Here is a 41,768-nt window from a genome sequence, read left to right as displayed (position 1 = left end):
ACATCCGACATCCGACATCCGACATCCGACATCCGACATCCGACATCCGACATCCGACATCCGACATCCGACATCTTTTCCCCATATACGTGTAAAACTTAATTTCAGGATAACCTGCTGCTGGTTACATTTGCGCTGTATTTGGTTTCCGCCTAGCGGAATTAAAAGGGAAGTCCGGTGTAAATCCGGCGCTATCCCCGTAGCTGTAAGCTCTGATGGTGAATGGTCAAAGGTCAATGGTGAATTATAAGCAGCAAATGCTTAATTCATCATTCCCGATTCCCCATTCACTGAAATCACTGATGTTTCTACTAACCACTGTCCCGATACAATTGGGATGGGAAGGTTCAACATCAGAGAGCAAGCCAGAAGACCTGCCACTTACAGACGATCCATTCACGGCTTTCGGGTGAAAAGCATGGAATGTAAATGCTGTCTGCAGCGGCAATTTATGTTTCTCCGTTTTTTATGTTTCCTGAAAGCTCATTGTTCAACTATTTAACCAATAACAATGAGCAAAACAATTACGCTCCTCGCATGCATGCTTACAGGTACTTCCCTGCTGGCACAAAAAGACACCGTTACACTCGATGAAGTAGTGGTAACGGCCAACAAACTCGAACAAAAACAAAGTACAACAGGTAAAGTGATCACCGTTATCACTAAACAGCAAATTGAAAAAAGTGGCGGTAAAACTGTTGCACAATTATTAAATGAACAGGCAGGCATCACCATCAATGGCGCTTTCAACAATGCCGGCAGCGTTCAAACAGTGTATACCCGCGGTGCTTCTCCCGGGCGCACCCTCATACTAATGGACGGCATTCCATTGAACGACCCTTCTACGATCACCACCGATTTTGATCTCAACTTTTTTTCTGTCAATGATGTGGAAAGAATTGAAGTATGTAAAGGCCCTCAATCTACGCTGTACGGCAGCGATGCGATTGCAGGGGTGATTAATATCATTACCGTAAAAAAAGACAGCAACAAACCATTCAATATCAAAGCCACACTGAGTCAGGGTAATCTTGGTACTTCAAGAAACAATGTACAGGTATACGGAAAACTAAATAAACTCACTTATACTGCCCGTTATGCACGTTTGTTTACCAATGGTTTTTCTTCGGCTTATGATAGTACAGGCACCAAAAATTATGATAAAGACAGATACGATGGTTCGGTAACCAGTGGTCAGTTATTTTACCAGGCTACCAATCATCTTGCTTTCAAGGCCTTCCTGATGTACAGCCAGTATAAGGCAGGAATTGATGCAGGTGTATTCAATGATGACCGCGATTACAATATCAACAACAAATCATTGATAACAGGTACCGGCTTCCAGTTCAGAAAAGGCAAGCTGGCTCTCACCGGTAATTATCAGTACAGTGAACTCACCCGTAATTACAGAAATGATAGTTTGCATAAAACCAGTACCTGGTTTGAAGACAATACCTATTTCGGCAAATCGCAGTTTGTGGAATTGTATGCGAGCACCAAACTGGGCAAAGGATTCACTTTATTGGCAGGTGCCGACTATCGCTACAATTCTTATAACCAAAATTATCTCTCCATTAGTTCATTCGGACCTTTCAGGAGCCAGTTCAGAGACACTTCACTGTCTCAGACAGCTTTATATGCATCTGTCATCTTCAATAGTCCCAATAAAAAATTCAATGTTGAATTAGGAGGCCGATACAATGATCATTCACGTTATGGTACTAACAGTACTTATACCTTCAACCCGTCTTATAGTTTCAATGATCAGTTCCGTGTGTTTGGTAGTATTTCAAGCGGTTTTAAAGCACCGTCGTTATACCAGTTAAGCCTGAACAGTAAACTTGATGCTGAAAAATCGGTGAACTATGAAGCGGGTCTTAGCTTCCAGCAAAAACAGTTCAGCACAAGACTGGTCTATTTTAACAGGAAGATCAGTAATGGTATCGATTACAACTATATTACTTTCAACTATTTCAACTATGTAAAACAGGTAGTGAATGGTCTCGAATGGGAGCTGGCTGCAAAAGTTGGTAAAGCAGGTTTCAGCGCGAACTATACTTTGCTGATGAGTGAAGAAATAACTCAGAACCGTCTCACCACAAAGGATACCGTTACGTATGAATATCTTTTACGTCGCCCCAAACACCATATCAACCTGGCGGCTAATCTTGATCTGTGTAAAGGATTGAATGTAGCCCTTACCGGAAAATATGTAAGTAGTCGTTTTGATATCGGCGGATATCGTCGCGCAGATATTTCATTGCCCTCTTATTTTATTGTAGGCGCTTCCGCTGATTATGTATTGAATACCCAGGTACGTTTTTTTGCAGACGCACAGAATATCACCGGCAAAAAATTCTTTGATGCCAGGGGATTTAATGCTATTCCATTCCTCTTTAATGCAGGCGTTACTTTTAACTGGTGAGAAGAGTAAATGGTGATTAGTCAGTAGTGAGTAGTCAGTGAAAATTATCGACTATAGATTACTCACTACTGACTAATCACTACTCACTATTTCACATTTGACAATTTATCATGACACACAAACATGAAATAAAACATTGCCCGCGATGCAGCAAACCATTTGAGTGTAAAGTGGGTAATATCGCCGCCTGCCAGTGCAGCGGTCCCAAACTGAGTCATGAAGAGCGCGTGTATATAGAAAGTAAGTACACCGACTGCCTTTGCAGAAACTGTCTGGAGGCCCTGCAGTTTGAATACAAGCTGGTGAGGAACCATGTATTCAGGTTTTGAAGAACAAGTACTTTGTTCTTTTGTGAATGGTGAATCGTCAATCGTGAATAATAAAAATTCATTCACGATTGACGATTCACCATTCACTTTTTCTTATCTTACCATTCAAACCGCTCACCATGACCTTCCAATTGGATCATCTGCTTACTACTACGTTTACACTGTTTGCGGTGATTGATATTGTTGGCTCTATTCCCCTGCTCATTTCACTAAAGGATAAAATGGGTGGCATCAGGTCTACACAGGCCACACTTATTTCCGGTTTACTGATGATTCTTTTCCTGTTTGCCGGTGAAGCTTTCCTCAAAATACTGGGTCTCGATATTCGCTCTTTTGCAGTAGGCGGCTCAGTAGTCATCTTTTTACTGGGTCTGGAAATGGTGCTGGGTCATGAAATTTTCAAGGGAGATAAAGATGCCAAATCAGGTTCTGTAGTTCCCATCGCCTTCCCCATTATCGCTGGTAGCGGTACACTTACTACCGTTATGTCTTTAAAAGCCAATTTCGAAGAAGTATATATCCTGAGTGGGATTCTCATTAACCTGATTGTAGTATATATAGTGTTGAAATCACTTCGGGTAGTAGAGAAAGCACTTGGACCCGCTGGCTTACTGGCGGTACGTAAATTCTTTGGTGTGATACTGCTGGCCATCGCCGTTAAAATTTTCAGCAGTAATATTGCTGCATTTGGAAAATAAATACCCATCAAAAAACTATTTAAACATAGCGAACCGGTTTTCTGGATCACTGCTTTGATCTTGCTGTTCTTTTTGCCCGGTTATACAGAAGGACAGTCATTATGTGTGTCTACCCTACTCGGATTAGGTAAATGTCCCGGCTGCGGCATCGGTCATGCCATTCACGACGCACTTCACTTACGATTAACTGCTTCTTTTCGTCATCATCCGATGGGAATCTTTGCAGTTATCATTATATTTATACGGATAAAGCAACTCATCACCAATACCCTTACACCACATGAGACCCAATCTGTACAACCTCATTCCCGCGCTTGAAGGCGAAGAACTTGTATTCATTCAAAACCTTACGGCAGGTTTATCAGACGAGCGTCTGTATAATTTTATTGCCGTTTACAACGGTAAAAGAAGAAAGACCGACCAGATACTACTTGGCTGTATCCTCGGATTTGTGCTTGTAGCCGGCGTTCAGCGTTTTATGGTAAGGCAAAACGGAATGGGCTTACTTTATCTTTTAACTGCCGGACTTTGTTTTATTGGAACCATTGTAGATACCATTAACCACAAACAACTCTGTTTTGAATACAATAGCCAGATGGCAAGAGAAAGTTTAGCGATGGTACATTCGATGGGGTAAAGAGAGAGCTATTAGCTGCTAGCTACTAGTTTACCAATGAATACTGTCTCTCATACTTATGTTTTGCGTTCACTATAAATGTGATGTACATGCTGGAGCATTTCCCATTTTACCTCTTGCTTATTTTATCGATTGTTTTATTGATTATGCTGGCCAATAAAATAAAAGTGGCCTATCCGATATTGCTCGTTATTGCCGGACTGCTGATTAGTATTATACCGGGTGTTCCGGTGACTAAAATTGACCCTGAACTTATTTTTATCATTTTCCTGCCACCACTTTTATATGAAGCAGCATGGACCATATCATGGAAAGAATTGTGGCGGTGGCGGCGTATCATTACCAGCTTTGCATTCATAGTTGTTTTTTTAACTGCCATGTCTGTGGCTTTTGTAGCCAATTATTTTATCCCGGGGTTCTCCTTGGCACTTGGTTTTTTACTTGGCGGTATTGTATCACCCCCTGATGCAGTAAGTGCCAACGCCATTTTAAAATTTGTTCGTGTCCCTAAAAGAATGTCATCTATTCTTGAAGGAGAAAGTTTGTTGAATGATGCTTCCTCTCTCATCATATTTCGTTTTGCGATGATTGCGGTTGCTACGGGTCAGTTTATCTGGCTGGATGCATCTTTGAGTTTTACATGGATGCTGGTGGGCGGAATAGGTATTGGTCTGCTGATCGGCTGGTTATTCATGCTTATTCACAAATACCTGCCTACTGATGCCAGTATGGATATCATACTTACCATCATCACTCCGTATACCATTTACATCTTTGCGGAAGAAATACACAGCTCCGGTATCCTCGCAGTAGTAAGTGCAGGTTTATTACTCTCGAACAGGAGACATCATTTTTTAAACAGTTCTTCCCGTGTAAAAGGAGTGAATGTATGGGAGAGTTTTGTTTTTGTACTAAATGGTCTTGTTTTTATGTTAATCGGACTAGACCTTCCGGAAATTACTGCAGGACTAAAACAAGATGGAATAAGTTTTAGCGACGCTATCTGGTATGGATTATTGGTGACTGCTATTTTGATTATTGTACGGATCTTAGCTGCATTCGGTGCTGTACTTACCACATTGGTGATGCGAAATTTTATTAATGTAGCAGAAAGAAACCCTGGTTTCAAGGGACCTCTTTTATTAGGGTGGACGGGTATGCGCGGAGTGGTATCGCTTGCTGCAGCTTTATCAATACCGGTTCAATTATCAGACGGCGTTGCATTTCCGCAACGTAACCTGATTCTCTTTATTACTTTCATTGTTATACTAACTACTTTATTGTTACAGGGTCTCACTTTGCCTTTCCTCATCAAAAAATTACAGATAGCAGGCTACAACGATCATATGCCTGAGCATGAAGCAAATGATTTCATCAAAACAGCATTGGCACAACATTCATTAGCACATCTGTTGCGTAAATATGAAGATCAATTAAGTACAAATGAAGCCGTACAGCAGATTGCAGAGAAATGTAGACTAAAAAACCTTTACAACCTCAGCCCTGTCATGTCTGCAGAAGTGAAAACCATTTACCTTGATCTGCTGGAAGAGCAAAGACGCTGGTTGTTACAAAAGAATCAATCCGACCCTCATTTTGATGAAGATATTATCCGCAAGTATTTACACCAGCTTGATATTGAAGAAGAGAAGTTCAGGTTTATGTAAGCATCATACAGCCTGCCTTGGAAATTTCTATAAAATAAAAAACAGGACCCTGAGTCCTGCTTCCTTTTAACTTGATCCTTGTTGCTTGTGGCCTCGTCATCCGCCGCGGCGGAGAACCTGAATCTGGAGCTTCGTCCCCACAGTATTGTGGGAATTATACTATCCATTGCACAAAAAAAGCAGAACAAACGCCTGCTTACTGTTTCTTATTCCTTATTTCTTATTTCTTATTCTTTGTGGCCTCGTCAGGAATCGAACCTGAATCTGGAGCTTCGGAAACTCTTATACTATCCATTGTACTACGAGGCCAATATTTCAACAAACTACCCTTTTTAATATAAAAGGTTACTCTTATACTTTCTCCGCCTCAGGCGGATACAACAAGACTATTCAATAAAACGCAGCAAAAATAATAGAAAGGAATTAAACTAGCAGAATAACTCTTGCATCGCTGCTTTAATAAAAACACCCGTAGGTACACTATTCATGATCTGCAGATCGTCCCATATACTACTTTCATTGTCGAGGAACCGGAATACCCTTGCGGGCGGGTTTTTTTGAAAAATGGAGGCAAATACCTCATCGCCATTTAATTTTCTGTGATGCAGTACATTCAGCAGCACTGAATCATAGAACCTGAATTTCTTTTCCGTAAAACTCATTCGTTGTGCTGGAAAACGATGCTGAACCAACCTTTCTACAATAGCCGCTGTTCTCTTCTGGATAAACTGAAAAGCATAACCACTACTGCCTTTTGCCTGTCCACCCGCAATACCCATGTAAATGACCCTGCCTTTTGATGAAGGAAACACATGATTTGTCATAGGAATAATACCAAACTCCTCATGTTCTATTTTATATTCCTTGATACCGAGGTATTGCTCCAGATAAGCTTCTAATGCTTCTGTATATTCTTCTTTCAACAATAATTGTTCTGTAAACAAAGTATATTCTACCAAAGCTGCCGTTTCAGATATGGGTAATACATACATAAACGTAGTGCCATGTTGCTGTGATACCCTGAAATCCATAAAGCTGGCTCTGGCAGGATCAAAAACAGGTGCTTCGGTTTCAATTACCCATCCTTTAAAATGTTGCAACAACATATATTCCCCTTTCCTGATAACAGGTTGCTCAAATAAAATACTATTGAATACATACGATGCCGAATAAGTATCCGATTGAACCTTCACAAACGCGGTATCACCTGAAGTACCTGTTGCTAAAACTGGCTCATATAAAAAACGGATATTGGTTCTTTGGTTTGCGAGCTCCTGCACATGCTGATAAAAATCTATCCCCCTAATCATCTTATACTTATAAGGAGATAAACGCAAGCTGGCAGAAAAATATTTTGAGTAGAAATCAATCTCCTTCCATTGACGATGAACCAATGATTCGAATAACCCTTCTCCCTGCTCCCAAAAACACCAGGTTCTGTCGTTGGCTGTTTTAGGCGCTTTGTCTACCACCAGTATTTTCTTGTCATCAAAAAAAGGATCCTTCATCATGCGCATCAATAAACTTAAACCTGCGCAACCTGAGCCGGAGATGATATAGTCGTAGTGGGCTTGTATGGTCAATGGTGAATGGTGAGTGTTGAATAGTCAGCAATGAGTATGATCAATATTTTTTTTGAACTAGTTCATCTTTCCGCACTTTATCCCAATATTTTTTGGCGACGATCAGCATCCCAAAACTTTCTCCTTCGTTTTTATCCAGGTGCTTATGGTGCATTTTATGCGCCCATCTGATAGCTTTGATATAACGGTTATTACTTCTTGTAAACAGTTTTACTCTTTGATGAATAATAATTTCATGTACCAGGAAATAAGCAAACCCATACAATGCAATACCTGCTCCAATACTTACTACCCAATATACCTGGTTCATGCTACCCAACATAATACATAACCAACTGGGAATGGCGAAAATGATAAAAAAAGCATCGTTCTTTTCGAAAAAACCTGGCCCCTTCTGGTGGTGATCCTCATGCAGATACCATAAAAAGCCATGCATCACAAATCTGTGTGTAAGCCAGGTTATACCTTCCATGATACAAAAAGTGGCGAGTGTTATGAGGATATAAGTCAACATATTATGAATACAATCTTAAGATTAAAAAAAATAATAGTTGAATGATAAACAAATGTACCGCAAAATGGTTGGCCTTTTCAAACCGCAAATACCTGAACAAGCATAATAATGCTGCGCTGATCAGAAACCAGCAGAGATAATTATAGAAAGGTATTTCTCCCCCCTCCCATTGCCAAAAACCCAATTGAACAGCCACCGGCTCCATGATCCAATCAAAAAAAACAGTGAGTAAAGCCCCATCCAGCACCATTGAGCATGTAATCAGTTTTTTGGAAAGATGTGTGCCCGATACCTCATATTTGTTCCTGATCCATTCATGCACTAAGTGCATGATGACACCAGACGAATACACCACCACAAACCAGTTAACTCCAATGAGCCAGGGAACGCCGTTTAGGTGCGGACCTAATACAGCCCCATAACTATAACAACCAAAAAGTTTACCCGTATTTACACCAATCATTTCTGCACCCATGCCGGTTAAAAATGCAGCCAGTACAAAAAGTAAGAAAAATCGATTGGGCTTAGGCTGGTTCCATAGCAAAAGCAGAAACATCAGCAGTAAGTTAAGTGCTGTGTTGGCGACAAACCATTCTTTATGTGTCGTAAAAAGCATACCTATCAGTCCACTTACATGAAAGAGGATGGCGATGAATACTGATATATGTAATTTATAACGGTTCAATGCTGAGGCTTTTTCTGCTGTTCATCTTGTACCAGTCTGGCCATAATAGCGGCACTTTTCAAACACAAAGGTATCCCGCCTCCGGGATGCACACTCCCTCCAACAAAATATAATCCGCTGATCTGACGGGAAAAATTGGGATGTCTCATAAAAGCTGCCATTCTTGAATTAGAACTGGTTCCATACAGGGAGCCCTGGTAAGATCCGGTTTTTGATTCAATTAAAACCGGATCCAGTATGTTTTCTGTTTCAATCAGTGAAGCAATATCTGTTTTCAGCATACGGCTGAGTTTGTCGATAACAAGTGATCGACAGGTCTCTTTCATTTTTTCCCAGTCCTGCCCAACATTTGCCGGAACATTGATCATCACAAACCAGTTTTCTTTTCCAACCGGTGCATGTTTACCTGGCTCACACTTAGAAGTAATGTTGATGTAGACTGTTGGATCTGAAAAAACCTTCTTCAACCGGAAAATATGATCAAATTCTTTTTCATACTGTTCACTGAAAAAAATATTGTGCAATCCTAATTGAGGAAATTCTTTTTTTATTCCCCAGTAAAAAATTAATGCACTACTGCTGCGTTCCTGTTTAATTATTTTTTTAGCCGTTACCTGATCATTTAGTAAACGCAGATAGGTAAAATAAACATCTACATTGCTTATTACAAGAGAAGCCGGTACATTTTTACCATTCACTACCACTCCACCAATCTGTTGACTATACCGGATGATTCTTTCTACGGGCTGATTGAAATAAAATTGTACTCCTTTTTTTTCTGCCAGTTTATAAAGGGCTTTAATAATACTGATCATTCCACCTTCCGGATAATAAGTTCCTTCATTATGTTCGAGGTGAGGAATAAGGCTCAACATACCCGGTGCCTTATACGGATTACTGCCGTTATAAGTTGCATAGCGATTGAATAACTGCACTACTTTCTGCTGTTTAAAATGACTGGTATTTATCCGGTGCAGGCTACTAAACATATGTGAAGGCTTAACCGTTCTTAAGGCCTTACCGATAGGAGCTTTCCATAGAGTAGATTTTTTGTGCAGTGAATGGTTAAGAAAAATATTGGCTACATTTTCATACAGTTTTTCAGATGTTAGCAGGTACTTCTTTACCTGTTCAGGCAGCTCGCCCGTTTTTCGATACAATTCATCAGCAAATCTTTCAGGTTCGGCTGAAGCATGGATGACCGTTCCGTCTTCATAGAAATAAAAACAGGAGTCTGACATTTTCCTGTAGTGGAAATAATCTTCAACCGGTTCTCCGGCCAGTGCAAATAATTCTTCAATATTAGTTGGTTGCGTAAACAGGCTGGGACCAGTATCGAAATGATAACCTTGGGTTTCGAAATAACCCAGTTTACCGCCTGGGCCATCGGCCTGCTCAAATACTTTTACTTCAAAACCCTGTACAGCAAGCCTGATAGCCGCAGCAAGACCAGCTACACCAGCACCTATGATTATGGCCGAAGGTTTTGCATGCATCAGTTATGATTTATGATTCGCGATGTACCAGTCCCGAACCTTTGGAAAAGCTATACGAAACCAGGCAGTAAATGATTCAGGCTCCTGTTCAAGCAAAGATGCAATTTCCTGTAATGACCGGAAAGCATAAGTTTCTACTTCTTCCCGGTTGATATGGATGGCTCCGTTGTAAACACCTGTAAATACATGATCAAACTCATGCTCAGTTAATCCATTGGAAAATGAGGCATTGTAAATAAAAGAAAAGGCCTTTGACAAATCTGTCACAAATCCCATTTCTTCATTAAGCCTTCGTATGGCTGCTTTTTCGATTGGCTCACCCGGACGTGGATGACTACAGCATGTATTGGTCCATAGGCCTCCGCTATGATATTTGGTGATGGCTCTTTTCTGTAGTAAAAGCTCATCTCTATCATTAAAAACAAACACACTGAAGGCACGATGTAAGATCGCTTTTTCGTGTGCTTCCATTTTTTCCATTACGCCCAGTACTTCATCCTGTTCGTTCACCAATATCACTTGTTCCATACCATAAAAATAAGTTTTCTCTTACTGAGCTTAGAGTAAATTAAAATGACTGCGAATACCTGCTTTAGCCAGGATAAATATTTTCCCATAGTCGGGTATCCTTATCCTTTCTTCCATTATTTTCTGTGGTCTTACTTTTTTTATCTTCTTAAAAAGAGAGAGGTAATATTTATACGCTACATACACACCGAAACGAGATTTCATGGGCAAAAGGAGAATACCTTCATATGCATGATTAAAATCGCGCTGGATATCTTCCTCAATTGCCTGTTTATCTGCTAAAGTAAAATTCCTGAAATCACACCCCGGAAAATATACCCTTTCAAGGCCTTCATAATCTGCCTTCAAATCGCGCAGGAAATTTACTTTCTGAAAAGCGGCACCCAGGCTTCTGGCATACGGTTTCAACTGCTCATACATCTGCCGGTTACCGTCACAAAAAACAAAAAGACACATCAATCCTACCACTTCTGCGCTTCCATATATATATTGTTCGTATCCTGCACGATCGTATTTACGCTGGTTTAAATCAAGCTCCATGCTGTACAAAAAAGCGTCTATCAGCTCTTTGTCTATCTGAAACTGGTTAACTGTTAGTTGAAAACTATGAAGAATGGGGTTCATGCTGATCCCTTTTCCTATAGCATCATAGGTGGCATTTTTAAATTCATTTAATAATGATGCTTTATCATAATCATGAAAACTGTCTACAATTTCATCCGCAAAACGGACAAACCCATAAATATTGAATATGGGTGTACGCAAGTCTTTATGCAACAACCGGATGGCAGACGAAAAACTCGTACTGTATTTCTCCGTTGTGATCCTGCTGCAGTCCTGACTTACTTCATGAAACAGTGTGATCATGTGTTGTTGGTTTGTTCACAGATTTGGTCTGTGTTATAGGTAATTAATTTATCCAAATATTTTTAAAACTTCTCCGGCAACCACTTCTCCACTTATCAGACTGGGTGGCACGCCCGGTCCGGGAACTGTTAGCTGACCGGTATAAAAAAGATTATTTACTTTTTTACTCCTGCATCCTGGTTTTAAAACAGCAGTTTGCCTCAAAGTGTTCGCTAAACCATACGCATTTCCACGAAAAGCATTGTATTCAGATACGAAATCGCTATGGGCGAAGGATTTCTGGTATACAATGGCATCTTTAACCGTCTGACCTGTATGTTGTTCCAGTCTTTTGATCACCTTATCAAAATAAAACTGCCTTCTTTCGGGGGAGTCATCACTTAATCCTGTTGCAACCGGTATAAGTAGAAACAGGTTTTCACATCCTTCGGGGGCTACTGAATTATCTGTTACCGATGTGGCACACATATAAAACAGCGGATCTGATGGCCACTCTTTTGTTGTATAAATTTCTTTCCCATGTACTTCAAAAGAGGTATCAAAAAATAAACTATGGTGCTGTATATTATTGAGTCGCTTGTTCAGTCCAACATAATACAATAAACAACTGGGGGCCATAACGCGTTTATTCCAATACGCCGGTGTATAGGTACGGAATGCTTCAGGCAGCAGGTTCATTTCAATATGATGATAATCAGCGCCACCAATAATGACTGCTGCTTCAAATACACGATCCTGCGTGATGACCTGTTTGGCAGCATTTTGCTGGATACGAATTTCCTGAACATTCTGGTTGAATTCAAATGTAACGCCTAACTCAATAGCCAGATCATACATGGCCTGAACAACCTGGTACATGCCTCCTTCCGGATACCATGTACCACCCTTAATATCGGCATAGTTCATCAGGCTGTACAATGCGGGCGTATTTTCAGGCAATGCCCCTAAGAACAACACAGGGAACTCCATGAGTTCACGGAGCTTGGGGTGTGAAAAATACCTGGCTACATGCGATTTGATAGAGTTAAAAACATCAAGTTTGAATACACCTGTGATCAGTTCCCAATCCAGAAACTCAGTGAAAGATTGTCCTGGTTTATGCACCAGTTTATGAATACCTACATCATATTTATACGCCGCCTCTTTTAAGAACTTATCCAGTTTCTCACCACTGCCCGCTTCGATGCTATTAAACAATGATTGTATTGCTTCATAAGAAGCCGGAATATCTACCGGACCATCTGGCCAGTACACACGATAAGAAGGGTCAAGTCTTTTTAACTGGTAATAATCAGCAACAGATTTTCCAAACTGTTTAAAATACCTTTCAAACACATCAGGCATCCAGTACCAACTAGGACCCATATCGAAAGTAAAACCTGCTTCAACAAACTGGCGTGCTCTGCCACCGGGTGTGGCATGCTTTTCCACAACCGTTACTTTCCACCCTGCTCTAGCCATAAAAGAGGCAGCAGAAAGACCGGCGAAACCGCTTCCTATTATGATAACAGATTTGCTCACTCGTCAGAAAATTAGATAAAAAACTTAATACCGTTGCAACTGGTTTTTGAGCAGTTTCCGTGCGAAATGTATGCGACTCTTTATGGTACCCAGCGGCTCACCAAGCATTTCGGCAATTTCATGGTATTTGAACCCGTCGAAGTATAATAAGAATGGATTCCTGAAAATGTCTGGTAGGTTGTGTATCGCTTCTTTTACCTCTTTTAAATTGATATTGGCTATCGCGTCATTGGCAACAGCCCCCTGGTTAATGTTGAGTAAGAATTCATTGGGTGTACTGTCGAAAATGGTTGACTGTTTGCTTTTCCTGCGGTAGTTATTGATAAAAATATTACGCATGATAGTATATAACCATGCTTTTATATTGGTACCTACATTGTATTTGTCTTTATTGGCCAATGCCCTGTACATCGTTTCCTGTACCAGGTCTTTTGCAGCTTCTGTATCACGTGTCAGGGTAACAGCAAAAGGTTTTAAAAACTCTGTGTTGTTTAGCAACATCTGGTTAAACTCAAGCACTGACATAATTTGTTTGTTTAATTGTTTATGATGTAAAGTTAAACAAAATGATGAGCCCGCAAAATGATTTTGTTTAATTTTTTTACATAAAAGATAAAACAAACTGATTCAGTGTGTTATACATGTATAAATCCCCAAAAAAGGGGCTAAAGTCGATTTTTCTGGGTTTAATTCGTTGAACTGGACTGTTCCGCGTAAGAAATGCTGTTGATATATTCCATGACGGCTGAAAGTGATTGCCGAAGATTTATGTTCGCTGGAATGGTCTTTTTATAGTCCTGTGTAATTTGGCCAGATACTACAACGGGTATATCGGGCATTCTGTTATATAGATTCAACAGTAATTTTTCCAAAGAAAAATTACCCGCTACAGCAGTAAGGTGGGTATATACAAAATCTGGTTTTTTTCGATCTACTACATATACCATATCCTTAACAGGCACATCTGCTCCAAGGTAAAGTACTTTTATACCCCGGCTTTTCATGAGAAAGTACATAAACAATAATCCCAGTTCATGGTGTTCACCTTCCGGCAAAAACAAAATACTTGTTTTACCGGATGTAATGCGGCTCTTTATTGTTTCTATTCCTATGATTAATTTTTGCCGGATAATATTTGTTACCAGGTGTTCCTGGGCCGGGTTAATATGATTGGTGAGCCATAACATACCTACTCTTTCCAGAAAGGGGAATACAATCTGAAGGATGGTTTTTTCGACTCCGTTTGAAAAAATACAGCGATTCAACACATGTTCAAATTCCTCAATATCCATGTCAATCATACACTGGATGAGGTTATTCACTGTTCTTTCCTGGAGTGCTTCGGGGTGTGTAAGAGAGAGTATTTTTTCATTGATATCAACCGGTGACATACGGTCGATATGAGAAATTTTATACCCATATTTATTCAGTAGTGCAACGTTAAGTGCCATTTTTACTTCCGCATTACTATAGTAGCGGATATTTGTTTCCGTACGCTGCGGATTCAGAAATCCATAACGTTGCTCCCATATCCTGATCGTGTGGGCTTTAATACCGGTCAGGTTCTCCAGATCTTTAATGGTAAAAGCGTCCATGCAGGTATAACAAGTATTTTACGCTTTTGTTCAATGCCCGGGCTCAAAATTCGTTGAAATATGGGTGATGCGAGGAGATACAGCAGCTTTACCGATAAGGTTTACCAGCTTATTTTAACCTTGCCAGGTACTCGCCATAACCACTTTTGGCATATAGTTTGGCTAAATCAAGCAGTTGCTGGTGACTTATATAACCCATACGCCAGGCCACTTCTTCAATACAACCAATTTTCTGGCTTTGCCTTTTCTCAATTACCCGTACAAACTCACTGGCATCGCTCAGAGAATCAAAAGTACCCGTATCTAACCAGGCTGTTCCCCGGTTCATGATACCTACTTTCAGTTTACCCTGTTGCAGGTATTCATTATTGACTGTAGTAATTTCATACTCCCCACGCGCAGAAGGTTTAATAGATTTAGCGATTTCTACAACACTATTATCATAGAAATACAGACCCGGCACTGCATAATTAGATTTAGGTGTGCTGGGTTTTTCTTCGATAGATATTGCCTGCTTATTTGTATCGAACTCAACCACACCGTACCGCTCAGGATCGTTGACTTCATAAGCAAAAACAGCCGCTCCATCAATATTATTAAAAGACTGAACAAGCTGACTAAACCCGGAACCATAAAAGATATTATCTCCCAGAATCAGGGCTACTTTATCATTTCCAATAAAAGATTCACCGATAACAAAAGCCTGTGCAAGTCCGTTGGGTACTTCCTGTACCGCATATTCAAACCTGCAGCCCACTACCGATCCGTCTCCTAATAATCTTTTAAACTGAGCATTGTCTTCGGGTGTAGTAATAATCAATATTTCCCGGATACCTGCCAACATCAGGATTGATAAGGGATAATAGATCATTGGTTTATCATAAATAGGCATCAGTTGTTTACTGATTCCTTTTGTAATTGGGTACAATCGTGTGCCTGATCCACCAGCTAATATGATTCCTTTCATGTTTAAAAGTTTAGATCGACTTTCGCTTCCTGCAAAGTGGGCAACAATTTGTCTTTATCAGATAAAAGTATTTCAGCATCGGAAAGCTGCCAGTCAATATTCAGATACGGATCATTGTAAATAATTCCGCCTTCCGATTCCTTATGATAAAAATTATCACATTTATAAAAGAAAACGGCTGCTTCACTCAATACCACAAAGCCATGTGCGAAGCCACGAGGGACAAAAAACTGGGTGCGACTGTCTTCACTTAGTTCTACTGCAACATGTTCTCCGAACGTAGCAGAGTTCTTGCGAAGGTCTACTGCGATATCTAATACCTTACCTTCTAACACACGAACAAGTTTTGCCTGGGCATATTCTCCCTCCTGGAAATGCAAACCTCTTAAAACACCCCGTTGTGACCTAGACTGATTGTCCTGCACAAAATCGATATTAAATCCTGTCTGTTCATAAAATCGTTTCTTATGAAAGCTCTCAAAGAAATAGCCTCTATTGTCACCATGTACGGTGTCATGAACAATATAACAACCTTCTAGTTTTGTTTTTTCGATTTTCATGATCAGCGATTGGCATACATGGATTCGTAATAATGTTGGTAGGCCCCTGATGTTACATGTTGTAACCATTCTTTATTGGCCAGGTACCAGTCGATGGTTTCAGATAACCCCTGTTCGAAAGTTACACTTGGCTCCCATCCCAGCTCTTCTTTAATCTTACTGGCATCAATGGCATAACGGCGGTCATGGCCAGGCCTGTCTTTCACATAAGTAATCAATTCTTCACTCTCGCCGGTTTGTCTTCCCAATTTCTCATCCATCAGTTTGCACAATAGTTTCACGAGATCAATATTTTTCCACTCATTGAATCCGCCGATATTATAAGTTCCTCCTGGTTTACCCTTATGGAAAATCTGGTCAATGGCTCTTGCATGATCCTTTACATAGAGCCAATCGCGTGTATACAAACCATCACCATATACAGGTAAAGGTTTCTTTTCGATGATATTATGAATAAATAGTGGGATCAGTTTTTCTGGAAAATGATTAGGGCCATAATTGTTTGAGCAATTGGAAACTATGGTTTGAAGGTGATATGTTTCATGATAGGCTCTTACAAAATGATCTGACGATGCCTTACTGGCCGAGTAGGGTGATCGGGGATCATAGGCTGTGGTTTCTGTAAAAAAACCTGTATCGCCCAAACTTCCGAATACTTCATCGGTTGATATATGATAGAAAAGGTGTTTACTAGAATCCTTCGACCAATACTTCTTGGCAGTATTCAACAGATTGACAGTACCTATAATATTGGTATACACAAAGTCGAGTGGAGAAACGATGGAACGGTCTACATGCGATTCTGCCGCCAGATGAATTACATCTGTTATGGCATATTCCATGAATACCTTTTCGAGTTCATCTGTTTTAAGGATGTCGGCCCGGACAAACCGGTAGTTGGGTTTTGCTTCTATATCTTTCAGGTTTTCGAGATTGCCTGCATAAGTTAAGGCATCAAGATTGACGATAGTATAATCAGGATATTGATTCACAAATAAACGCACCACATGTGAGCCAATAAAACCCGCCCCTCCTGTAATTAATATCTTTTTACTCATATAAAAATCGCTGGAAATGCTGCAAAATAAGCAAATGAAGGCATATAGACAGATACCCGTTGATCATGCTTAACAGAAATTTCGCCTTCTGCCGCTATCTTAAGAGTTTAGTCAATGATAATATATCCTATTTATTATCTTTCAGCCACAAACGACTGCTATGAACCAACGTTATTATTCACTTGACGTATTCAGGGGTGCCACGGTTGCCCTTATGATACTGGTGAACAATCCGGGAAGCTGGGGAAATATTTATAGCCCCCTTAAACATGCCATCTGGCACGGCTGTACACCCACCGATCTCGTGTTCCCTTTCTTTCTGTTTGCAGTAGGCAATGCTATGGCTTTTGTAATGCCACGTTTTGAGGCAGCAGGTGATGGAGTTTTCTGGAAAAAAATCATTAAAAGAACTTTGCTTATTTTTTTAATAGGTCTTCTTTTACACTGGAGTCCGTTTGTAAGATGGGATGGCGATTCGCTGGTCGCTAAAGGCCTCGACAATCTTCGCATATTCGGCGTATTGCAAAGAATTGCCCTCTGCTACTTCTTTGCGTCCATAATTGTGTATTATGGAAAAACAAAAGGCGCATTTGTTATTAGCGGAATACTCTTACTCATGTATTGGTTTATTACTGTGTGGTTAGGCAAAGCCGGCGACCCATTCAGTCTGCAAGGCTATTTTGGAACTGGTATTGACAAAGCCATACTGGGTGAAGAACATATGTACAAGGGCGAGGGCATAGCTTTTGATCCGGAAGGTATCAGCAGCACTATGGCTGCCATCGTTCAGGTTGTTTTTGGTTTTCTTGCCGGTCAGTATATACAGCAGAAAGGAAAAAACTATGAAATGCTGGCTAATCTGATGATTGCCGGGCTCGTATTAATCTTCGCAGGGTTCTGTTGGGATATGGTTTTCCCCATTAACAAAAAAATATGGACCAGCAGTTATGTACTTTATACCACCGGTCTGGCCATGCTAACCATCAGCTTATTGATCTATCTTATTGAATTCAGGGGCATCAAGGGAGCATGGAGCCGGTTTTTTGATGTATTTGGCAAAAATCCATTATTCATATTCGTACTGAGTGGCTTTCTTCCCAGGTTACTTGCATTGATTCGTTTTAAAGACGGAGAAGATCTTACCAGTCCACTCTCCTGGTTCTGGAATCATATCTGTAAACCCATTTCGGATGATCTCAGAAATGGATCACTGCTTTATGCTTTGGTCATGATTGCCTTTTACTGGTTGATTGTGTATTGGATGGATAAGAAGAAAATATATGTGAAAGTGTAGTAGCCCACCATGGTCCATGGTCTATTGACTATGGACTATACACCATTATCAAAGCTTTCTAAGCAATACAGCCGGATTACCCGCATAAACGCCGGGTTCTGAAATATCTTTTGTTACAACTGCACCTGCACCAATTACGGTATGACTGCAAATATGTACCGGCAAAATGGTAGCATTACTGCCTATGCTTACATGGTCTTCTATTGTTGTGGATTTCCATTGTGTAGTATCGCCACCTGCCGGCGACCCGGAACTAAAGCCATCATTTACAAACATCACACCATGACCAATAAAACAATCATTACCGATGGTTACTAAAGAACAAATAAAACTGTGTGATTGTATTTTACAACGGTTTCCGATAACAACATCTTTCTGAATTTCTACGAACGGCCCAATAAAACTGTCATCACCAATTTTACATTCATACAAATTACAAGGTTCTACCAGTTTAACATTTTGTCCAAACTGAACATCCCTGATGGTTGATTGTATCGCGTTGAATGAAGACATTGTTTTATTTGCGTTTCGCAATGGCGTGAATCTGTTCAATTAGTTGTATTGTTTTCAGGCTTTCTTCGGGATTTGTATAGAAAGGCTCCCCGTGTTGTAAGGTACGAATCATTGATTGATATACATATTGCAGAGAGGAAACTACCCCTTCACTCTCAACCTGTAAAGGTTTTTCTGTTTCCTGGTATGTAATGGCATCCAAATATGTACCACCAATTTTTATAGTCCCTTTCTCTGCCAGCAAAGTAAGAGACCCTTCCATATTTTTTCTAAAGCTGTTAATAGAGAATTGCAGTGTACCGATTGTTTCATTTTCAAACTGTAACAAAACAGCACCTTCATCGGCACCCAATTCAGTGTATTCGTGATTTACATTATGCGAAATAGCAGTCACTTGCCTTACGTGGCCACAATACCAGAGTAAGAGATCAATAAAATGACTGAATTGTGTAAACAGCACGCCACCGTCCATTGAAGCCTTCCCATGCCAGAGATGGTTTTCATAGTAGCGCTTCTCGCGGTTCCAAAAGCAATTTACCTGCACACTGAATAACTTACCCAGATCATTCCGCTGAATAGCATGATAAACAGCCTGAACAGCAGGATTAAATCTGTTTTGCAAAACGGTAAATAATTGTCGCTCATATTTCTTTGCAGTATCAATCATTCTTTCTGCTTCTTTGACTGAGAGTGCCATCGGTTTTTCAACCAGTACATGAAATCCATTTTCAAGTAAAAAAATGGTATGATCTGCATGCCAACCATTTGGCGTACACACAACTGCAACATCTGCCGATACATGCGCAGCGAGCTGATCCAAAGATGTATAAAAAGGAACTTCGTATTGTAAAGCAATTGTTTTTACGGATGCTTCATTTGTATCACAAATGGCTACAAGTTGACCAGATTCAGTGATTATGTCCAGATGACGTTTTGCAACTTGACCACAGCCTACCAGTATATACCTGATCTTTTGCATATCAGGTAAAAATTTGTTCTGCTTTGAGAATACTTTCAGGTTTGCCAACATCTACCAATACGGCTCCTGTATGATCATAACTTTTTATCTGGTAATCAGCACATAAATCGAGGTATACATCGACCATCGAAAATTTTCCCTGGCGGTTCATCAGGCTGAGTAAAGATGAATGGATCACATGAATACCACTGAATGCCATTTGTTTCAATCCTGGTAAACTTGCTGACACTTGCGCAGGCTTTTCTTCACCGGTATTTACATTTCGCCAGCCTTTCAAACAACCTGTTTCGTCAAACAAAAAATACCTTGATGTATTCCTTTCAGAGACAGCCAACGTAGCCAGGGGTTTATTTTGCTGATGTTGCTCAATCATATCAGCCAGGTTGAGTTTGGTAAGGATATCTGCATTCATCATTACAAAGTCTTCTTCGCCGTCAAAATAAGCTGCTGCTTTTTTTAATCCACCCCCTGTTTCTAATACTTCATCTGTCTCATCAGAAATAGCAATTTTACTACCCCAGCCCTTGTTCTTTTCAAGAGCTTGAATAATCTGATCAGCAAAATGATGCACATTCACCAATACTTCGGTAATACCAAATTGTTGCAGGTATACGATATTTCTTTGCAGCAAAGATTTTCCATTTACCAATGCCAGTGCTTTGGGATGGTGATCGGTCCAGGGTTTTAGCCTGGTACCCAAACCTGCTGCCAGTATCATTGCTTTCATGATCGCTTATTTTACCCAGTTCTCTTTATTGGTATGATGTAATACCGTTTTCACTTTGTATTTATTGCGTAAGTGACGGGCAGTCTGTTCTGCAGCATACACACTTCTGTGCTGACCACCTGTACAACCAAAATTAATCATCAGGTTACTGAATCCTCGTTTGAGATACTCTTCAACTGTAATATCAATCAAATCCCACACACTATTCAGAAACTCATTCATCTTTGTTCGTTGCTCCAGAAAATCCTGCACAGGTTTATCCTGTCCGCTTTGTTTTTTGTATTCATCGAACCTGCCCGGATTCAATATACCCCTCATGTCAAAAACAAAGCCTCCACCGTTTTCGCTTTCATCGGAGGGTATTCCTTTTTTGTAACTGAAGCTATTGATATGAATAACGAGCGGCGTTTGTTCATTGGCTTGTTGCGGCTCAAACCGATGAATCATTTCATCGGTTACCACGAGTTTTAATACACGGTCAAACTCGGGAGTGATGATACCAATACGCTTATGTTCAATAAAAAATTTCAGGTTACGTAATGCGAGTGGAATGCTCGCCAGAAAATGCGCCTTCCGTTCAAACAAACCCCTGAAACCATAAGCACCCATTACCTGTAACAGGCGAATCAGTACATAACCATTATATTGACTCACGAATGTGATACGATCAACCGGCTCTTTCAGCAACTCATCAATCTGATCCATATAATATTCCAGCAGGCTGTCTTTCCACTCTTCACTCAATTCTGCTTTTGCCTGCCATAATAAAGAAGCCACATCATATTGTAAAGCTCCTTTCATTCCACCCTGGAAATCGATGAAGCTTACTTCTTCTTTTTTCACAATAATATTCCTGCTCTGGAAATCGCGGAACATAAAATATTTGTATTGTGTATGGGTCAGATAGGTACTCACTGCTTCAAAATCATCGAGCATCGCCTGTTTATCATATGGTAGTTGAAGGGTATCGAGAAAATAATATTTAAAATACAAGAGATCACTTAAGATGGCCTGTTTACCAAATTCTTTTGCTGTAAGACAGAGATTATAATCCAATCCCTTATCCCCCAATATTTGTATGCGCGCCAGTGCCGCTAAACTTTTTTGAAAAAGTTGATAAGGCTGATCAGTATGACCATGCTTTTCCAGTTGATTCAATAAAGATTCTGTTCCAAGGTCCTCCTGTATATAAATGGTGTTATCATCATTTACGCCCAATATTTCTGGTACAGGCAACCCGGCTTTCTTAAAATGCCGGCTGAACTGGATAAATGTGTTGGTTTCTTTCTGGTTAAGATTATAGGTTGCTATAAAAGTATCCTTACCTGCATATAGCCTGAAATAAATCCTGTCGCTTCCACTCTGTGGCAGTTTTTCAATACGGTCTGCAGTTCTTTGCTGCACAGAAGAAAAAAGTTCACCAATGCCTTGTATTACGGCTTCCATGTTCATGCTGATTTGTGGCGAAAATAGAACTAAGTGGGGAATAGTCAATAGACCATCGCTATTAGACCATGGTTTATGATTTATTGATTATTGACTATAAACTATGGCCTATCAGCTATACGCTGTTTTCTTCTTGATAAATAGTACAAAGGCAAACCAGCGAGAGTAATAAGTGTGCCTAATACCGAATTGATCACAGCACTACGGCCGTTAAGATAATTACTGATATCGTTGTATAAAGTTGAAACCAGAAAGAATCCTGTAAACAAAACAAAAACCGAGGGTACAAATGGATAGCCCCATACTTTGTATGCCCGGTGTGTATTTTTCATTTTCTTTCTTAAAATAAAAACCCCCAATGCACTCATGCCATAAAAGAACCAGGTGACAAAAATGAGCATATCTGTGAGCATATCAAATGAGCCACTGAAAATGAGGATGATGGTCCATATAGCATTTAACCACAACGCATTTCCGGGCGTATGGTATTGAGGTTGCACTTTACCTGCCCATGCCAGCAACCTGTTATGGGTACCCATCGCATAAGTTACCCTTGCTGTGGCCAGTATATTGGCATTGGTGGTACCCAATACAAATAACATTACCATAATGGTAATAGCTATGCCACCTGCAGCTCCCCATGCAATGGTTGCAGCATCAGATGCCACAAAAGAGGATGATGCCAATTCATGAATCGGCATGAGGTAAATAAAAGCAAGGTTCAGAAGCAAATAAACAAGGATACAAAAACCAAGACCCAGGAGCAGACTCAGTGGAATATTTTTCTGCGGTTCTTTTATTTCCCCAGCCACAAATGAAATATTGTTCCAGCCATCATAGGCCCAGAAAGCGCCTGATAAGGCAGCCATAAACAGCATGATACTTTCCCATCCCGCAGCAGTTGTTGTCGGTGTTTCAGCAAAATGATTCCATGAACCTTTACCAGAGAAAAAAATACTCCCAATTAAAACCAGTATGGCCAATGCTTTTAATGCAGTTAACAAACGTTGTAACCTGCCTCCATACTGAACACTTCTGTAACTGATATAAGTTAACAGTAATACCACCAGCACCGTCAATAACTTTACGCCTATCTGCTGCAATGGATAAAAACTACCTACAAAAGGAATATGCAATGTCCAGGATTGTTCTACAGACTCATGCAGTCTTGGCAGTTCAACAAGATAATTGGTATACTGCGAAAACACATAGGCAATAGAAGCATTACCAGCGGTATTGAATACAGCAAATGCCGCCCAGCCATACAAGAAAGCAAATCCTTCACCATACATTTTCTGAAAGAATACATATTGCCCTCCTGTTTCCGGGAACATAGCCGCCACTTCTGCATTAGATAAAGCTCCAAATAAAGTAACAATACCTGCAACAATCCATACTGCTAATAATAAATAAGGAGATTGTAATTGTGCAGCCATCAAAGAAGGCTTCATAAAAATACCTGAGCCAATAACGCCACCTACTACGATGGCAATAGCAGTATTCCGGTTAAGCTGGCGGAGGAGAGCGGGCATGTTTAAAGATAAGTGATAAGGAACAAGAAACAAGTTCACTGGTATCAACTAAAACAACTTCCCCTGCTCACCGGGTCTCCTGAATTTTGTACTATCCAACTGCCAGCGTTCGGCGTTTAGTTTATAGAGTTTGTTGTATTTCACAAACTGTTGCTGTACCAGTTCGGCAATCGGCCCCTCCCCTCTCATACGTACACCATAACGACTATCATTTACCTGTCCGCCATGACCATGCTGTATCAGGTGCCATACTTTATCGGCACGATCCGGAAAATTTTTATAGAGCCAGTCATGAAAGATCAGTTTGATGGCGCCATTTAAACGGATAAAAGTATACGCACTGAACACTGCGCCATTTTCACTGGCTGCTTTCATGATTCTTTGCATTTCATGTTCATTCAGTCCGGGTATCATGGGGCCCAACATTACACCCATCCGGACGCCGGCATCACTCAGTTCTTTGATGACACGCAATCGTTGTTTGGCAGTTGTGGTTCTTGGCTCCATTGTTCTTCGCAGGTCTTCATCGAAAGATGTAATACTTACCAGAATACTTACCAGATTCTTTTTGGCCATTTCCTGTAATATATCTTTATCGCGCAGGATGCCTGCATTTTTGGTAATCATTCCTACTGGCTGGTTGAACTCATTACATACTTCCAGCAACTGCCGCGTGAGCATGAATTTTTTTTCCGCAGGCTGATAACAATCTGTATTTCCACTCAGGCTGATCGGTACCGGCTCCCAGTTTTTATTCATCAGAAATTTACGCAGCAACTGCGGTGCATTTTTTTTCACAATGATCTTTCTTTCAAAATCAAGACCAGCACTATAACCCCAGTATTCATGTGCATTACGGGCATAACAGTAAATACAGCCATGTTCGCATCCCTGGTAGGGGTTCATACTGTACCACATACCTACATCCGGACTATCCACTTTATTCACAATGCTTTTTGCCTGGTCTTCCAGGTACACGGTGGCTGTATTGGGTTCGGTCCAGTCATCAATGGCTTCAATATGTTCCCTGATCCGTTCGTTTTTGAGGAATCGGTTACGTGGATTGAATTGCGCGCCACGTCCTTTCAGGTATTGTTCTTCATCTTCCATAACTACTCACTCCAGCCCACTCTACTTTGCAGAGAGGGGAAAGTGTTTATTTTTAAGTTGATCTATTACTCAATAGAGATTAAAATTCCCTTTTTACGAAGCAGAGAGGATCAGGGTGAGTTGAAAAGCTGCATCTGTTCCACCGTTTGTTTCACACCCAGCATGGAAAATCTTCCAATCACCTCATATTTTTTCTCTTCTGTCCGCTTCCGCATCAATAACACATGATCGGCCATAAACCTGCCGCTGAACTCGCTGTTGCCATATTCATTCCAGCCCTGTTCATACTGCCAGTGTTGTAACTGACGGGCGATGGTAAGATGTGGCTCTGTAATAAAATGTGGTTTATGTTCTTTATCCAGTTTAATCAGTGACTGAATTTCTTTCAATGATTTTACCAGTTCAACAATCTGGTTTTTTGTTTTTACCTGTATATAAATTGTATGCGTAGGGAAACTTCCGAAGTTTTCCAGCTCTACCATAAAGGGTGCTGCTGCTTCTATCATCCTTTGCAATCTTGGTATCCAGCGGGTTTCAGCCATACTGAATTGCATACACCTCAATAATGTAATATGGGGTTTACTATACACCGCTGCCGGACAATCATAGTTATCCGCAAAATGCTGCTTCACCGACTGGATGGTCTGTTTCAATACCTCGTGCGGTTCAAGCACCAACAGGTATTCTGCAACCTGGTGTTCACTGGAAAAAATGCTCATGGTTTTTTCTTTTTGTCCCGGATTAAACTCCGGCGCGGGGAAACATTATATTTTTCCTGGTTGCAGGCGAAACAGGTTAATCTGTTTTCCTGTTTCTCTTTCCTGTCTGTTACGAATCAGCATTAGTTCTTTTACTTCAAAAGACAAATTGATTTTTCTTTCTGCATATTCATGTACCACTTTGTCGAATTCCTGATCGGGTACTGCTTCTGTTAAAGGCAGACATGGGTGTGTGAATCTTTTGGCTGGCGGACAATCATAACTCCTGATATACTGATCTACTACCTGCATGGCACCTGCCAGTTGTTGAAAGGGCTGCTGCTCCTGTACCCTTAGATACAATTGCCTGGACGACAAAGCACCAAAACCCTGTATACTGATGCTGAAACTGGATTGCGTGCTGATGATCCGGTGCATCCAACGGATCAGCGTGGCTTCCATATCTTCCCGGGCCATGAATTCGGCCACCACAATACCTGTTGGTTGAACCGGTACGGCTGTACGGTATTTTCGCTGTATATATTGTTGTTCGGCCCTTATCAACAGTTCTGTTTCCATATCCGGATAAGCCATTAAACGATAACGGTTCAGCGTATTAACCGCTATACCTGCTGATGTATGTGCCATGATGGTGGGTATTTCCATAAACAAAATTTAATCGGATAATTATTTTAGCATAAATTTACTAAAATTTTTAGCTAAACAAAATTTTATTTATATGGATGGGGAACAGTGGTACGGAGCCGCCTATAAAGGTTCCAAACAGTTTAACCAGTGGGAAGTTCCCATGGCCAATGCAACAGGTTTCGGTGCCGCAGCAGACGATTATATGGAAAGGGGTATCGATTTGAACGAACAACTGATTCGTAACAAACCGGCTACTTTCTTTTTCCGCATGAACAGCGAAGCCATGACCGATGCAGGTATTTATCCGGGTGATGTGCTGATTGTGGACCGTAGCATCAGACAGGCAAATGGTCGTGTCATTGTAGCCATTCTCAACGGTGAATTACTGGTGCGTCGTTTGGCAGATGGGTTCAACAAAAAAAGACTGATTGCCGAGAACAAGAAATTCGGAGATATTGAAGTGGATCCTTATGCCGGGTTTTCGATCTGGGGTGTGGTACTGTATTGCATTCATGCAGTTTAGCCCCCTAGCCCCCTGAAGGGGGATTGCATGTTTAATCTTTAAAATTTTTTATATGGCAACAAGCATGTTTTATGAAGCGGGTCCGATCATATTTCAGCGGGCTAAAGAATTAAGAAGTCATCCTACAGCCGCAGAGCAAAAGTTATGGGAGCATTTAAGAATGCACCCATTGGGATATAAATTCAGAAGGCAGCATCCAATAAGTAATTATATCGTTGACTTTTATTGCCATGCAAAAAAATTAGTTATTGAAGCAGATGGATCAATTCATAACAAGGCCGATATACTTATAAATGATCAGGAACGTGAAGCTGCACTACGATCATTAGGACTAACTGTTCTTCGGTTTACCAATGACGAGATATTACATCAAACAAAACAGGTTATCAATACGATTAATGAACACTTAAAAAACAATCCCCTTTAGGGGGCAGGGGGGGAAATATGCGTGCCATCGTTGACTGTAATAGTTTTTATTGTTCCTGTGAGCGACTGTTCAGGCCGGAACTCTTGTATCAGCCCGTAGTGGTATTGAGTAATAACGATGGCTGTATCATATCGCGCAGCGATGAAGCTAAGACACTGGGGGTAGAAATGGCCGGACCTTATTTCAAGGCAAAACCTTTGATTGAAAAATACAATGTTGCTACTTTTTCTTCCAACTACAATCTCTATGGCGACCTTAGCTGGCGGGTAATGGAAACATTACGCGTATTACTTCCACCCAATTGTGTTGAAGTGTATTCAGTTGATGAGGCTTTTTTAAATCTCGACCATATTCCTCCGCAGGAACTCATTGCATTTTCACAACAGATCCGCCAGACGGTAGAACAGTGGACAGGTATCGCCGTATCTATTGGTGTGGCACCCACCAAAGTGTTGAGTAAAGTAGCTAACCGGCTGGCGAAAAAAAACAAGCTGGTTACCAATTGTGTGCTGGTACTCGACAGTAAACGAAAAATTGAACAGGCATTACATAAAACACCGGTAGAGGATATCTGGGGAGTAGGCTATCAATATGCAGAAAAATTAAAAAAACTACACATCCACACTGCTTATGACCTCAGTATTAAAGATATTGGCTGGGCACAAAAACAATTAGGTGGTGTAACAGGTGTTCGGCTCGTGAGAGAATTGAAAGGGATGGTTAGTTCTGATATGGAAGACGAAAGACTCAGAAAAAAAATGATTGCCACTACCCGCATGTTTGGTTCGCCCGTTACCGATTTAAAAGATATCAAGGAAGCGGTGGCCACTTATACTTCAAGAGCCGCAGAAAAACTAAGAAGACAATACAGTGCTGCCAATATCATCAGTGTATTTGTGGTACCGAAAGAAGATTCACACAGTACTTATTTCAGACATGGGCCTACCATTAGCAGTTATATAAAATTGCCCGTGGCCACTTCCTTTACACAGGAACTCATTAAACCTGCACTTGAATTAACAGAACGGTTGTATGAAAAAGGACGTATCTACAAAAAAGCGGGGGTCATGTTAAGTGGTATTGTACCCGATACTTCTGTACAGGGTAATCTTTTTAAAAAACCGGAAGAAAACAATCATCGTTTACTAATGGACACCATCGACAATGTAAATTTTGCCATGCGCGATGATGTACTCAAATTCGCCTCCTCCGGCACCACACGCAACTGGAAAATGCGACAGGAGTTACGCAGCCCCCGTTATACCACCCGGTGGGATGAATTATGCATAGTGAAATAATCAGTTCGCCGTAAACGGGTATTGCAGAAATAATTTCTGTAAAGCCGCTCCCGCAGTTTTTCCGCTGGGATCAATTTTTTCGGGCACTACCCCTTCGATAGAACCTTTCCAGATCATCTTATGTCTGGCCGATTCAATCATGTGCAGGGTAAGTGTACCTTCACGATAACGACCCACTTCTATTTCTTCGCTTTTCCAGCTATAATTACGCTGACCCATATAGGTAAAACGTCCATCATTCTGCCAGTTGGTTTGTCTGGTCTGTATTTCCTGTTTCACCACAATGCCAATATTGATAAGCAGGTCGGGATTTAAATTGGCAAAACGATATCCTTTCTTTTCCATTTCGGTTTGAATGGCTTTCTTCAGTATGGCCAAACGTTCATCAAATGTGCGGGGAATGGTATCGCCGGATGCTTTCACCTCATAAAAGCCGAATGTTTTATACTTCGCAGGCTCTGCATCAGTAGCCGATTCTGTATTAAATACCCGGACAGAGGAACAATGTGTAAATAAAAAGGCGGTGAACAATAATAGGATCAGCTTTTTCATAAAAATGCTTTGTATAAAATTACAAAACCAATATGTGACAAAAGCTGACATTCGTCATGCCTGCTAGAACAATGTCTGCTGATGAACGAATGCTGGTTTTTGTAAAGACAGTCCGCATGCTTTGTTTAATTTGTCCACCATGTATACCGTTAATTCCGGTGAAAAAGCTTCATCGTGCATGTGCATGAAAAAATAGAGCTCTTCTATTCCCTGGTCAATCCAGTATTTCATCCTGCCGATCCATTCATCTACCCTTTTATAATCGGTAGGATGTAAACTGTTTCCTACATACCTGATGAATGTTTTAGGAACCGTAAGATGCATGTGTGCACAATCTCTCCGGCCACTGGTATCTGTTATCACAGCTCCCATATTTATTTCCCTGAGTGTGCTGAATAATTCCTGCTGAATATCGGGTTTACCAAACCAGTCAGGATGACGTACTTCCAGAAAAAACTGCATATCGGTGGGCAATGAACGAAGAAAATCAAATAATTCTTCTTTTCGTTTAGGAGTGAATGCGTCGCTTACCTGTACAAACACAGGACCCAGGTGTTCTTCAAATGCAACAATACCCCGCAGAAATTCGGTGGTAATAAAATCCTTCCCTTTCAGACTGCCCCGATGTGTAACCCCCTGGTACATTTTCGGACAGAACTTAAAATCTCTCCCCTTTGCTTTTTCTGCCCATCTGGCTATTCCCGTTGCACCATATACTTTATAATGTGTGGCATTTAACTCTATACTGTTGTAATGCTTTACATAATGCTCCAGGAAATCTTTCTCTTTTGTTTTAGGTGGATATATTTTCCCTACCCATTCAGTTCTCCCCCATTTTGCACAACCGAGGTAGAGCTTAGGTTCATTTTGTTTCTTACCTTTCAACACCTGTTGATTGAATACGGGTTCTGCAGGAAGTGAAAAATCAATCGTATTCAATTCTGCTGCGGGTACACGGCCAAATTCCATAGCATGACTTTGTACACAAAGCTAACAGGTTTGTACTGCAATTGTTGACCGTTAATGTAAGCACCTCATGAAAAAAATGCTGTTCATCTGCCTGCTCTTTCCCTTTCTTGGCATGGCGCAATCAAAACCCAATATCATTTATATCATGAGCGATGATCATGATGCAGATGCCATCAGCGCATATGGATCGAAGCTTATTCAAACACCTCATATAGACCGTATTGCTAAAGAAGGGATGCTATTTCAGCGCGCATTTGTAGGCAATTCCATTTGCGGACCGGCTCGTGCCACTTTACTCACCGGACAGCATTCGCATAAGAACGGTATGAAAGACAACCGCACCCGTTTCGATGGCAGCCAGTTAACCATGCCTAAACTGTTTCAGCAACAGGGATATCAAACAGCCATTATAGGTAAATGGCATTTGCATACTTATCCAACCGGTTTTGATTATTGGAAAATATTACCCGGACAGGGGCTCTATTACCAACCAAGACTCATACAAATGAATGGCGATACCAGCACGTATCCCGGTTATGCTACAGAAGTCATTACCGATGAAGCCATCAACTGGTTACAACATAAAAGAGAGCAGGACAAACCCTTTCTTTTATTACTGCATCATAAAGCACCACATCGTTATTTTTTTCCTTCTCCAAAAAACATTGAAGCATTTAAAGACAAAACATTTCCGGAACCTGCCACTTTATATGCCGACACTACAGGCCGGGGTACTGCATGGAAACTCCAGACGATGAGCATACTGCACGATATGAAATTATCGAGTGATCTGAAAGTAGATCCTGTTTACCTGATGGATATCCCCTGGCTTAAACCCGATTCTGCAGAAGTAGCTTATTACAATAGCATTTTCAATCGTATACCGGTTGCCGACAGACAGAAAATTAAAGATATTTATGCCACCAGAGGAAAAATACTACAGGAACAGCGGCCTCAGGGTAATGCTTTACTGAAACTTAAATACCAGTGGTACATGCAGGATTATCTCGCCACTGCTGCCTCAGTAGATGAGGGTGTAGGAAAACTATTAGACTACCTCGACAACAGTGGACTTTCACAAAACACTTTGATTGTGTATACTTCCGATCAGGGTTTTTACCTGGGTCAGAATGGCTGGTTTGATAAAAGATGGATGTATGATGTATCGATGCGCACACCTCTGTTAGCCAGGTGGCCCGGTCATATTAAACCCGGAACAACCAATCATACAATGGTTCAGAATATTGATTACGCCCCCACATTTTTAGATGTGGCAGGCATCGGCATCCCTTCCTCTATGCAGGGAATTAGCCTGAAACCGATATTGAAAGATACAAGGGCCAAGGTTTCAAGAAACAGTTTATACTATCATTTTTATGAATACAATGCCGATCATACGGTATTGGAGCATTTGGGTGTACGGACAGAGCGTTATAAGCTTATTTATTTCTATACCGTGAACGAATGGCAGTTATACGATCTGAAAAATGACCCGACTGAACAGAAAAATTTGATCGGAAATAAACAATACACCGCTGTACTGGCAAATATGAAAAAGGAGTTATTACGACTCAGGGATCATTATGATGACCATGAAAAAGCAGGAGAGTTGAAATAAAAATGCCTTTACTACGACAAACTGGATACATCCGGCCAAAAAATAATGGCTATTGTACAATATTCAAATGCCTTGTTCGTCAATCTTTCTTGTATGGATCAGGCATGGCAGATACAGGCTACTATGAGCGACTCACGCGGCAAGCATATCACGGAGGTCATTAATACCTATAGCAAAAGGCTGATGGGCTTTATCCGCAAGCGTGTAAACAGCGAAGCCGATGCTGAAGATATATTGCAGGATGTATTCTACCAGTTCATGGGTAATACCAAACCCATTGAACAGCTCACCAGTTGGTTATTTACCGTTACCCGCAACAAAATCACCGACAAGCAAAGAAAAAAGAAACCTGAACTACTGGAAGATATTTACCAGACTAACGGAGACGAAGGTTTTGAATGGTCTGACCTGTTTTTCGACGACAAGAACAATCCTGAAACCGATTATATCCGGTCCATTTTCTGGGATGCTTTATATGCAGCGCTCAATGAGTTACCCACACCACAACGTGAAGCTTTTGTATTGAATGAAATTGAAGGCATTCCGTTTAAAGATATTGCAGAACAAACCGGTGAAACCGTAAATACCTTAATCAGCCGCAAACGATACGCAGTATTACACCTGCGTGAACGACTGGGCAGCCTGAGAGACGAATTATTGAATCAATCTTAAATTTTTATACCATGCACAAAAAATTCTGGATCAAAAAAATCATTGGATTTACCATGATTGCCATTGCCTGCCTTGCACTACTGGCCTGGGTAGTAATGCTGCTCTGGAATGGAGTGTTGGCCGAAGTGGTACAGGTTTCTACGGTAACCTATTGGCAGGCGCTCGGATTATTAATCTTAAGTAAGATATTATTTGGTGGTTTCCGTGGTAAGGGGGGCGACTATAAAAAACGCTGGAAAGAAAAAATGGAACAAAAATTGTCCGGTATGAGTGAGGAAGAAAGAGAAAAGATCAAAGAAGAATGGAAGCACCGGTGCAACATGTGGAAGAGAAATACTGTCAATACAGATACCCCCTCTCAATAATATTTCCAAGAACCAAACAACTGTTAGCATGCATATCCTGGTCTTTAAAACCAATCTGGAAGATATGGGGTTGGTACACAATGCAGGCCGCTTATTAAATCCTATGTCCGGTATTCACCGCTGGAATGTTGATCTGCACGATACTGATAATATATTACGCATTGAAGCCGACCCACTGGTCTGCCCCCGTCAGGTAGAGCAATTACTGCAGAATGCAGGTTTTGAATGTGAAGAACTGGCCGATTAGCCGTCTCGCTTTACCGTCATTTTCGATTTATTTCAAAAATAACAGGGCTAAATTCTTTCATACCCTTATTTTTGCGCAATTTGTCGCTAATGAACTATCCTACCTTATCATCAAACGAGTCAGTTCCATCTAAAAAGAAAAAAATTGTTGTCCTGGGAAGTGGTCCCAACCGGATCGGTCAGGGCATTGAGTTTGACTATTGTTGTGTACATGGTCTGTTGGCCATTAAAGAATGTGGTTACGAAGCCATTATGGTGAACTGTAACCCCGAAACCGTATCGACCGATTTCGATATGGCCGATAAACTTTATTTCGAACCCGTTTTCTGGGAACATCTCTGGGAAATCATTGAACTCGAAAAACCGGAAGGCGTAATCGTTCAGCTTGGTGGCCAGACTGCACTCAAACTGGCGAAAAGACTGCACCAGAAAGGTATTCGTATCATCGGTACTTCTTTCGACAGTATGGATATTGCCGAAGATCGTGGTCGTTTCAGTGATTTGTTGAAAGAACTCAATATTCCTTATCCGGAATATGGTACAGCTTATACAGCAGAAGAAGCCATTGATGTAGCCAATAAAGTGGGTTATCCTGTTTTGGTTCGCCCGAGCTATGTTTTGGGTGGCCAGCGTATGCGTATTGTGATTAATGATGAGGAAGTAGAGAAAGCGGTAATCAGTTTATTAAAACATATTCCCGGTAACACCATTCTGATCGACCATTTCCTGGATCGTTGTCAGGAAGCAGAAGTTGATGCCATTTTCGATGGCGAAAACTTCCATATCATGGGTGTAATGGAACATATTGAACCTGCAGGTATTCATAGTGGCGACAGTAATGCAGTGCTTCCTGCTTTCAACCTCACACCACTGATTGTGGAAACCATGGAATATTACAGTGAGAAAATCGCAAGAGCACTCAATATTAAAGGACTCATCAATATTCAGTTTGCCATTAAAGATGGTAAAGTGTTTGTAATTGAAGCAAATCCAAGGGCTTCACGCACCACACCCTTTATTGCGAAAGCCTACCAGATTCCTTACCTGAATATTGCTACCAAAGTAATGCTGGGTGCCGCCAAACTCACAGAGTTTACCATGGAGAAAAAGCTGGAAGGTTATGCCATCAAAGAACCTGTTTTCAGTTTTGATAAATTCCCAGGTGTCAATAAAGAACTCGGACCTGAAATGAAGAGTACCGGTGAAGCCATCCGTTTCATCAAAGACCTGAGGGATCCTTATTTCAGAACACTCTACAAAGAAAGAAGTATGAATCTTTCGAGGTAATCTTCGGAAAATACGGTGTATTAATACTTGAAAGAAAAGGCTGCGTAAGGATACGCAGCCTTTTCTGTTAGGTTTAGGGATGCGCTCCAGTACACCTGCATATTTGAAACAGGCCCCGTTTCTACGATTATTACCCGGTTTGATTTCGGGGATATTGGTCCAGTATCATTTCCCCCATGATATCGGTATAGAGCTGATCGCAATAGCCACATTACTGTTATGCATTTTTTTACTACGGTTTTTATCCATCCAACAGAAATACAGGTTTACAGTTTTTGTTGGCCTTGGCATTTATATAATACTGATTTGTCTTGGTTCTGTTATTGCACGTATCAATACCATTACACATGATAAAAACTGGATTGGACGTCATAAAAATGATCATAAGCCCCTCCTCATACGATTACTTGAAACACCCGTTGAAAGAAAGAAATCATTCAAAACAACAGCTACAATAGACAGCAGGTTTGAAAATAGAAAATGGGTACAGGTAAAAGGGAAACTGCTTGTATACTTCAGCAAAGAAGAAAAAAACCGGTTATTGAAACAAGGCGATCGTTTGCTGATCAGTCAATCTTTACAGGCTGTTGATGCAAATACCAATCCCGGCGCTTTTGATTATGCTGCTTACCTGACCAGAAACAATATTTACCATCGGATTTTTCTTCGAGGCAGCCAGTATCAATTTGTAGATACAGGTCAGTTATCATGGAGTGTACAAGTAACGCATACAGTTTTATCCATTCTTCGAAAATATATCCGTGGAAAACAGGAGCAGGCCATTGCAGAAGCCTTACTCATTGGTTACACTTTCGATCTTGAAGATGAGCTATTACAGGCCTATAGCAGAACAGGTGTTATTCATGTAATTGCCATCAGTGGCATGCACCTCGGTTTGGTGTACGGACTTTTATTATTACTGACTTCTCCTTTAAAAAAACTGCGCTATATAAAATGGATAAGACCTGTTTTAATATTGGCCGCATTATGGATTTTTAGCTTGTTGGTTGGCGCAGGCGCTTCAGTGTTAAGAGCCGCTGTCATCTTTACATGTATACTATTGGGAGAATGGTTACAACGAAAGAATAATCCATATAACAATCTGGCTGCTTCTATGTTCTGCCTGCTTTGTTTTAAACCGTTTTATCTTTGGGATCTGGGTTTCCAGCTTTCGTATGCGGCCGTTGCAGGCATTATTATTTTTACCCGGCCTGTTTATCGTTATTGGTATATTTCCAACAAAATTCTCCGTTATGGCTGGCAATTACTGATAGTTACCTGTAGTGCCCAGGTTTTTACGATACCCATTGTACTGTATCATTTCCACCAGTTTCCCAACCTTTTTATGATCACCAACCTCGTTGTTGTTCCATTGAGCGGCCTAGTTTTATATGGATGTATACTGTTGCTGGTAATATCACCTGTTTCAGTTATCGCCTATTATCTCGGGGAAATACTGCACATGATATTGCGGTTGATGAATCGTTTCATTAGTTATGCTGAACAATTATCTTTTGCAGTAACAGAGCATATACAAATAAACCCAGCGCAAATAGTCTGTTACTTTTTGTTAATACTGTTTTTATGCAGATGGATTATGCTGCAAAAATCACGTTATCTGTTTTGTACACTTGCGTGCATTTGCATAGGTTGTTCTTTTTATACATACAGACATGTACAGATCAGGCAAAAAAACCGGTTGGTGATTTACCAATTCTCCGGAAATACTGTTACAGAAATATTCGGGGCAGGAAAATATATCAGCATTGCCAGACAAAAAGAGCTTGATGCAACCCTTGCTATGCGATTACCCACGCAAACATGGATGGGTGGATATAAGCGAATGGCTGTTCTTTCGCCCGAAAAAGGCCTTGTATTGTCCGTAAACGGACTCACCACCGTATGGGTGAATAAGATTCCTTTATTAAAAGCTGGCGCCCCCCTTTTAAAGGCAGATATATTGATCCTGCAAAACAATCCAGCCGTTACCATTGCCGGGTTACAGCAGTTATTTATGGTCGATTTGTATGTATGGGACAGCAATAATCCCTTGTGGAAAATCCGGAAATGGAAAAAAGAAGCAGACAGCCTACATTTGCGCCACCATTCTGTACCCGAACAGGGTGCTTTTGTGATGGATTTCTGACGATTGCAGCTACTATTCACCAATCAGCCGCCATAATAAGGTGGCATATATTTCATTTTTTATGCAAAAGAAAATTCAGTCTGCCCTTATTTCCGTTTTTTACAAAGATGGTCTGGAACCCCTGGCCCGCCGTTTACAGGCAGAAGGCATTACCATTTATTCAACTGGTGGTACACAACAGTTCCTCGAAGGATTGGGTATTGCATGTGTGGCGGTCGAAAGTTTAACCACTTACCCTTCTATTCTGGGCGGACGTGTAAAAACTTTACACCCCGTGGTATTTGGTGGCATACTGGGTCGCAGGTACGAAGAGCAGGATCTGCAGGAAATGAAACAATATGGTATTCCTGAAATCGATTTAGTGATTGTTGACCTCTACCCTTTTGAGGAAACATTGAAAAATACCAGTGAAGAAAAACTCATCATCGAAAAAATTGATATTGGCGGACCTTCCATGATACGTGCGGCTGCCAAAAATTTTAAAGATGTAGTAGTGATAGCAGCGAAAGATGATTATAGCAAACTGGAACAAATATTAACTGCACAGAAAGGCAGTACCCATATTGAACAGCGAAAAGCTTTTGCCGCAAAAGCTTTTGAAGTAGTAATGCAGTATGATATTGCCATCAGCAATTATTTCAACCCGGGTCATCAGCAATCTTTACGTTATGGTGAAAACCCGCACCAGCAAGCAATATTTCATGGTAACCTGACTGAACTATTTGAGCAACTGAACGGAAAAGAACTTTCTTATAATAACCTGGTCGATGTTGATGCGGCTGTACAACTGATTGGCGAATTCAACGAAACAACTTTTGCCATTATTAAACATACTAATGTTTGTGGCATTGCTGCAAGACCTACCGTGAAAGATAGCTGGGATGCTGCACTTGCGGGTGATCCCGAAAGCGCTTTTGGCGGTGTACTGGTAAGCAATGGAAGTATCGACAAAGCTACCGCAGATGCCATCAATGAAATTTTCTTTGAAGTTCTCATAGCTCCTTCATTTGATGCAGATGCGCTTGAAGTATTGAAAAGCAAAAAGAACAGAATATTGCTACAACTGAAAGCTGAAAGACCTGCTTTGAAACAACCATCAAAATCTATTCTGAACGGTGTGCTTGAACAAGGCAGCGACGAAGGCAATTTCAGTAAATGGGAGGAAGTAGGGGGAAGAGAAACCAGTGCTGCTGAAAAAGAAGACCTCGCTTTTGCCAATCTTGTATGCAAACATTTAAAAAGCAATGCCATTGCACTGGTAAAAAATAAACAACTGGTAGGCAAAGGTTGTGGACAAACCAGCCGTATTGACGCGCTCAGACATGCCATTGAAAAAGCCCACCAGTTTAAATTTGATCTGAAGGGGGCTGTATTGGCATCCGATGCTTTCTTTCCATTCAATGATTGCGTTCAGATTGCACATGAAGCCGGTATGGAAGCATTTATTCAACCCGGAGGTTCTGTTCGTGATAAAGACAGTATTGAATATTGTACAGAAAAAAAATTAGCGATGGTGATGACCGGCATGCGTCATTTCCGTCATTAATACAATGACCACCAAACAAAAAGCATATATCGGTTTAGTAGCCACCAGTATTATCTGGGGAACCAGTTGGGTGGCCAGCAAGATTGCTGTAAAAGGAAATGTGCCGGGTTTGGAAGTAGCTGCTATCCGCCAGTTTATGGGTGGTGTTTTGTTTGTTGGATTTTTTCTGATCAGGGGCGAAAAATTACCCACCGCGAGACAGATGTTATGGCTGGCAGGTATGGGCACTTTGTTATTTGTTATTGCCAATGGGTTTGCTACAGTTGCCCTGCGCTATATACCTAGTGGACTGGCAGCATTAATTGCCGCACTATATCCATTATCGGTAGTAATCATTGAACGAATCTTCTTCCGCAACACAAAAATCACCTGGGTTACTTTTGTGGGGCTTTTATTAGGTATTACAGGTATAGGCATTGTATTTTATGATAATGCTTTTCATAGCCAGCCCGAAGGTTATGTATTGGGTCTCATTCTTTCGCTGATTGCGATGCTGAGCTGGAGTATAGGTACTATCATCATTGCAAGAAATAAAGTAAAGATCAATGCCTACAATGCTACGGGCTGGCAAATGTTACTCGGATCATTTCTGTTGATGATAATGACGCTGGCGTCTGGCAATACCATACCCATTACAGCTATTCCTGCCAGCACCTGGCTGGCAATTGCTTATTTGGTATTTGTAAGTTCTATCGTGGCTTTTGTGGCATTCATTTATACCATGAAACACCTGGAGCCCGCTATTGCTGCATTGTATGCCTATATCAATCCAATTGTAGCCATTCTTACCGGCTCTGTGTTGATGAATGAAAAACTTACCATCGATATTTTAATTGGCTCAGCCATTACACTGATTGGAGTATTCCTCGTAAACAGGAGCTTAAAAAAACAAAGAGAACAGGCTTTGGCAGATGTGGGCTAACCCTCTGTGTTCTTCTGTGTATTCAGTGGCAATATTAAACGCCACTGAATACACAGAAGAACACAGAAAGAATTATCCGGAAATTGTTTTTAAGAAAGCTTCATACATATTACGCCACATCACCCACTCTTTTTGTTCAGTTAAAAAATGATTGTGCATCACATAACTAAACACCCCGTTCACTTTTTTAACTGTTTTCAACAAATAATTCATTCGTTCCAGTGCCATTTCCGCATTCAGTCTTTCATAAAAAATGGCGGTGCTATCCATATAGCAGAAGGGAATAACCTGAAGTGAGGTAGTCTGTTCCTTTGCGAGATCATACCAATAAAAAGGATGGCTGGTCGATGCCCTGAAGCCATTTAGTGCACCATATCCCATAGAATGATCCTGCTGAATACCGGTTGCAATAAGCCGTCGATATGTTTCCGGCAATTGTAATTTTAAATAATGCTGCCTTGAATAACGAATCGGATGATGTGTATGATAAGACAATAATTTAATCTCCCTTTCCAAACAATCTTCATCCATATAACTTTGAAGAGATGGGTGAATACCAACCCTGTATTTTTTTGCATGCCTGACTATTAAATCGCGCATACCACTGGTATAAGGGTCTACGTTTTTATCATACCCTTTTTGCTTTTCGGCTACGAGGAAAAAATAATACGGCTGTAATGCGTACTCTTGATGCAGTTCATCCAGCCAGTCATAAATATCATAACTGTCCCTTTGTTTACCGCTGTATATCGCAGAGCGCTCCATCAGCGCATCAAACCTGCCTGTGAGAAGATCAGTAAAATAGCCTTTGATATTTTTAAAAGGTGATGCATGCCGAAATCGATAAGCTATATCAATATCATAGGTTGGCTGAACTACCAATTGGCGGGCCGGTAAATGATATGCTGGATATGTTTTCTGCATTTCCCTTTCAAATGCAAGCATCCAGCAATCGATCAGTGGAATATCAAGAAAACCATGTCTGAAAGCAATGCTGTTACGATGATCATATCGACCATATTGGTCCTTTTCATGATCCAGGTATTCTTCGTAACGGGAGAGCAGGTAAAATGATGCTGCAAAAATATCAAAAGACAGTTGTCCGGAGCCAGCAAAGAAAACAGGTAAGTTCTGCCAGTTATGCATTCTTATATCCTGCTCCCTGATACTTGTTTCCTGTAATAATGCGGCAGGAATAATCTGTATGCCTTTATCGATTGATTGATCAGAATAGTTGATACAAGGGCCTTCTGCTGATAAATACGCTTCGGTATGATCTGTAAGAACAGCAGATTCTTTGAATAATACAGCAACAATATACTGGAGACGCGGACTGATATGTGGTGAAAAAATAGTCAGCACGCGGCCCACTGTTTAAGATGATTGTTTTTGCTTTTCCTTCCACAGTTCATTAAAAGTTTTCTGGCTGAAGTCGAGTTGAGAACGGTGCATGGACCAGCCTTTAAAAACTTTGTTCACAACCCAGTTTTTCATTTTCCCATTACCCATATTCATCATCATGCGGTTGAGACTCGCCATTTTCCACGCTTTCCAGGCCACCCTTTCTGCTATGGTACTCGATCCCTGCACCACTGCTTCATGACGATTATCCAGTAACAATTCATGGAGATTGATTCTTACGGGACAAACTTCTGTACAGTTACCACATAAGGATGATGCATAACTCAGGTGTTTATAATCATCCACACCACGCAAATGTGGCGTGATGACTTTTCCGATAGGACCACTGTATGTTGTTTCATACGCATGACCACCAATATTTTTATAGACAGGGCATGCATTCAAACAGGCCCCGCAGCGAATACAGTACAAAGCTTCTCTGCTGGTTGTACTGGCAAGCAGATTGGTTCTACCATTATCGAGTAAGATCACAAACATTTCTTCTGGGCCATCGGTTTCCGATGCCTGCCTGGGGCCACTGATGATAGTATTATAAACAGTTACTTTTTGTCCTGTTCCAAAAGTGGAGAGAAGGGGCCAGAAAGTAGCCAGATCTGTAATGGAGGGAATCACTTTTTCAATTCCTACAATGACAATATGTGTTTTGGGCCAGGCACAACTCAATCGTGCATTGCCTTCATTTTCTGTTACTGCAATACCGCCAATATCTGCAACGATAAAATTAGCTCCAGTTACACCCACCTCAGCTTCTGTATATTTTTCGCGCAATTTCTGACGCGCTACCAATGTAAGCTCTTCGGGTGTGAGGTCGGGTCTCGTACCCAATTTGCTGGCAAATAATTTGGCCACATCCTCCTTGCTTTTATGCATGGCGGGTGTTACAATATGATATGGTGGCTCTCCGTCTAATTGCTGGATATATTCTCCGAGATCGGTTTCAACACTTTCAATTCCATTTTTCTCGAGGTAATCATTCAGGTGAATCTCTTCCGTCACCATACTCTTACTCTTCACCAGTGTTTTGCAGTTTCTTTCTTTACAAATGGCTCCTATTGTATCCAATGCCTGCTCACTGTTTTCCGCCCAGATGACTTTAGCACCCCTTGCTGTAATCTTTTTTTCAAACTCGAGTAAATATTGATCGAGGTGTTCAATAGCTTCCCATTTACTATTTTTAGCTCTTTCCCTTACCTGCATTACATCTGTAAACTGTTGTTTCCCGACTGGAACAACCGCATTGTACTTGCCAATATTAAAATTGATTTTGCGTCTGTGCTCCAGGTCGGCAGCTTTAACGGTGCTTTTGGCAATAAATGATGCGGCAGTATCTGTCATAGCTGATTAATCTTCTTTGTTATTTTTCATGTGTTCTGCAGTTGCAGCCAAGGCCTCATAAAATTCTTCTCCGTATTTCCTGATCAGCGATTCTTTCAGGAAAACATACACAGGTACTTTTAATTTTTTTCCGAGCGAACAGGCTGCCTGACAAAGATCTTCCCTTGGTTCATAATTCACATATTCAATATCGGGGTCTCTTCTGCTTTTTTTTGTTTTGATGGGAAACAGGTGACAACTCAAAGGCTTTTTCCAGTCAACCTTGCCATCATTATACGCCTGTTCGATACCGCATTTAATGATGCCTTGTTGATCCCTGTATCCATAGGCACAGATGGCGCCGTTAATGGTGGGTGTTACCCA

43 protein-coding genes, 1 tRNA gene and 1 riboswitch (1 of these 45 only partly in view) are annotated in these 41,768 nt (G+C 40.9%); of the genes, 18 read left to right on the top strand and 26 right to left on the bottom strand.

Going from position 1 to position 41,768, the window contains the following annotated elements; all coding sequences use genetic code 11:
• Positions 1 to 125 precede the first annotated feature (125 nt).
• Positions 126 to 396, top strand: a riboswitch (cobalamin riboswitch).
• 115 nt (positions 397 to 511) lie between these two features.
• From ACH3Z1_RS07355 to ACH3Z1_RS07330, 6 genes are all read left to right on the top strand, one after another.
• Positions 512 to 2,425: a TonB-dependent receptor plug domain-containing protein gene (locus ACH3Z1_RS07355; protein ID WP_490821230.1), complete on the top strand. Its 1,914-nt coding sequence runs from the start codon at positions 512 to 514 to the stop codon at positions 2,423 to 2,425.
• Positions 2,426 to 2,535: 110 nt separating this feature from the next.
• Positions 2,536 to 2,754, top strand: a complete 219-nt coding sequence (locus tag ACH3Z1_RS07350; RefSeq protein ID WP_490821229.1) for a cysteine-rich CWC family protein — start codon at positions 2,536 to 2,538, stop codon at positions 2,752 to 2,754.
• Positions 2,755 to 2,873: 119 nt separating this feature from the next.
• On the top strand, positions 2,874 to 3,452 hold the full coding sequence (locus ACH3Z1_RS07345) for a MarC family protein (RefSeq protein WP_490821228.1): 579 nt from the start codon (positions 2,874 to 2,876) through the stop codon (positions 3,450 to 3,452).
• 105 nt (positions 3,453 to 3,557) lie between these two features.
• Positions 3,558 to 3,770, top strand: a complete 213-nt coding sequence (locus ACH3Z1_RS07340; protein ID WP_490821227.1) for a DUF2752 domain-containing protein — start codon at positions 3,558 to 3,560, stop codon at positions 3,768 to 3,770.
• Positions 3,733 to 4,089, top strand: a complete 357-nt coding sequence (locus ACH3Z1_RS07335) for a TM2 domain-containing protein (protein WP_490821226.1) — start codon at positions 3,733 to 3,735, stop codon at positions 4,087 to 4,089. The genes ACH3Z1_RS07340 and ACH3Z1_RS07335 overlap by 38 nt, the downstream gene beginning before the upstream one ends.
• Positions 4,090 to 4,178: 89 nt before the next feature.
• Positions 4,179 to 5,756, top strand: a complete 1,578-nt coding sequence (locus ACH3Z1_RS07330) for a Na+/H+ antiporter (protein ID WP_490821225.1) — start codon at positions 4,179 to 4,181, stop codon at positions 5,754 to 5,756.
• A gap of 237 nt (positions 5,757 to 5,993) precedes the next feature.
• On the opposite strand, the gene ACH3Z1_RS07325 is transcribed toward ACH3Z1_RS07330, so the two are convergent.
• The 13 genes from ACH3Z1_RS07325 to rfbB all read right to left on the bottom strand — a co-directional run bounded on the left by ACH3Z1_RS07325 (position 5,994) and on the right by rfbB (position 17,130).
• Positions 5,994 to 6,065, bottom strand: a tRNA-Arg gene (locus ACH3Z1_RS07325).
• Positions 6,066 to 6,184: 119 nt separating this feature from the next.
• Positions 6,185 to 7,339, bottom strand: coding sequence for a lycopene cyclase family protein (locus ACH3Z1_RS07320; protein ID WP_490821224.1), 1,155 nt, complete (start codon positions 7,337 to 7,339; stop codon positions 6,185 to 6,187).
• Between the two features lie 40 nt (positions 7,340 to 7,379).
• A complete protein-coding gene (locus ACH3Z1_RS07315) occupies positions 7,380 to 7,853 on the bottom strand; it encodes a sterol desaturase family protein (RefSeq protein ID WP_490821223.1) in 474 nt (157 codons plus the stop codon).
• 1 nt (position 7,854) lies between these two features.
• Positions 7,855 to 8,538, bottom strand: a complete 684-nt coding sequence (locus tag ACH3Z1_RS07310) for a carotenoid biosynthesis protein (RefSeq protein ID WP_490821222.1) — start codon at positions 8,536 to 8,538, stop codon at positions 7,855 to 7,857.
• The gene (crtD, locus tag ACH3Z1_RS07305; RefSeq protein WP_490821221.1) at positions 8,535 to 10,034 is read right to left on the bottom strand and encodes a 1-hydroxycarotenoid 3,4-desaturase CrtD; all 1,500 of its coding nucleotides are present in this window, start codon (positions 10,032 to 10,034) and stop codon (positions 8,535 to 8,537) included. The genes ACH3Z1_RS07310 and crtD overlap by 4 nt, the downstream gene beginning before the upstream one ends.
• 3 nt (positions 10,035 to 10,037) lie before the next feature.
• Entirely contained in the window at positions 10,038 to 10,562 is a 525-nt protein-coding gene (gene idi, locus ACH3Z1_RS07300) for an isopentenyl-diphosphate Delta-isomerase (protein ID WP_490821220.1), read from the bottom strand.
• Positions 10,563 to 10,592: 30 nt separating this feature from the next.
• Positions 10,593 to 11,429 (bottom strand): phytoene/squalene synthase family protein, encoded by an 837-nt coding sequence (locus tag ACH3Z1_RS07295; protein WP_490821219.1) that lies wholly within the window; start codon positions 11,427 to 11,429, stop codon positions 10,593 to 10,595.
• A gap of 48 nt (positions 11,430 to 11,477) precedes the next feature.
• Entirely contained in the window at positions 11,478 to 12,950 is a 1,473-nt protein-coding gene (locus ACH3Z1_RS07290) for a phytoene desaturase family protein (protein ID WP_490821218.1), read from the bottom strand.
• A 24-nt stretch (positions 12,951 to 12,974) separates the two neighbouring features.
• Positions 12,975 to 13,475 (bottom strand): RNA polymerase sigma factor, encoded by a 501-nt coding sequence (locus ACH3Z1_RS07285; protein ID WP_490821217.1) that lies wholly within the window; start codon positions 13,473 to 13,475, stop codon positions 12,975 to 12,977.
• Positions 13,476 to 13,636: 161 nt separating this feature from the next.
• On the bottom strand, positions 13,637 to 14,545 hold the full coding sequence (locus ACH3Z1_RS07280; protein WP_490821216.1) for a MerR family transcriptional regulator: 909 nt from the start codon (positions 14,543 to 14,545) through the stop codon (positions 13,637 to 13,639).
• A gap of 109 nt (positions 14,546 to 14,654) precedes the next feature.
• Positions 14,655 to 15,512 carry a glucose-1-phosphate thymidylyltransferase RfbA gene (rfbA, locus tag ACH3Z1_RS07275; protein ID WP_490821215.1) on the bottom strand — a complete coding sequence of 286 codons (858 nt, stop codon included), beginning with the start codon at positions 15,510 to 15,512 and terminating at the stop codon, positions 14,655 to 14,657.
• A gap of 2 nt (positions 15,513 to 15,514) precedes the next feature.
• Complete coding sequence (gene rfbC, locus ACH3Z1_RS07270) at positions 15,515 to 16,072, bottom strand: dTDP-4-dehydrorhamnose 3,5-epimerase (protein WP_490821214.1); 558 nt, start codon at positions 16,070 to 16,072, stop codon at positions 15,515 to 15,517.
• 2 nt (positions 16,073 to 16,074) lie between these two features.
• Positions 16,075 to 17,130 carry a dTDP-glucose 4,6-dehydratase gene (rfbB, locus tag ACH3Z1_RS07265; RefSeq protein WP_490821213.1) on the bottom strand — a complete coding sequence of 352 codons (1,056 nt, stop codon included), beginning with the start codon at positions 17,128 to 17,130 and terminating at the stop codon, positions 16,075 to 16,077.
• 160 nt (positions 17,131 to 17,290) lie between these two features.
• On the opposite strand from rfbB, the gene ACH3Z1_RS07260 reads away from it, so the two are divergent.
• Positions 17,291 to 18,424, top strand: a complete 1,134-nt coding sequence (locus ACH3Z1_RS07260; protein WP_490821212.1) for an acyltransferase family protein — start codon at positions 17,291 to 17,293, stop codon at positions 18,422 to 18,424.
• Between the two features lie 48 nt (positions 18,425 to 18,472).
• Here the strand turns inward: ACH3Z1_RS07260 and ACH3Z1_RS07255 are convergent, their stop codons facing one another.
• The 8 genes from ACH3Z1_RS07255 to ACH3Z1_RS07220 form a co-directional block, all read right to left on the bottom strand.
• Positions 18,473 to 18,937: an acyltransferase gene (locus ACH3Z1_RS07255; RefSeq protein WP_490821211.1), complete on the bottom strand. Its 465-nt coding sequence runs from the start codon at positions 18,935 to 18,937 to the stop codon at positions 18,473 to 18,475.
• Positions 18,938 to 18,941: 4 nt separating this feature from the next.
• Positions 18,942 to 19,916: a Gfo/Idh/MocA family protein gene (locus ACH3Z1_RS07250; RefSeq protein ID WP_490821210.1), complete on the bottom strand. Its 975-nt coding sequence runs from the start codon at positions 19,914 to 19,916 to the stop codon at positions 18,942 to 18,944.
• Position 19,917: 1 nt separating this feature from the next.
• Positions 19,918 to 20,643, bottom strand: a complete 726-nt coding sequence (locus ACH3Z1_RS07245) for a nucleotidyltransferase family protein (RefSeq protein ID WP_490821209.1) — start codon at positions 20,641 to 20,643, stop codon at positions 19,918 to 19,920.
• 6 nt (positions 20,644 to 20,649) lie between these two features.
• Complete coding sequence (locus tag ACH3Z1_RS07240) at positions 20,650 to 22,089, bottom strand: RapZ C-terminal domain-containing protein (protein WP_490821208.1); 1,440 nt, start codon at positions 22,087 to 22,089, stop codon at positions 20,650 to 20,652.
• Positions 22,090 to 22,190: 101 nt separating this feature from the next.
• The gene (locus tag ACH3Z1_RS07235) at positions 22,191 to 23,621 is read right to left on the bottom strand and encodes an APC family permease (RefSeq protein WP_490821207.1); all 1,431 of its coding nucleotides are present in this window, start codon (positions 23,619 to 23,621) and stop codon (positions 22,191 to 22,193) included.
• Between the two features lie 48 nt (positions 23,622 to 23,669).
• Positions 23,670 to 24,731, bottom strand: a complete 1,062-nt coding sequence (locus tag ACH3Z1_RS07230) for a PA0069 family radical SAM protein (RefSeq protein WP_490821206.1) — start codon at positions 24,729 to 24,731, stop codon at positions 23,670 to 23,672.
• 110 nt (positions 24,732 to 24,841) lie between these two features.
• Positions 24,842 to 25,450, bottom strand: a complete 609-nt coding sequence (locus ACH3Z1_RS07225) for a 2'-5' RNA ligase family protein (protein ID WP_490821205.1) — start codon at positions 25,448 to 25,450, stop codon at positions 24,842 to 24,844.
• Between the two features lie 45 nt (positions 25,451 to 25,495).
• Positions 25,496 to 26,095 carry a 2'-5' RNA ligase family protein gene (locus ACH3Z1_RS07220; protein WP_490821204.1) on the bottom strand — a complete coding sequence of 200 codons (600 nt, stop codon included), beginning with the start codon at positions 26,093 to 26,095 and terminating at the stop codon, positions 25,496 to 25,498.
• Between the two features lie 73 nt (positions 26,096 to 26,168).
• On the opposite strand from ACH3Z1_RS07220, the gene ACH3Z1_RS07215 reads away from it, so the two are divergent.
• Genes ACH3Z1_RS07215 through ACH3Z1_RS07205 form a run of 3 tightly spaced genes read left to right on the top strand, consistent with a single transcriptional unit; the run spans position 26,169 to position 28,325 of the window.
• Positions 26,169 to 26,600, top strand: coding sequence for a LexA family protein (locus tag ACH3Z1_RS07215; protein ID WP_490821203.1), 432 nt, complete (start codon positions 26,169 to 26,171; stop codon positions 26,598 to 26,600).
• Between the two features lie 52 nt (positions 26,601 to 26,652).
• Positions 26,653 to 27,027, top strand: a complete 375-nt coding sequence (locus ACH3Z1_RS07210) for an endonuclease domain-containing protein (RefSeq protein WP_490821202.1) — start codon at positions 26,653 to 26,655, stop codon at positions 27,025 to 27,027.
• Between the two features lie 17 nt (positions 27,028 to 27,044).
• The gene (locus ACH3Z1_RS07205) at positions 27,045 to 28,325 is read left to right on the top strand and encodes a Y-family DNA polymerase (protein ID WP_490821201.1); all 1,281 of its coding nucleotides are present in this window, start codon (positions 27,045 to 27,047) and stop codon (positions 28,323 to 28,325) included.
• Here the strand turns inward: ACH3Z1_RS07205 and ACH3Z1_RS07200 are convergent, their stop codons facing one another.
• Both ACH3Z1_RS07200 and ACH3Z1_RS07195 read right to left on the bottom strand, forming a co-directional pair.
• On the bottom strand, positions 28,326 to 28,877 hold the full coding sequence (locus ACH3Z1_RS07200; RefSeq protein WP_490821200.1) for a DUF4136 domain-containing protein: 552 nt from the start codon (positions 28,875 to 28,877) through the stop codon (positions 28,326 to 28,328). It lies immediately after the preceding gene.
• Positions 28,878 to 28,940: 63 nt separating this feature from the next.
• A complete protein-coding gene (locus tag ACH3Z1_RS07195; protein ID WP_490821198.1) occupies positions 28,941 to 29,846 on the bottom strand; it encodes a DUF72 domain-containing protein in 906 nt (301 codons plus the stop codon).
• Between the two features lie 67 nt (positions 29,847 to 29,913).
• Here ACH3Z1_RS07195 and ACH3Z1_RS07190 point away from each other — a divergent pair, with 67 nt between their 5' ends.
• The 8 genes from ACH3Z1_RS07190 (at position 29,914) to ACH3Z1_RS07155 (ending at position 38,648) form a co-directional block, all read left to right on the top strand.
• Complete coding sequence (locus ACH3Z1_RS07190; protein ID WP_490821196.1) at positions 29,914 to 31,464, top strand: sulfatase family protein; 1,551 nt, start codon at positions 29,914 to 29,916, stop codon at positions 31,462 to 31,464.
• A 93-nt stretch (positions 31,465 to 31,557) separates the two neighbouring features.
• On the top strand, positions 31,558 to 32,136 hold the full coding sequence (locus ACH3Z1_RS07185) for an RNA polymerase sigma factor (RefSeq protein WP_490821195.1): 579 nt from the start codon (positions 31,558 to 31,560) through the stop codon (positions 32,134 to 32,136).
• An 11-nt stretch (positions 32,137 to 32,147) separates the two neighbouring features.
• Complete coding sequence (locus ACH3Z1_RS07180) at positions 32,148 to 32,501, top strand: hypothetical protein (RefSeq protein WP_490821194.1); 354 nt, start codon at positions 32,148 to 32,150, stop codon at positions 32,499 to 32,501.
• A 28-nt stretch (positions 32,502 to 32,529) separates the two neighbouring features.
• Positions 32,530 to 32,748 carry a copper chaperone gene (locus ACH3Z1_RS07175; RefSeq protein ID WP_490821193.1) on the top strand — a complete coding sequence of 73 codons (219 nt, stop codon included), beginning with the start codon at positions 32,530 to 32,532 and terminating at the stop codon, positions 32,746 to 32,748.
• 89 nt (positions 32,749 to 32,837) lie between these two features.
• The gene (locus tag ACH3Z1_RS07170) at positions 32,838 to 34,034 is read left to right on the top strand and encodes a carbamoyl phosphate synthase preATP-grasp domain-containing protein (RefSeq protein WP_490821192.1); all 1,197 of its coding nucleotides are present in this window, start codon (positions 32,838 to 32,840) and stop codon (positions 34,032 to 34,034) included.
• A 103-nt stretch (positions 34,035 to 34,137) separates the two neighbouring features.
• Positions 34,138 to 36,180: a ComEC/Rec2 family competence protein gene (locus tag ACH3Z1_RS07165; RefSeq protein ID WP_490821191.1), complete on the top strand. Its 2,043-nt coding sequence runs from the start codon at positions 34,138 to 34,140 to the stop codon at positions 36,178 to 36,180.
• Positions 36,181 to 36,241: 61 nt separating this feature from the next.
• Positions 36,242 to 37,726, top strand: coding sequence for a bifunctional phosphoribosylaminoimidazolecarboxamide formyltransferase/IMP cyclohydrolase (gene purH, locus ACH3Z1_RS07160; protein WP_490821190.1), 1,485 nt, complete (start codon positions 36,242 to 36,244; stop codon positions 37,724 to 37,726).
• A gap of 4 nt (positions 37,727 to 37,730) precedes the next feature.
• Complete coding sequence (locus ACH3Z1_RS07155) at positions 37,731 to 38,648, top strand: EamA family transporter (RefSeq protein WP_490821189.1); 918 nt, start codon at positions 37,731 to 37,733, stop codon at positions 38,646 to 38,648.
• Between the two features lie 72 nt (positions 38,649 to 38,720).
• Here the strand turns inward: ACH3Z1_RS07155 and ACH3Z1_RS07150 are convergent, their stop codons facing one another.
• The 3 genes in view from ACH3Z1_RS07150 to ACH3Z1_RS07140 are tightly spaced (at most 12 nt apart) and all read right to left on the bottom strand, a layout consistent with a single transcriptional unit that may run on beyond the window.
• Positions 38,721 to 40,010 (bottom strand): polysaccharide deacetylase family protein, encoded by a 1,290-nt coding sequence (locus ACH3Z1_RS07150; RefSeq protein WP_490821188.1) that lies wholly within the window; start codon positions 40,008 to 40,010, stop codon positions 38,721 to 38,723.
• A 12-nt stretch (positions 40,011 to 40,022) separates the two neighbouring features.
• On the bottom strand, positions 40,023 to 41,405 hold the full coding sequence (locus tag ACH3Z1_RS07145; protein ID WP_490821187.1) for a LutB/LldF family L-lactate oxidation iron-sulfur protein: 1,383 nt from the start codon (positions 41,403 to 41,405) through the stop codon (positions 40,023 to 40,025).
• A 6-nt stretch (positions 41,406 to 41,411) separates the two neighbouring features.
• On the bottom strand, positions 41,412 to 41,768 hold the 3' portion of the coding sequence (locus ACH3Z1_RS07140) for a DUF3109 family protein (RefSeq protein WP_490821186.1). It continues 237 nt past the right edge of the window; 357 of the gene's 594 nt are visible here — the last part of the coding sequence; its start codon lies off the right edge, out of view — the gene reads right to left on this strand; the stop codon is at positions 41,412 to 41,414.

Source organism: Sediminibacterium sp. FW305-C-49 (assembly GCF_058231085.1).
The sequence above is the reverse complement of the archived record's forward strand: the minus strand, read 5'-3'. Positions and strand labels throughout refer to the sequence as shown.

Excerpts from the sequence above, each read along its gene's own strand:
- ACH3Z1_RS07355 (WP_490821230.1), top strand. The coding sequence starts at position 512 with ATGAGCAAAACAATTACGCTCCTCGCATGCATGCTTACAGGTACTTCC.
- ACH3Z1_RS07350 (WP_490821229.1), top strand. The coding sequence starts at position 2,536 with ATGACACACAAACATGAAATAAAACATTGCCCGCGATGCAGCAAACCA.
- ACH3Z1_RS07345 (WP_490821228.1), top strand. The coding sequence starts at position 2,874 with ATGACCTTCCAATTGGATCATCTGCTTACTACTACGTTTACACTGTTT.
- ACH3Z1_RS07335 (WP_490821226.1), top strand. The coding sequence starts at position 3,733 with ATGAGACCCAATCTGTACAACCTCATTCCCGCGCTTGAAGGCGAAGAA.
- ACH3Z1_RS07330 (WP_490821225.1), top strand. The coding sequence starts at position 4,179 with ATGCTGGAGCATTTCCCATTTTACCTCTTGCTTATTTTATCGATTGTT.
- ACH3Z1_RS07315 (WP_490821223.1), bottom strand. The coding sequence starts at position 7,853 with ATGTTGACTTATATCCTCATAACACTCGCCACTTTTTGTATCATGGAA.
- crtD (WP_490821221.1), bottom strand. The coding sequence starts at position 10,034 with ATGCATGCAAAACCTTCGGCCATAATCATAGGTGCTGGTGTAGCTGGT.
- idi (WP_490821220.1), bottom strand. The coding sequence starts at position 10,562 with ATGGAACAAGTGATATTGGTGAACGAACAGGATGAAGTACTGGGCGTA.
- ACH3Z1_RS07295 (WP_490821219.1), bottom strand. The coding sequence starts at position 11,429 with ATGATCACACTGTTTCATGAAGTAAGTCAGGACTGCAGCAGGATCACA.
- ACH3Z1_RS07285 (WP_490821217.1), bottom strand. The coding sequence starts at position 13,475 with ATGTCAGTGCTTGAGTTTAACCAGATGTTGCTAAACAACACAGAGTTT.
- ACH3Z1_RS07280 (WP_490821216.1), bottom strand. The coding sequence starts at position 14,545 with ATGGACGCTTTTACCATTAAAGATCTGGAGAACCTGACCGGTATTAAA.
- rfbA (WP_490821215.1), bottom strand. The coding sequence starts at position 15,512 with ATGAAAGGAATCATATTAGCTGGTGGATCAGGCACACGATTGTACCCA.
- rfbC (WP_490821214.1), bottom strand. The coding sequence starts at position 16,072 with ATGAAAATCGAAAAAACAAAACTAGAAGGTTGTTATATTGTTCATGAC.
- rfbB (WP_490821213.1), bottom strand. The coding sequence starts at position 17,130 with ATGAGTAAAAAGATATTAATTACAGGAGGGGCGGGTTTTATTGGCTCA.
- ACH3Z1_RS07260 (WP_490821212.1), top strand. The coding sequence starts at position 17,291 with ATGAACCAACGTTATTATTCACTTGACGTATTCAGGGGTGCCACGGTT.
- ACH3Z1_RS07255 (WP_490821211.1), bottom strand. The coding sequence starts at position 18,937 with ATGTCTTCATTCAACGCGATACAATCAACCATCAGGGATGTTCAGTTT.
- ACH3Z1_RS07250 (WP_490821210.1), bottom strand. The coding sequence starts at position 19,916 with ATGCAAAAGATCAGGTATATACTGGTAGGCTGTGGTCAAGTTGCAAAA.
- ACH3Z1_RS07245 (WP_490821209.1), bottom strand. The coding sequence starts at position 20,643 with ATGAAAGCAATGATACTGGCAGCAGGTTTGGGTACCAGGCTAAAACCC.
- ACH3Z1_RS07240 (WP_490821208.1), bottom strand. The coding sequence starts at position 22,089 with ATGGAAGCCGTAATACAAGGCATTGGTGAACTTTTTTCTTCTGTGCAG.
- ACH3Z1_RS07235 (WP_490821207.1), bottom strand. The coding sequence starts at position 23,621 with ATGCCCGCTCTCCTCCGCCAGCTTAACCGGAATACTGCTATTGCCATC.
- ACH3Z1_RS07230 (WP_490821206.1), bottom strand. The coding sequence starts at position 24,731 with ATGGAAGATGAAGAACAATACCTGAAAGGACGTGGCGCGCAATTCAAT.
- ACH3Z1_RS07225 (WP_490821205.1), bottom strand. The coding sequence starts at position 25,450 with ATGAGCATTTTTTCCAGTGAACACCAGGTTGCAGAATACCTGTTGGTG.
- ACH3Z1_RS07220 (WP_490821204.1), bottom strand. The coding sequence starts at position 26,095 with ATGGAAATACCCACCATCATGGCACATACATCAGCAGGTATAGCGGTT.
- ACH3Z1_RS07215 (WP_490821203.1), top strand. The coding sequence starts at position 26,169 with ATGGATGGGGAACAGTGGTACGGAGCCGCCTATAAAGGTTCCAAACAG.
- ACH3Z1_RS07210 (WP_490821202.1), top strand. The coding sequence starts at position 26,653 with ATGGCAACAAGCATGTTTTATGAAGCGGGTCCGATCATATTTCAGCGG.
- ACH3Z1_RS07205 (WP_490821201.1), top strand. The coding sequence starts at position 27,045 with ATGCGTGCCATCGTTGACTGTAATAGTTTTTATTGTTCCTGTGAGCGA.
- ACH3Z1_RS07200 (WP_490821200.1), bottom strand. The coding sequence starts at position 28,877 with ATGAAAAAGCTGATCCTATTATTGTTCACCGCCTTTTTATTTACACAT.
- ACH3Z1_RS07195 (WP_490821198.1), bottom strand. The coding sequence starts at position 29,846 with ATGGAATTTGGCCGTGTACCCGCAGCAGAATTGAATACGATTGATTTT.
- ACH3Z1_RS07190 (WP_490821196.1), top strand. The coding sequence starts at position 29,914 with ATGAAAAAAATGCTGTTCATCTGCCTGCTCTTTCCCTTTCTTGGCATG.
- ACH3Z1_RS07185 (WP_490821195.1), top strand. The coding sequence starts at position 31,558 with ATGGATCAGGCATGGCAGATACAGGCTACTATGAGCGACTCACGCGGC.
- ACH3Z1_RS07180 (WP_490821194.1), top strand. The coding sequence starts at position 32,148 with ATGCACAAAAAATTCTGGATCAAAAAAATCATTGGATTTACCATGATT.
- ACH3Z1_RS07175 (WP_490821193.1), top strand. The coding sequence starts at position 32,530 with ATGCATATCCTGGTCTTTAAAACCAATCTGGAAGATATGGGGTTGGTA.
- ACH3Z1_RS07170 (WP_490821192.1), top strand. The coding sequence starts at position 32,838 with ATGAACTATCCTACCTTATCATCAAACGAGTCAGTTCCATCTAAAAAG.
- purH (WP_490821190.1), top strand. The coding sequence starts at position 36,242 with ATGCAAAAGAAAATTCAGTCTGCCCTTATTTCCGTTTTTTACAAAGAT.
- ACH3Z1_RS07155 (WP_490821189.1), top strand. The coding sequence starts at position 37,731 with ATGACCACCAAACAAAAAGCATATATCGGTTTAGTAGCCACCAGTATT.
- ACH3Z1_RS07145 (WP_490821187.1), bottom strand. The coding sequence starts at position 41,405 with ATGACAGATACTGCCGCATCATTTATTGCCAAAAGCACCGTTAAAGCT.